We start from the raw sequence: 54,946 nt of genomic DNA on the forward strand, positions 1-54,946 counted from the left end.
GATGGCGGCGACGGGGTGGATACGGCGGTTTTCGCAAGCACCGCTCCGGTGACGGTCGATCTGCGGATTGCCACAGCGCAGGACACCGGCCTTGGCCTCGACACTCTGGTGTCGATCGAGAATGTCACCGCGGGCAGCGGCAATGACCGGCTCATCGGCAATGCCGGAGCCAATGTCCTGATCGGCAACGCGGGCAACGATTCGCTCGACGGCGGCGCGGGCAATGACACGCTTAATGGCGGCGATGGCAACGACACCCTGCGCGGCGGTTCTGGCAACGACCGGCTGAACGCCGGTGCGGGCAACGACCTGATCGATGGCGGCGACGGGGTGGATACGGCGGTTTTCGTGAGCACCTCGGGGGTGACGGTCGATTTGCGGATCACCGGTGCCCAGAATACCGGCCTTGGGCTCGACACGCTGGTGTCAATCGAGAATGTCGTCACCTACGGCGGCAACGACCGGCTCACCGGCAACGCGGCAGCGAACATTCTCATTTCCGGCTGGGGCAATGACACGCTCTACGGTGGCGAGGGCAATGACACGCTCGATGCCGGCCTGGGAGACGACTACATCGATGGCGGGCCGGGGATGGACGCGGTGGCTTTTACCGGCCCGACGGCGGTGACGGTCGATCTGCGGATCACCGGAGCCCAGGATACCGGCCTTGGCTTCGACACGCTGGTGTCGATCGAGAATGCCTTCTCGGGCCAGGGCAACGACCGGCTTACCGGCGATGCGGGGCCCAACCAACTCGCCTCCGGCGGCGGCAATGATACGCTCGACGGCGGCGCGGGCAATGACACGTTGAACGGCGGCCTCGGCAACGACGTGCTGACCGGCGGGGCCGGGGCGGATGTGTTCGTTTTCATCACCCCGCTCGGCAATGACAACATCGACCGGATCACCGATTTCGACGTTACGGAAGACTGGCTCCGGCTCTACCAGACCGTCTTTCCCGCCCTCGCGAAAGGTGCGCTGCCCACCACCGCCTTCGCCGCCAACACAACAGGCCTGGCAGGGAAAGCGACGGACCGGATCATCTATGAAACCGACACCGGCAACCTTTACTACGATCCCGATGGCAACGGCGCAGCTCCTGGCCAGCTTTTTGCGATTCTGACCCCGGGGCTGGCGCTCAGCGCCTATGACTTCTTCATCTGGTGAACCCGGCCACCAGAAAAAGCGCCAGGTGCGCTCCTGCCGCTGGCTTCGATGCGCGTCAGTGGCTGCGGCACCTCGCCGATTTGGCCGGTTCGGGTTTGGCAGGCCGTGCGGCACCCCGGCAGTCGCTAGCCGCGCAGGGCGTTGATGAGAATGCGCGGCAGTTTGCGCCACGCCGGGCGATAGAGGAATTCGGTCAGAAGCCGCCCCAGTTGCCGCGCCCGGCGGTGGGTGACAAACCAGGGCGGCCGCGGCAGCAGCGTGATGCCATAGCGCAGGCTGCGTGGAAACGGTGCCCAGGGGGCCCGGATCACCGTGCGCTCGGTATGCGCGAGCATATAGCTGTTGTGCACGGTGCCGATACCCGACTGCACATCCTCGGCGCTATGCCCCGGAAACGCGCCCCAGGGCGTCTGCGCCAGCGAAAACCCGATGCCTGTCCAGCCGTTGATCGCAATGGTGCCATAGCGCAGATCGGCCAGCAGAGCGTCAAGGCGCGCCTGCCCGATCTGGTGCAGAACCGCCGGGTGGATCAGGATGTTGGCACCAAGCGTGCCATGCAGGCCCGCATTCGCCCAGGCGATGGCGGCGCGCAGAAAGGTTTCAGCGTCGGGCGCGGCAAGCCGTTTGAGCGCAAGCATCGGCGCAAACGCTTCGCCACCCTGCACACCCGCCGCGGCATCCGCTTTGTCGAGATCGACCAGCACCAGTGCCGGTGCCACGCCGCGCTGAAGCCGGGAGCTGGCAGCACCCGCCGCCCGAGCGATGCTTTCCATCCGCGCCTCGGCACCCGGATACCATGCCGGGCGCTGCCCCGCCGTTGCCATTACCGCGCCAACGCCCGCCAGCAACGGTTCCGCTGCGCCCCAGCCCTCGGGCAACACCAGAACCTGGCAAGCGACGCAGTTGAAGCCGGAATTGTGCAACTTCTGGGTGGCGATATGTTCGGCCTGAAAGGCGATGTCGGCGCGTGACCACGGCCCCGGCACCACGATGGTCGGGCAAACCGCACCAAGCTCGCTGGTGACCGGGCGCGGGTTCACCCGCCGCCCCGCCGCCTTGTTGGCGGCAGCTTCGGCACCCTGCCCCCAGACGATGGCGTCATGCGTTGCCCCCGCGCCGGTGATATGGATCGTATCAACCAGCGGATGCGTGGCCAGATAGGCCCCGTCGGCCCCGTCGCCCTGCAAGATGCGCAACACCCCGCGACGGATCAACGGTGCCAGCGCCGCCGCCAGCACCGGGCCAAGTGCTGCAAGCACCGGGTTGAGCTTCAGCGCCACTACCTCATGCTCGACCATGAGCTTGTGCAGGCAATCCAGCGGCGCGATCGAGGTGATGTTGCCCGCGCCAAGCACCAATGCCACGCCACCTTGCCGCGCCGCAGCAGGCCCGTCCCAGGTCGGGGCCACATGCGCGGCAAGGTTCTCGGCGGTCACGCCGGGCTGCATCCAGACCTCGGCGCTGATCCCGGAATATAGGATGCGGTCCCAGAGGCTGCGCGGCAGGACCCGCAGCGCCAGTTGCCCGCTCGGCAAGCGGCGCTGGCGCAAGCCGTTGAGGAACCGCTTGCCCGGCAACTGGCGCAGGGTCTCGGCATAGGCATCGCAGGCCGACATAAACGCATAGGGCCCGGAAAGCCATTCCTCGCCTTCCAGCTGCGATCCGGGCGCAATGCCCTTGAGCCGCGACGCGATATTGACCCATTCGGCGGCGACCGGCATCAACGCATCGCGCAACTCTCCCAGAACCGCGATGCGTTCGCCAGCACCGCTTTGCGCCCAGGCCCGGCCCTGGCTGGCCAGTTCTGCCAGCGCCAGGTCATAGCCCGCCCGCGTGGCAGTGCCGGTTGCGCCCTCAGCCACCGCCTGCCGCCAGCTCGCCTCGACTTTTCGCATCGGCTTGCCTCCTCTCGCAGCCGGAATGTGGCGCGGCGCGGCAGCAGCGTCCATGCGAAAACGCCGACGCGCGCGGGGCGCGACGTAAGGTCAGCAGGTGCCGAAGGTTCAGGCCAGTGCGCTGTGGCAGCAGCGCTGCAACAAGCCGATGAAGCGGTTGCCGCCAAGAAAGGCGGTATGCGCGAACCAGAGCTTCATCGGGTCCATCTCGTGCAAAAGGCGCATGCTCACCTCCGGGTTCGCGGCTCCCACGCTCCATTCCGGCACCACACCATAGCCCAGCCCCGCCTCGATCAGTCGCATCACCGAGGTTGAGCCCGAGGCCGAGGTGGCAATGCGCGGCGCGGCCCCCATACGCTGGCCGAGGTAGTCGAGCGCGCGCTGGCGCACCATCTGCCCCGCTTCATAGGTGACAAAGGGGCGGTCACGAAACTGCGCCAGTTCATCCGCAAGCGGCCCGGCACCGGTGGCGGGCAGGCCCCATTCGGCGGGCCAGACCAGCGCCAGCCGGTAGGAACCAAGCAGTTGCTGGGTGATCGCCGGATGGCTGAAGCTGCGCTCGCTGACCGCCGCATCAAGCGCGCCGTCCATCATCAATTTTTCAAGCGTGGTATCGCGTTCAAAAAAGGCCAGCTCGATCTCGGGGGCCTCGCGGCGAAACTCTTGCAGGATCGCCGGAAAGAAATGGTGAAAAAGCGCCTGCGGCACACCGACGCGCAACACCGAATGGACATCGTGCAGCAGCACCGAAATGCGCGACAGGATGGTTTCCAGCTCGTCGCCGAGCGAGGCATGCAACGCGCGGCCTTGCGGCGTGAGGGTCACCCGGCGCGAGCCCTTTTCCGCCTCGATCAGCCGCGCCCCGTACATCTGTTCGAGCCTGCGCACATGGTTCGCGGCAGACTGGTAGGAGATGTTCAATTCGCGCGAGGCTGCGGAAAAGGAACCGGTGCGGGCGACAAGGTGAAAGGTCTGCAACAGCGATATATCGACCTTGGCAGCGCGCTCCTGCCCGCGCCCGCCGTTTTTTCCGCCTGAACCCGCGCTATCCATTGCGGGCCTAGATCGGAACTGCGGTGGCGCGGGCAGGATCGAGCGCCGCGAAAAAGCGGCTCTGGCGCAAGAGAGCCGGGCCGATATCCCCCGGCGAGATCAGCCCGGCTCGCGGCAGGGAACCCGAGCAGATCAGGTCGATCATGGCGCAGGCATGGGCGGCGGTGGCGGTGGCAGCAGCACTTGCTGGCGCGCCTGCCTCATCCGCGGCGGCGCGCAGTTCCTGCCGGGTCCAGACCTCGGGCGCATCCGGTGTGGCGCGCTGGCGAATGGCGATCAGCACCCGGTCGTCGGCGGTTTCCGGCAACGCGGTCGTCAAGAGCGCGCGCAACTGGTAAAGCCGCGCCGCAAGCCCAAGATCTTGCAGCAGGAACTGCATGTAATCGAGATGGCCGGGGTAGCGCAGGGTCTTGAATACCAGCCCGCCCACCTTTCCCGCATGCCGCCGCGCCAGCGCATCAAGGCTTCCCGCCGTGGTAAAGGCCTCGAACTCGGTGCCGCCGAGGCGCAGCGTTTCGGTCTGGGTAAGCGGCGCAAGCTCGGTCAGCGCGCCGCCCTGAAGCGCAAGGCAGGGGTTGGTGTATTCATCCAGAAGCCCGTCGACGCCCCAGATATTGGCATATCCCAGCCGGTTTTCGCGCTTTGCGGGCAGCACGCCGACGAATACCGTGGTTTCAGATTGTGGCCCGGCCTGCGCCAGCAATTCGGCGGCAAGGGCGGTCACATAGCCCGGTGCCAAGCCGCAGCCGGGGGCAAGGCAGAGATCGCCCGCACCGCCCGCCAGCGCCGCCACCTGCGCCGCCGCCCCGGTATCTTCGAAAATGTCGAGATAATTGCAGCCGCGTTCAAGTGCCAGCCGTGCCACCTCGGCGGGGGCCATCGCGGCATCGGTCAGGATCACCGCACGCGCACCTGCAAGCAGGGTGTAAAGGTCATCGCGCAGCCCCGCCCCGGCGAAGGCGGCGGTGTGCAGGCCCGATGCGGCGGCAAGCGCCAGCGCATCGGCATCGCGCGAACTGATCGTGGCGGAAAACCGCGCATCGGCACCCAGCATGCGGGCGATGCGCCGCCCCATCCTCCCCGCGCCGAGCACCAGAACCGGGGTTGCGGCGCTCATGCCCGCGCCCTAGCTGTGGAACCGCGAGAGGAACGCGCGCAACCGCTCGGAAGCGGGGTTGCGCAGAATTTGCTCGGCACTCCCCTCTTCGGCAATGCGGCCACCTTCCATGAACAGCACGCGGCTTGCCACATCTGCGGCAAAGCCCATCTCGTGGGTGACCAATACCATTGTCATGCCGGTATCGGCAAGGCGGCGGATCACCGCCAGAACCTCGCCCACGAGTTCGGGATCAAGCGCCGAGGTCACCTCATCCAGAAGCAATACCTCGGGGCGCATCGCCAGCGACCGCGCAATCGCCACGCGCTGTTTCTGTCCGCCCGAAAGATGCGCCGGATAGGCGCGCGCCTTGTCGGCAAGCCCGACCTGGCCGAGCAGGTCCATCGCATGCGCCTCGGCCGCGGCGCGCGGCTCGCCCAGCACCTTGGTCGGCCCGGCGGTGATATTGCCAAGCACGGTCAGGTGCGGAAACAGGTTGAAATGCTGAAACACCATGCCGACCTTGCGGCGCAATTCGCCGGTGCCGATGGCACCGCCGCGACCCCGGAACTTCGGCGTAACTGCCCGGCCCTGGAACATCACGGTGCCGGAACTTGGCACCTCCATCATGTTCAGGCAACGGATCAGCGTCGATTTGCCGGACCCCGAAGGCCCGATCACCCCCAGCACCTCGCCGGGCAGGAGGTCGAGGTCGATACCCTTCAGCACCTCAAGCTTGCCGAAGCTCTTGCCGAGGCCGCGCACCGATATCACTGCCGAAGTTGTGCTCATGTCGCGCATTCCCTGTCTGCCTCAGTCACTGCGCCGCATCCGGCGCTCGAAATGGTCCGCCACCTGGGTCAGCGGGAACAGCATCGCAAAGTAGAGTATCGCGGCCATGCTGTAGGCTTCCAGAGGTCGGTAGGTCTCGGAAGTGACAACCGAGGTCATGTAGGTCAGTTCCGCCAGCGAGATCGCGTAAAGCAGCGAGGTGTTCTTCAGCTGGATCACCGACTGGTTGATGAAGGCGGGCAGCATGTTCTTGATCGCCTGCGGCATGATGATGTAGCGCATCGATTGCACCCCCGACATGCCGATGGCCGCCGATGCCTCGCGCTGGCCCTTGTCCACCGCCAGAATGCCGCCGCGGAAAATCTCGGCGTAGAACGAGCCGACATAGAGCGACAGCGTCAAGAGCCCTGCCGTGGTGTTGGAAATCGAGATCCCGAGCAGCATCGGCAGCGCGTAATAGGCCCAGAGGATCTGCACCAGAAGCGGCGTGCAGCGGAACAGTTCCTGGTAGCTGCGCGAAAAAAGCCGAAGCCACCAGAACCGCGACAGCCGCGCGTAGCACGAGGCGGCCCCCACCACGATGCCGATCAAAATCGATCCGACGGTATAAAGAAAGGTGATCCAGACCCCCCAGAGCAGAAGGTCGAAAGACTGCATGACCGTGTAGAAATCCCAGTGATAGGTCATCGGGTCGAACTCCTGCGGCGGCGGTAGGAAGATGCGGGCCCCGAGGGGCCCGCAACGGTGGCTCAGCCGTTGATGTCGAAGCCTGCGGGCAGATCTTCCAGCGTGATGCCGAAGGGTTCAAGCCCCATCAGGATCCAGGTCTGGTTGTTGCCGACGCGGCGGTTGAAATCGGCCCAGGCCGAAACGAAGCTTTTCCAGACCTCGTCGGTATCGTAGTTGATGCCGATCACCGAGGGCGAAGACAGGATCGGGGTCGGCACATAGACCGCGCCGATGCCAGCGTTTTTCTTGGTCATCACCATCGAGTTGAACACGGTGTTGATGATCGCATCGGCCTTGCCGGTCTGCACCGCCAGGATCGCTTCGTCGCGGGTCTTGAAGCGCAGGATGTTGGCTTTCGGCAGGTAAGCCTTGGTGATCTGGTCCTGCGCCGAGCCGAGGTCCACCGCGATGGTGTATTTCGGATCATTGAGTTCGGCCCAGCTCAGGCCGCCAAGTTCGGGCTTCGGCGAGATGATGGTGAAGCTGTTGTAGTAGGTCGGCGACGAGAAGCTGACCGAAAGCGCGCGGGTCGGCAGCGCGGTAAGTGCGAAGGCGAGGTCAACCTTGCCCGACTGCACGTCGAGGATCGAGTTGGCCCAGCTCGATTCGACGACTTCAAGGTTCACACCCAGAACCGCCGCCATGTCCTTGCCCATTTCCACCACGAAACCGCGCCATTCGCCGGTGCGCGGGTCCTTGTTGAAATAGGGGTCTTCGTTGAGAATGCCGGCGATGCGCAGCACCCCGCGCGCGCGGATTTCATCGACCTTGTTCGTTTGCGCCTGGGCTGCGGTGAACGTGGCGGTCAGCGCCAACGCGGCCGCCGCGACCCCGGTCATCACCCGTTTGAAGAAAGACATCGGATACTCCCCGTGTTGATGCGGCTGCCGCCGCGGATATGGCTCATGCGCCGACCTTCTGGTCTCGGGCCGGTTGCCACCAAAGCACCCGCTTTCGGGTTTCGGATCAATACAAGATTGAGGGGGCAATATACAAATGCAGTTATATCTTGCGGGCTTTGCTTGCAGATTGCTGCAGTACGACAACAGATGTTTCAAAGATTGTTGTAACTCCGAGGGTCTTTTTTGCATCGCGCGGCGGCGACGGCACCGCTAGCGTTAGGAAAACGCAACCCGGTGACGGAGTCCACCCTTGGCCAAGGCGCAGGATCATGACGTGCTGATTGCCGGGGCGGGCATTGTAGGTGCCTCGGTCGCCTGGCACCTGGCCGAGGCCGGGCTGAAGGTGGCAGTGGCCGATGCCACCGGGCCCGCCGCCGCCGCTTCGGGGGCTTCCGATGGCGCGGTTTCGGTCGCGTCGAAAAAGCCCGGGGTGATGGCGCGGCTGGCTACCGGCTCGCTGCTTTACACCCGCGAGCTTGCGGCGCGGGGGTTGCTTGGCCCGGCCTATGCGGCCCGCCCCTCTTATGTTTTCGGCGCGGGCGAAGACGAGATGGCCGCCATCGACGCGCTGATTGCCAAGCTCGCCGCCCTTGCAGGCCCGGTGCGCGTTTGCGCCGATGGCGGCCCGAAGCTTCTGCCCGGTGCCGGGGCCGGGATCGAGCGGCTGGTGGTGCTGGCGGGCGAAGGCCATATGCCGGGGCACAAGGCGGTGCGCGCCTATCTTGCGCATCCGCGCATCACGCCGCTCTGGCCCGCCCGGATCAACGCCTTTGCGGCCGACGATTCCGGTGTGGAGGTCGATCTTGGCGGGAAGCCTCTGCGGGTGGGCGTGCTGGTCGCGGCGCTCGGCACCTCGACGCCCGCGCTCTTTCCATGGCTTCCCGTGTTGCCGCGCGCCGGGCAACTGATCGTGACTGATGCCGGGCCGGTGGGTGCGCTTCCCGGTTCTCTGACCGCCGCCGCCTATCTGCTGGCCAAGACCGAGGGGCCGGGCCGCGAGGCGCTGCCACCAGTGGTGATCGACCCGCTCGGCACCGGGCAATTCCTGATCGGCTCTTCGCGCGAGGAACACGCCGACCCCACCCGCGTCGATTTTGCCACCTTGCGGCATCTGCTCGCCCGCGCCGCCGCCGCCTATCCGGCACTGACGGAGCGCCGGGTGATTCGCGCCTTCGCCGGGATCCGCGCGGCGGTGTCCGATGGCCTGCCGATCGTCGGGCCAATGCCCGGCAGCCCGCGGGTGATCGTGGCAACCGGCTTTGAGGGCGATGGCATCTGCTTGTCGGCGCTGATTGGGCGCGAGGTGGCGGGCATGGTGCGCGGTGCCAGCCCCGGCGCAGAATGGGCAGCCGATATCGCGGCCCTGGCACCCGCGCGTTTCGACCCGGCCCGGCAGGAGTGCGTGGCATGAGCGGGCAGATTTTCTGGAACGGCACCGCCCTGCCCTATCGCCCCGGCGAAACCGTCGCCACAGCGCTGACCCGCGCCGGGGTACTCCGCTTCGGGGTTGCACCGGGCGGGCAGGCGCGCGGCATTTTCTGCGGCATCGGCCAATGCCAGGGCTGTCTGGTGCAGGTCGGCGCGCGGCTGACCGAGGCCTGCCTGCTACCCTGCCGCGATGGCCTGATGGTCTCTGATGCGGGGGGGCCGCAGCATGGGTGATCCGCGCATTCTGGTGGTCGGGGCCGGGCTTGCCGGGCTTGCCGCAGCGGCGGAACTGGCGTGTGCCGGGCATCAGGTGCTTGTCGTCGATCAGGCGCGGCAGCCGGGCGGCGCAGTGCACCGCCAGCCGCTGCCGGGCGCGCGCTCGCTTGCCAGCCCGGCGCAGGCGCGGCGTTGGCGCGCGCTGATGGCCGATGTCGATGCGCAGGGCGCGCGGATCGAAATTGCCTGCAATACCCGTTTTGGCGGCGTTGACCATACCGGCACCGTGCTGCTCACCGGTGATGCAGCCGCGCTTTTGCAGCCGCAGGCACTGGTTCTGGCGGTTGGGGCCCGCGAAAAGGTGCAGCCGCGCCCTGGCTGGACCCTGCCGTGGGTCACCACCGCTGGCGCGCTGCAAGTCGAGATCAAGACCACGTCCGAACCCCCTGCGGGCCGGGTGCTGCTGGCGGGCTCCGGTCCGCTTTTGCTGGCGCTCGGGGCAGAGCTGGTGCGGCTCGGGCAGCCGCCGGTGGCGATCATCGAGGCGGCGCGGCCGTTTTCGCACCCGCTGCAATCGCTGGCATTGCCGCCGCCCTACATGGTCGAGGCGGCGCGGCATCTGGCGCGACTGGTGCGGGCACGGGTGCCTGTGTTCACCGGCGCGGCCCTGACCCGGATCAGCGAACACGAGGGCGCACTTTTGGCCGAAATTGCCACCCGCAAAGGCAGCCTCGGCCTTGCTGCCGACCGGATTTGCCTGCACGATGGCATCCGCCCCAACGATACCGGCCTGACCGACAGCACGGCGCTGCCGGTGCTGCGCCTTGGCGACTGCCGCGAGGCGCTAGGCGCTGCTGCGGCACTGGCCGATGGTCGCGCCGGGGGGGCAGCACTTGCCGCGCGCCTCGCCGGTCTGCCTGCCCCCGCTGCAAGCAGCGCGCTGGCGCGCGAGGCCCTCGCTCAGGCGCGGCTTGCCCGCATTTACGCGCATGATTCCGCCGCAGCACTTGCCGCCCTGCCCGCAGACACGGTGATCTGCCGCTGCGAGAACCGCACACGCGCCGATCTCGATGCGCTCGGGCCCTCGCCGACCACCCGGCAGTTGCGGCTCGATGGCCGCTTTGGCATGGGTGCCTGCCAGGGGCGCTTTTGCGCCGACTGGGTGGCAAGGCTTGCCCGCCCCGATGCGCCGCAACCGCTTGGAATTCCGCGCTGGCCCGCCCGCCCGATTTCGGTGGCCGAACTGCTTGCCGCCCCCGATCTGACCTCAGGAGAATTCGAATGACCCTTGCCGCACCCGCCCGCGCGCCGCGCGCCGCCCGCTTTGTCGTAGCCAATCCGTTCAATGGTGCCGTGCTGTCCGAACTTGCCGAGGCGAGCGAGGCCGAGGTTCTGGCGACCGTCGCGCGCGCCGGTGCCGCCGCCGCCGCCTTTCGCGGTTCCACCCCCTATGAGCGGCGCGCGCTGCTGAACCGGCTTGCGGAACTGGTGGAGCGTGATGCGGAAATGCTGGCGCAGACGATCAGCGCCGAGGTCGGCAAGACCATCACTGAGGCGCGCGGCGAGGCGCGGCGGGCGCAAAACACGCTGCGGCTTTCGGGCGATGCCGCGACCTTTCTCGATGGCGAGGTGCTGCATTGCGGTATCGTTTCGGGCGGCAAGGACCGGCAGGCGGTGGTCACCTATGTGCCGACCGGGGTGGTCGCGGCGATCACTCCGTTCAACTACCCGGTCAACCTGCTCTGCCACAAGCTCGGCCCCGCCATCGCGGCGGGCAATGCGGTGGTGGTGAAACCTTCGCCCAAGGCCCCGCTTGCCGCCGACCATCTGGTGCGGCTGACCCGCGAGGCGGGCTTTCCCGCCGATCTGGTGCAGATCCTGCACGGCGGGGCCGAACCCGCGCTGGCGCTTGCCCGCGCGCCGATCGACCTTTTGAGCTTTACCGGCGGGCCGCAGGCCGGGCTGGCGCTCAAACGCGCCTCGGGCCTCGTGCGCTGTCTGATGGAACTTGGCGGCAATGACCCGCTGTTTGTGCTGTCCGATGCCGATCTGGATGCGGCCGCCGCCACCGCGGTCGGGCACCGCTTTGAAATTGCGGGGCAAAGTTGCGCTGCGGTGAAAAAGCTTTATGTCCACGAGGCGGTGCAGGATGAATTTACCGAGCGGTTGCTGGCGCTGGTGGCAGATCACCGCTACGGCGACCCGGCCGAGGATGCCACCCAGATGGGCCCGGTGATCGATGCCGCCGCCGCCGCCGACCTTGCGGCGCGGTTGCGCGAGGCCGAGGCGGCAGGGGCACGGCTATTGGCGGGTGGCACGGCGCAGGGCACGCTTTTCGCCCCCACGGTCATTGCCGATGTGCCATTGACGACCCGCCTGCTGGCCAGCGAAACCTTTGGCCCGGTGCTGGCAATGCGCGCGTTCAGCAGCCTCGATGCCGCCATGGGCGAGGTCAACGCCTCCGAATTCGGCCTGCAAGCCGGCATCTTCACCAATGACCACGCCGCGATCCGGCAGCTTTCGCGCGGGCTACAGGTCGGCGGGGTCATGGTCAACGAAGGCCCCGATTTTCGCGCCGAACATGTGCCCTTTGGCGGCATCAAGCGCTCCGGCCTTGGTCGCGAAGGCGTGCGGATTGCGCTGCGCGAAATGTCCGAAACCCGTGTCGTGATCGACTGATCGCCTTCAATAGGAGCCCGCCATGACCAGCCTCACCCGTTTCGACGGCGTCTTTACCGCGCTTGTCACCCCCTTCACCGCGACCGGCGCAATTGACTGGGCCGCATTTGACCGCCACCTTGACCGCCAGCTTGCGGCGGGCATTGCCGGGCTGGTGCCAGTCGGCACCACCGGCGAGGCGGCGACGCTTGACGAAGACGAGGCGCTGGCGCTGATTTCGCGCACCAAAGCTCGGGCCGAAGGGGCGGCCTATGTGCTGGCAGGCACCGGCAGCAACTCGACCGCCAAGACGGTTGCCGCAACCCGCCGCGCCGTCGAGGCGGGGGTTGATGGCGTGCTGGTGGTCACGCCCTATTACAACAAGCCCACGCAGGCCGGGCTGGTGGCCCATTTCGCGGCAGTTGCCGAGGCGGCGGGGGCGGCGGAGGTGATGCTCTATTCGGTGCCGGGCCGTGCCGGTGTGGCGATTGCGCCGCAAACGGCGGCAGAGCTTGCAGCGCGCGCGCCGAATATCGTGGCGATCAAGGAGGCGGGGGGCGATGCGGCCCGCGTCACCGCGCTTCGTGCTGCCTGCGGGGCGGATTTCGTGGTGCATTGCGGCGATGACGGGCTGGCGCTGCCGTTCTTCGCGCTTGGCGCGCGCGGCCTTACCTCGGTGCTGTCGAACTACGCCCCGGCGGAATGCGTGGCGCTCTGGCAGGCATGGTTCGGCGGGCGTTTTGCCGAGGCGCTCATGCTGCATGAACGCCTCGCCCCGCTTGCCGCCGCGATGTTCATCGAATCGAGCCCCGCCCCGGTCAAGCACGCGCTGGCGCACGCGGGGCTGATGGGGGCCGGGCTGCGGTTGCCGCTGGTCGGGCTTGCGCCCGCCTCGGCCGCAGCACTTGCAACCGAACTGGCGCGCTTCGCCGCGGCCTAGGCGCGCGCCACCTCGGCAAGAGCCGCATCGTAGAGCGCGAGCCCCGCGCCCTCGGCGCTGGCCCCTTCGGAAAGCGCCCTGCGCCAGCCGCGCGCGCCCGGGCGGCCATGGAAAAGCCCAAGCATGTGGCGGCTGACCTGGTGCAGGCGACCGCCGCGTGCCAGATGCGCGGCGATATAGGGGCGCATCGCCTCGGCCACCGCAAAGGCATCGCGCGGGCCGGGCAGGCCGAAAAGCCGCGCATCGGTGGTGCCAAGAATGTTCCAGGGCTCATGGTAGGCGGCGCGACCCACCATCACCCCGTCGAGCCCCTGCGCCAGCAGCGCCTCCGCCTCGGCAAGCCGCGCCACGCCGCCATTGAGCGATATGTGCAGATGCGGGTAGGCCCGCTTCATTGCCAGCACCAGCGGGTAGTCAAGCGGCGGCACCTCGCGGTTTTCGCGCGGGCTGAGCCCTTGCAGCCACGCCTTGCGCGCGTGGATGATGAACCGGCTGACCCCCGCCGCCGCGACGGTTTCCAGAAATGCGGGCAGCGCCTCGGACGGGGTCTGCTCGTCCACCCCGATCCGGCATTTCACCGTGACCTCAACTCCCGCCACCTCGGCCATTGCCGCCACGCAATCGGCGACCAGCGCCGGGGTTTTCATCAGCACCGCGCCAAAGGTGCCCGCCTGCACCCGGTCCGAGGGGCAACCGCAGTTGAGGTTGATCTCGTCATAGCCCCAGCCCGCCGCGATCCGCGTGGCTTCGCGCAGCTCGGCCGGGTCGGAGCCGCCAAGCTGGAGCGCCACCGGGTGTTCGGCAGGGTCGTAATCCAGCAGCCGCGCCCGATTGCCATGGATCAGAGCGGGCGCGGTGACCATTTCGGTATAGAGCAGCGCGCCACGGCTGATTTCGCGGTGGAAACGGCGGCAGTGGCGATCTGTCCAGTCCATCATCGGTGCCACCGCAAGCCGCGCGGCGGCGCGGGCGGGGCTGATCGGCAATGGCAGATGGTCGTGCAACCCGGGCTCTCCTTGCGCAGCGGCGCTCCGCGCGCCCTAGCACAGCGCAGGCCCGAGCGAAACCCGCGCAGGGCCCGCTTTGGCGCATGGTGGCGGTGCCCGGCGCGCGCTATAGCGGGGCAAACCCGTTCCGGAGAGACCCGATGACAATCCGCCTTACCACCCTTGCGCACGGCGGCGGCTGCGGCTGCAAGGTATCGCCCGCGCTGCTTGACGAAATCCTGTCGGGGCTGCCCGCGCAGTTCCGCGACCCCGCAATGCTGGTCGGGATCGAGACCAAGGATGATGCCATCGTCTATCGCATCAACGAAACCACCGCCATCGTGGCGACCACCGATTTCTTCATGCCGGTGGTTGATGATCCCTTCGATTTCGGAGCCATCGCCGCCGCCAACGCGCTTTCCGATATCTACGCGGTCGGCGGGCGGCCGCTTTTTGCGCTGGCAATCGCCGGCATGCCGGTGGGGCTGCTCGGTCCCGAAACCATCGGCGCGATCATGGCCGGAGGCGTCGATGTGGCGGCAAAGGCCGGGATCATGATCGGCGGCGGCCATTCGATCGACGCACCCGAGCCGATCTACGGCCTCGCCGTGGTCGGCATCGTGCACCCCGACCGGATCAAGCGGAATTGCACGGCGCGGGCGCAGGATGTGCTGGTGCTGGGCAAGGCGCTTGGCGTCGGCGTGCTCAGCCATGCGCTGAAACAGCACGGGCTTTCGGCGCAAGACTATGCCGAATTGCGCGCCACCACCACCAAGCTCAACGCGATCGGCGCGGATTTCGGCGCGATCGAGGCGGTGCACGCAATGACCGATGTCACCGGCTTCGGTCTGATCGGCCATCTGCGCGAAGTTTGCGAAGGTTCAAACCTTGGCGCGCGGCTGCGGCTGGCCGATATTCCGCTGCTCGCCGCCGCCGTGCCATATGCGCAGGCTGGCCACAACACCGGGGCAGGAACCCGCAACCGTGGCGCGCATGAGGCGCATGTGTCGCTGCCCGAAGGTCTGCCGGACTGGCACCGCAACCTGCTTTATGACCCGCAGACTTCGGGCGGGCTGCTGGTTTCGGTGGCCCCCGAGGCGGCGGGCGCGGTGCTGGAAATGTTCCACGCGCAAGGTTACGCCGCCGCCGCGATCATCGGCGAGATGGTGGCGGGCCCGGCGCGGGTTGCCGTGCTGGGCTGAGCGGCGCGCGGCACTGATTGCAGCGCGCATTGCGCGCGCGCCTCGCCCGGTACCGCTTCGGGCTGGCGGCGCTTTGAAAACGGCGAAGGCGCCGTCTTGCGACGGCGCCTTGCAAAAACGGGTCTGGCAGATCAGCGCTTGGAGAACTGGAAGCTCTTGCGCGCCTTGGCCTTGCCGTATTTCTTGCGCTCGACCACGCGGCTGTCGCGGGTCAGGAAGCCTGCGGCTTTCAGCGCGCCGCGCAGCTCGGGCGTATAGAGTTGCAGCGCCTTCGAGATGCCGTGCTTGACCGCGCCAGCCTGGCCCGAAAGCCCGCCACCCGCAACCGTCGCCATCACGTCGAATTCGCCTTCCACACCGGCCACGGTGAAGGGCTGCTTGAGGATCATCTGCAGCACCGGGCGGGCAAAGTATTCCGCCATCGGCTTGCCATTGACCACCACCTTGCCCTTGCCCGGCTTGATCCAGACGCGGGCGACCGCGTCCTTGCGCTTGCCGGTGGCATAGGCGCGGCCCAGCGCATCGCGCTGCGGCAGCCGGGGGGCCGCAACCGGTGCGGCGGCGGCAGGGGTGCCCGCCACGGCGGCTTTCAGATCGTCGAGGGATTTGAGGTCTTCAACCATCTTCATGCGCTCCGGGTGTTCTTCGGGTTCAGCGAGGCAAAGTCGAGAACTTCGGGCTGCTGCGCTTCATGGGGATGCGCGCTGCCTGCATAGACGCGCAGGTTCGACATCTGCTGGCTGCCAAGGCGGTTGCGCGAAATCATCCGCTCGATCGCCTTGATCACCACCCGCTCGGGATGCGCGCCATCAAGCACCTGGCCTGCGGTACGGAACTTGATCCCGCCCGGAAAGCCGGTATGCCAGAAGTATTTCTTGTCGGCACGCTTGTTGCCGGTCATCTGCACCTTGTCGGCGTTGATGACGATCACGTTGTCGCCCATGTCCATGTGCGGCGTGAAGCTTGGCTTGTGCTTGCCGCGCAAGCGCATGGCGACGATCGTGGCGAGACGGCCCAGAACGATGCCTTCGGCATCAATCAGGATCCATTTCTTTTCGATGTCCGCCGGTTTTGCGGTGTAGGTTTTCATCGGCTTTCGGCCCTTCGATGGCTTTATGCGCTTCGGATGTGGGCTTTTGCGGCAAATACCGGCGCAGGTCAAGCCAAAAACCGCCTTGTTTTTTAAGTGCAAACAATGGGTTGCGAAATAGGTATCATATTACCCCATACCCAGCCACGGAATCGCCGCGCTCAGCGCTTTGGCGGCAGCGAATAGGTCAGGCTGGCGCGGGCTACCGGCTCAACCACCGGCTCCGAAAAGATCATCACATCGCCCACCGCCAGCCTGCGCCCAAGCTTCAAAAGCCGCGCCTCGGCGATCAGGTCGCGCCCGGCCTCGGGCTTGCGCAGGAAATCGAGGCTGGCGCTGGTGGTCACCGCCAGCGCCAGCGGGCCGACATGCGAAAGAATGGCAAGGTAGAAAGCGACATCGGCAAGCGCAAAGATCGAGGGGCCGGAAACCGTGCCGCCGGGGCGCAGATGCCGTTCTGCCACCCGCAACCGCACCGCCACACCACCGGGCAGCAACCTTTCGATGCTGAAATCATCGGCGACCTGCGCGAATTCGCGCGCAAGAAAGGCGGCAAGCGCCGCCTCGTCCATCTGGTGTTGCATCTTCCCTCCTGCATCGCCCGGCCCTAGAGTTTCGGCAAAAGGGAGGGAATGACAATGGCCGAATTGTTCATGCGCGAGGATGCGGGCGGCGTGGCGCGGCTGGTGATGACCTCGCCTGCCAACTACAACGCGCTTTCCGATGCAATGCTGGCCGCACTGAAGCAGGCTTTCACCGCGCTTGCAGCCGACGCTTCGGTGCGCGTGGTGGTGCTCGCCGGTGCGGGCAAGGCCTTTTGCGCCGGGCATGACCTCAAGGAAATGCAGGCAGGCCGCGCCGCGCCCGACAGGGGCCGCGGCTATTTCGCCGACCTCTTCGCGCGCTGCGCCGAGGTGATGCAGATGATCCCGGCGCTGCCGCAGCCGGTGATCGCCGAGGTGCACGGCATCGCCACCGCCGCAGGCTGCCAGCTGGTGGCCAGCTGCGACCTGGCGGTGGCGGCCGAGGGCACCCGCTTTGGCGTGAACGGCGTCAACATCGGGCTGTTCTGTTCAACCCCGATGGTCGCGCTATCACGCAATGTGCCGCGCAAGGCCGCCTTCGAGATGCTGACCACCGGCGCGTTCATCGACGCCGCCCGCGCCTGCGAACTGGGGCTGGTGAACCGGGTGGTGGCACCGGAGGCGCTGACCGCCGAGACCGCGGCGCTTGCGGCGCTTGTGGCGGGCAAGCTTGGCGCGGCGGTCAAGATCGGCAAACGCGCGTTCTATCAGCAGATCGAGATGGACCTTGCCGGTGCCTATGCACATGCGGCCGGGGTGATGGTGGAAAACATGCTCTGGCGCGACACCGACGAGGGCATGGCGGCGTTTCTGGAAAAGCGCAAGCCGGACTGGGCTTGAACCAGGCCGGGGGCCTCTGCCCCCGGACCCCCGAGGATATTTGACTGAAGCAGAGACGGGCCCGATCAGCCCACGTTGGCGAGGAACGGCACGTTTTCCAAAAGCCAGTAGGACATCTGCGAAAAGCCGCCGGTCAGCATCAGGAGGCCGATGGTCCACAAGAGCAGGCCCATGATCCGCTCGATCCGGCCCATATGGCGCTTCATGAAGGCCATCACCCCGCCCATGCGCGGGAAAAACGCCGCGATCAGCAAAAACGGAATGCCAAGCCCCGCCGCGTAAACCGCAAGCAGCGCGCCGCCCCGCGCGATGCTGTCATCTAGCGCGGCAAGCGACAGGATCAGGCCAAGCTGCGGCCCGATGCAGGGGGTCCAGCCGAAAGCGAAGGCCAGACCCAGCACATAGGCCCCGAAAGAGGTGCCGCCGCGATCGCCCGCATCCATCCGCGCCTCGCGGTCGAGGATCGGGATGCGGATCACACCCAGAAAATGCGCGCCAAAGATCATCACCACGATCCCGGCAGCGGTGGCAAACCAATCCTGATTGCTGAGGAAGAACTTGCCGAATGCCGAGGCGGTAAAGCCAAGGATCATGAACACCGTCGAAAGCCCGAGCACGAAGAAAAGCGCTGGCACCACCGCGCTTCGCCGCCCCTCGCGCAGATCGCCGACGCCGACACCGCCCATATAGGCAAGATAGGGCGGCACGATCGGCAACACACAGGGGCTCAGGAAGGAAAGCAGCCCCGCCAACAGCGCCACGAAGGCTGCGGGCAGAAAAGATGCATCTATGAGGTCTATTCCGAACATAGCCAAGCATTACTCCCGCCAATTGCCGATGTCACCCGGGCAAGTATCACAACTGCGTGGACAAATCGCCCCAGCCCGCCTATCTGCCCGGGCATGAAGATTGCCGAAGATATCGACGCGCTCGGGCTGCTCTGCCCGCTTCCGGTTTTGCGGGCGCGCAAGGCGCTGGCGCGGATGCGACCGGGGGCGGTGCTGCGGCTTCGCGCAACCGATGCCGCATCCTGGCTGGACGTGCCGCACTTTTGCGCCGAAGCGGGGCATGAGCTCTTGAGCGCCGAAGATGCGGGCGGGGTCTTGACCTATCTGATCCGCCGCAGCTGAAGCCAACGCAAAACGCCGGGCACGAGAAGGCCCGGCGTTTCGAAAGTGTCAGCCCGCTCAGCGCGCCAGCGACCACCAGCCGCGCTTTTTCTCCTTTGGCGCGGCTTCGGCTGCGGCTTGCGGCGCAAGCGGTGGTTGCGGTGCCAGCGTTTCCGCCACCGCAGGGGCCGTGTCAGCCACCAGCGGCGGCACCTCGGCGGCTGCGGCAACCTGCGGCGCTGCCTCGGCCTGGCTTGCGGCCGCTGCCTTGGGTTTGCTTGACCGGGTCCGCGCCGGTTTGGCGGCGGCGGGGATCGCGGCGGCCTCGGTCTCGGCCTTCACCCGCGGTTTGCGGCTGCGGCTCGAGGTCTTTTTCGGCGCTTCTGCTGCGGCCTCGTCGGGTGCGGTGGCGACAGGCTCGGCAGCCGCTGCCACGGGCGTTTCAGCCGAGGGTTCGGCGCTTGCCGGGGTAGCCTCGGCTACTGGCTTTGGCTTTGACGCCCGTGAACGGCTGCGTGCGCGGGAGGGTCTGGCAGCGCCGGTCGCCGCTGCGGCGGGTTCCGGCGCGGCTTCGGCTTCGACGGCAGCGGGCGCGGCATCATCGCCCTCGTCGCCTTCGTCGTCATCACCCGCAGCATCCGCCTCGCCGCGCTCTGCGCCATCGGCACCCGGCTTGCGCTTGCGCCGCCGACGGCGCTTTTTCTTTTTCGGGCCTTCGTCGCCGGCCGCGGCCGGCCCAGATCCGTTGGCTCCCGCCCGGGTCGGTGCCTCGGCCTCGTCCTCCTCATCGGCGTCGTCGACGATGTCTTCGTCTTCCTCGTCGATCTCGGCCATAAGGCGCGGGTCGGCGGAATGCACGGCATGCGACACTTCGGGCACGTTGCGCGTGGCGGTCTTGAATTTGTCCAGGCTGAAATCGGGGCTGATCAGATCGGGGTCGGCCTCGATGCGCACCGAAAGCCCGTAGCGCATCTCGATGCCCGCAATATGGTCGCGCTTGGCGTTCATCAGGTAGTTCGCCACCGCCACCGGCACCTTGACCAGCACCTCGCGCGAGCGTTTGCGGGTGCCCTCTTCCTCGATCTGGCGCAAGATCTGCAACGCCATGCTGTCGTCAGACCGGATCAGCCCGGTGCCATGGCAATGCGGGCAGGGCTGCGTGGTCATTTCGATCATGCCGGGGCGCAGGCGCTGGCGGCTCATTTCCATCAGGCCGAAGCCCGAGATGCGCCCCACCTGAATCCGCGCCCGGTCGGTTTTCAGCTTTTCCTTCAGCCGTTTCTCGACGCTGGCATTGTTGCGCCGCTCTTCCATGTCGATGAAATCGATCACGATCAGCCCGGCAAGGTCGCGCAGGCGCAATTGCCGCGCAATCTCTTCAGCCGCCTCAAGGTTGGTCTTGAGCGCGGTCTCCTCGATCGAGCCTTCCTTGGTCGAGCGGCCGGAGTTCACGTCGATCGCCACCAGGGCCTCGGTGATACCGATCACGATGTAACCGCCCGATTTCAACTGCACGGTCGGGTTGAACATCGCGCCAAGATAGCTTTCCACCGCAAAGCGGGCGAACAACGGCAACTGGTCGGCGTAGTGTTTCACGTTCTTGGCATGCGACGGCATGATCATTTTCATGAAGTCTTTTGCGGTGCGATAGCCGCGGTCGCCTTCCACCAGAACCTCGTCGATCTCCTTGGAGTAAAGATCGCGGATCGAGCGCTTGATCAGATCGCCCTCTTCATAGACCGGTGCAGGGGCGATCGAGCGCAAGGTGAGATCGCGGATCTGTTCCCAGAGCCGCATCAGATATTCGTAATCGCGCCGGATCTCGGTGCGGGTGCGCTGGCTGCCAGCGGTGCGGATGATCAGGCCCGCGCCCTGCGGCAATTCCATTTCGCCAGCAATTTCCTTGAGCTTCTTGCGATCGACGATGTTGGTGATCTTGCGCGAAATGCCGCCACCGCGCGCGGTATTGGGCATCAGAACGCAGTAGCGCCCGGCGAGGCTGAGATAGGTGGTCAGCGCCGCGCCCTTGTTGCCACGTTCTTCCTTGACCACCTGCACCAGCAGGATCTGGCGCACCTTGACCACTTCCTGAATCTTGTAGCGGCGCGGGCGCGGTTTGCGGTGCGACTGGATTTCTTCCGAAAGATCCTCGTCAGCGACAGATTCGATGTCCTCGTCGGTTTCCGAAGCATGGTCGGCGGCCACATAGGTTTCGGGCTCGTCGCCGTTGGCATGGCCATTGGCCGGGGCAACCACCTCGGAGACGTCGCTGACCGGCGCGGCCGCATCAGCGGGCTCGGCGGCCTCGGCCTCCAGATCGACCACGCCCATGCCGGGAATGTCTTCGCTGCGCGTCACCGCATCGGCTTCTGCGGCGCGCTCGGGCCGCGAGGTGCTGCGGGTCGCTGCCGAGCGGCGGCGCGGGCGGCCGTTTTCTTCGGCTTCCTCGCGCTCGGCATAGGCGCGCTCTTCCTCGATCAGCGCCTGCCGGTCGGCTACCGGGATCTGGTAATAATCCGGGTGGATTTCGGCAAATGCCAGAAAGCCGTGGCGGTTGCCGCCGTAATCGACAAAAGCGGCCTGAAGCGATGGCTCCACCCGCGTGACCTTTGCCAGATAGATGTTCCCGGCCAGTTGCCGCTTGTTTACCGTTTCAAAGTCAAACTCTTCGACCTTGTTTCCGTCCACCACCACAACGCGGGTTTCTTCCGCGTGGGTGGCATCGATCAACATCTTCTTTGCCATGTGTCCAGTTCTCGCACGCGCCGCCGCGCAGCTGGCCTGGAGGCCGCGCGCGTTTTGGGGCGTGATATGTTGCGGCGCTGAAACGCGCGGCCAAAGCCAGCGGCGCGGCGACCAGTCGCCTGTCCACCCCCTGCTGTCTTGCCGTCGCGCGCGTCATTGCCATTTGCCCAAAGCACCCCGTTGCCGAAGCACCCATGATGAAACCCGTGGCCATTCAAGACCTTGCGGGCGAATTTGCGGCCTCGCGGCCAATCGGATGGCGTCCGCGCCCGCCACCAGCTTCGGGCGGCATCAGGGCGCATTACCAGCGAATCTCATGCGCATCGGCAGGCGCGCATGGCGCACCCTCGACACTGCGGCGACATTAGCGGTCTCGCGGGCGCAAACACAATCGGTTTTTCACGCAGCGCAGACGTTCGCCTACCCCGCATGGCACCGCCGCAGCACCGGAACGCGCTGCCAGCGCCAGGCTTTCCGCGCCCCGGCACCCGGGCGGTTCAGAGGTAATCGCCCCGGCTCAACCCGTATTTCGCCATCTTTTCATTCAGGGTGCGGCGCGGCAGGCACAGTTCATCCATCACCGCGGTAATCGCGCCCTTGTGGCGGCGCATGGTGTTGTCGATCAGCATCCGCTCGAAATTTTCCACATAATCCTTGAGCGGCTTGCCCTCGGTGGTCATCGCCGGGCCAGCGTCTTCGTTGTCGGCCATCAACAGCGAGGCGATCGAGCCGGTGCCGCGGCGATTTTGCAGCACTGCCCGCTCGGCCACATTGATCAGCTGGCGCACATTGCCCGGCCAGGGTGCCTGCAAAAGCTGCGCTGCCTCCTGCGCGGTAATCACCGGGGCCACGCAGCCATATTCCTCGGCGAACTGTTCGGTCATCCGCGCGAACAGCGTCAGCATGTCTTCGCCCCGGGTCCGCAGCGGCGGCAACAGTATCTTCAGCGCGGCCAGCCGGAAATACAGATCCGGCCGCAGCGCATCTTCAACCGTGCGACCCTCGCCGTGGGTGTTGCAGATGGCAATCACCCGGGTTTCCGCCGGGGTGCCCTGCTCGTTGATGAAGGTCAGCAGCCGGGCTTGCAGCCCCTGGCTCAGCGCCTCGACATCTTCAAGGCAAAGCGTGCCGCCGCGCGCCTCCTCGACCAGCGGCAGCCCGCTGCCCTCGCCGGTCGGGCCAAAAAGCTTCGCCGCAAGCACATCCTCGGTGTAGGCGGCACAGGAAACCACCACGAACCGCTTGCCCGCACGCGGCCCAACCGCGTGCAGCGCATGCGCCACCAGCGTCTTGCCGGTGCCGGTCTCGCCGTCGATCAGCACATGGCCATCAGCCTGCCCGAGGTCGAGAATATCCTCGCGCAGCCGCTCCATCGGTGCCGAGGCACCGATCAGCTTGCCCATCACCTGCGCGCCTTCCGCCAGATCGCGGCGCAACGCGCGGTTATCAAGCGTCAGCCGCCGCGCCTGCGTCGCGCGCTTGGCAAGTTCGGTCATGCGGTCGGGATTGAACGGCTTTTCCAGAAAATCCATCGCCCCAAGCCGCATCGCCTCCACCGCCATCGGCACATCGCCATGGCCGGTGATCATGATCACCGGTAGCGCCGAATCGAGGCTCATCATGCGCTTGAGGAACGCCATTCCATCCATGCCCGGCATCCGGATATCGGTAATGACGGCGCCCGGCCAATCGGCACCGACCACCTTCAAGGCCTCTTCGGCCGAGGCGAAGGCAACGGTGTCGAACCCCGACAACGCCAGCCATTGCGAAACCGACTGCCGCAGGTCTTCCTCGTCATCGACGATTGCCACTTTCATCATCCGAGCCATCGCATCTACTCCGCTGCTCTGGGCGTTTCGCCCTTCTTGTTGTCTGCCGCAAGCGGCAGCTTCACCTCGAACACCGCCCCGCCAGCATCGCCGTTGCGGGCGGTCAGCCGCCCACCGAGGTCCTTCACGATCCCCGACGAAATCGCCAGCCCAAGGCCAGTGCCCTCGCCCGGCTTCTTCGTGGTCCAGAACGGCTCGAACAGCTTTTCGAGGTCGCTAAGCCCGGGGCCGTTATCCTCAACGACCAGCACCGCGGTTTCCGCCGCACTCATCCGCAGATCGATATGCGGATCGGCAACTGACTTGGTTGCGTCAAGCGCATTGCGCAAGAGGTTGATGATCACCTGCTCCAGCCTGATGCGATCGGCCAGCACCATCACCGGCTTGCGCGGCACCGAGCGCGAAATCTTTACCGTGCGCGCCCGAAGCTGCGGCTCCATCATCGCGAGCGCTGACGACAGTGCCGCGCGAAGATCAACCTCTTCAAATGCTTCTCCACCTTTCCTCGCGTAAGACTTGAGCTGCCGCGTGATCGCCCCCATGCGCTCGATCAGATCGTCAATGCGCTGAAAGGATGAAAGCGCCTCTTCCGGGCGGCTGCGCTGCAACAACAGCCGCGCCCCCGCCAGATAGGTCTTCATCGCCGCCAACGGCTGGTTCAGCTCGTGGCTTACCGCCGCACTCATCTCGCCCAATGCCGCAAGCTTCGAGGATTGCGCCAGCGTCTGCTCGGCCACCGCGAGATCCTTCTGCACCCGCTCGCGCTCGGCGATTTCGCGCAGCAGGCGCGCGTTCAGCACCCGAAGCTCGGCGGATTCGCGTCGGTACGCCGCCGTTTGCACCCGCGCCCGGCGCGACAGCAGATAGAACATCGCCGCCATCAATATGGCGAAGCCCATGATTTCAAGCGCCAGAACCGCATTCACCCGCTGGCGCACCGAATCGTAGCTGGTCAGCGAAACCATCCGCCAGCCGCGAAACGGCAGCCGCGCATCGGCGCGCATCACCGCGTCACCGCGCAGATAGGCATCCGGCGATGCCCCTGCCCAGTCGCTGGTCGCCTGCAAGGCGCGGCGCAACGCCGAAGGCGCTTGAGGGTCTTCCAGTGCCTCGGCAAGCGTCAGGCCGCGCCAGCGCGTCTCGGTCGAAAGGATGATGCGGCCCTCGCTGTTGGTCACCGCTACCGCATCGAGAATGCCCGACCAGCTGCGCTCGAACTTGGCGAGGTCGGTTTCGACCACGATCACGCCCACCGGGCGCGCATCTGCCAGCAGCACCCGCGAATAGAGAAACTCGGTCGCCCCGCCGGGCAGCGGAACGGCGCTGAAGACGGTATCGCGCGAGCGCAGTGCATCGACAAAAAACGGCGCGTTGGCATAGCTCGTGCCCAGAAGGTTGCGGTTGGTCGCCGCCACCGTGCGCCCGCTGCTGTCCAGAAGCCGGATCGACGCCGCCTCGATCTCGCGCCGCGCCGAAATCAGCCGCGCCGAGGTCAGCGAAAATTCGCCGCTTTGCAAGGCCCCAAGCAACGCCGGATCGCGGGCGAGAAGCAGCGGCACCACCGAAGTGCGCTGCAACTCCGACATCAGGTTGCCCGAGTAGAGCGCCAGCCGCAAATCGGCGCGCACCCGCGTGGTTTCGGTAAACCGCTCCGACAGCCAGGCGTTGGTTGCCCAGATCACCGCCGCCGCGGTGACCAGAATAAACGCAACCAGTACCCGCAGCACCAGCCCGCGCGACGGCAGGGCCTCGGGCTCGACCGGGGTGGTCAGATCGGGAATGGGCGGGCTCGAAGGCATGGCACAGCTTAAGCGAGCTTGGCCTTCGCCTCAAGGCAACTTGCTCAGACCGGTGCCGTCAGTGCCGCCAACGCGCGAAAGAACGCCGATCCGTCGCTGCCGCCCTGCACCGCCTCAACCGCGCGCTCGGGGTGCGGCATCATGCCAAGCACCCGCCGGTTGGCGCTGAGCACGCCGGCGATGTCGTCCATCGAGCCGTTCGGATTGTCGATATAGCGAAACGCCACCCGGTCCTCGCCCTGCAACCGCGCCAGGCCTTCGGCATCGATCGTATAGTTGCCATCGTGATGCGCCACCGGAAACACCACCTCGCTGCCTTTCGCATAGGCCGAGGTGAAGGCGCTGTCGGCTGTCGCCACCCGCAGCCGCACCGGCTTGCAGACAAAGCTCAGGCCCGCATTGCGCATCAAGGCTCCGGGCAGCAGCCGCATTTCGGTCAGAACCTGAAAGCCGTTGCAGATGCCAAGCACGAAACCGCCGCGCGCCGCATGCGCCGCAATCGCGCCCGCCACCGGGCTTTGCGCGGCAATCGCCCCGCAGCGCAGATAGTCACCATAGGAAAACCCGCCCGGAACACCGACAATATCGGTGCCCGCCGGAAGCGCCGTTTCCTTGTGCCAGACCCGCACCACCCGCGCCCCCGCAAGCTCGAACCCGCGCGCGAGGTCGCGGTCGCAGTTCGATCCCGGAAAGGTGATGACGGCTGCCAGCATCGCAAATCTCCTGTCACATCTTCAATGCACAAATACCCCGCGGGGGGTGCGGGGGGCGCGAAGCCCCCCGGCTTCGCTCAGATGATCTCGACGTCGTATTTTTCGATCACGGTATTGGCGAGCAGCCTCTCGCACATTGCCCGCACCTCGGCCTCGGCCACGGCGCGGTCGGTTGCCGCCAGATCAAGGTCGATCACCTTGCCCTGCCGGACCCCTTCCACCCCGGCAAAGCCGAGCGTCGCCAGCGCATGGCGCACCGCCGCGCCCTGCGGGTCGAGCACGCCATCCTTCAGCATCACATGCACGCGCGCCTTCATGCCCGCCCCCTTCAGTTGATCAGTGTCGGCTTTGCCATCGCGGTGGCGTTGGTGGGCAGCACCCCCAGACGCCGCGCGACCTCGGTATAGGCATCGGTCAGGCTGCCCAGATCGCGGCGGAACACATCCTTGTCGAGCTTCTGCCCGGTTTTCACATCCCAGAGGCGGCAACTGTCGGGGCTGATCTCGTCGGCCACGATCAGCCGCATGAAATCGCCATCCCAGACCCTGCCGATCTCGATCTTGAAATCGATGAGCTTGATGCCGACCGCATAGAACACGCCCGAAAGGAAGTCGTTCACCCGAAGCGCCAGCGCCACGATATCGTCAAGGTCCTGCTGGTTGGCCCAGCCGAAGGCGACAATGTATTCCTCGCTCACCATCGGATCGCCCAGCGCGTCATTCTTGTAGCTGTATTCGACAACCGGGCGCGGCAGCGCCAGACCCTCTTCCAGCCCAAGCCGCTTGGCAATCGACCCGGCGGCGAAATTGCGCACGATCACCTCAAGCGGAATGATCTCGACCTGCCGGATCAGCTGCTCGCGCATGTTGAGCGTGCGGATGAAATGCGTCGGCACCCCGACATTGCCAAGCCCGGTCATGAAATATTCGCTGAGCCGGTTGTTCAGCACCCCCTTGCCCTCGAACACCGCCTTTTTCTGCGCGTTGAAGGCGGTGGCGTCATCCTTGAAATACTGGATCAGCGTGCCCGGCTCGGGGCCTTCATAGAGGATCTTGGCCTTGCCTTCGTAAATCTTCTTGCGCCGAGGTGCCATGTAGTCTCCGTTCGCTGCAACGCCCCGCGGGGGCGGGGCGCTGCTGCGCGCCCCATTGGCGCCGCTATAGGCCAAGGCAGCGCATCCCGCAAGGCAAAGGGCCGCGGCCGATGCAGCAGCCGGGGCTTGCAGCGCGCCCCGCGCGCGGGCATATGAGGATTAACGACAACCTTATGAAGCGGGGGCCGCCATGACCACCTTCGACGACCGCGAAAACGCCTTTGAAGCCAAGTTCGCACTGGATGCGCAGATGCAATTCCGGGCCGAAGCCCGCCGCAACAAGCTGCTCGGCCTCTGGGCGGCTGGTTTGATGGGCAAATCCGAGACCGAGGCCGCCGCCTACGCCAAGGAAGTCATCGCCGCCGATTTCGAGGAAGCGGGCGATGAGGATGTCTACCGCAAGCTCGCGGGCGACCTTGGGGCACTGGCCGACGAAGCCACGATCCGCGCCAAGATGGAGGAACTGAAGGCGGTTGCCAAAAAGCAGATCGTCGACGAGATCTGAACCCCACCGCAACGGCCGCCAGCGGCCCATGCACCGGCCTCATGTTCATTCTGAGCACTTGGAAATTGCCAAGCCGTGCCCGCCGTGGCATGGCTCTGGCCGAGGTTTCGCGGCACCCCGCCGCGCCACCGCAAAGGATGAAAGGCCTCCGATGAGCGACGCGCTTTCCCGGCTTCTGGCAGCCCGTGACTGGCTGATGGCCGATGGTGCCACCGGCACCAACCTGTTCAACATGGGCCTTGCCTCGGGCGAGGCACCCGAGCTTTGGAACGCCGATCAGCCGGAAAAGATCCGCGCGCTCTACCGCTCGGCGGTCGATGCAGGCTCCGATATCTTCCTCACCAACTCGTTTGGCGGTAACGCCAGCCGCCTCAAGCTGCACAGCGCGCAAACCCGGGTGCACGAGCTCAACCGCCGCGCCGCAGCGCTTGGCCGCGAGGTCGCCGATGCGGCGGGCCGCCCGGTGGTGGTGGCAGGCTCGATCGGCCCCACCGGCGACATCTTCGCGCCGATGGGCACCCTCACCCACCCGCTTGCGGTCGAGATGTTCCACGAACAGGCCGAGGGGCTGAAGGCGGGCGGGGCCGATGTGCTCTGGGTCGAAACCATTTCCGCGCCCGAGGAATTCAAGGCGGCGGCCGAGGCCGCGCTGCTCGCAAACATGCCCTGGTGCGGCACCATGAGCTTTGATACCGCCGGGCGCACGATGATGGGCGTCACCTCGGCGCAACTGGCGGCGCTGGTGGAAAAACTGCCGAATCCGCCGATCGCCTTCGGCGCGAATTGCGGCGTCGGCGCAAGCGATTTGATGCGCACCATTCTCGGCTTTGTCGCGGCGGGCAGCGAGCGGCCGATCATCGCCAAGGGCAATGCCGGCATTCCGAAATATCACGACGGCCATATCCACTATGACGGCACCCCCGCGCTGATGGCCGAATACGCCGTGCTGGCGCGCGATGCCGGGGCGCGCATCATTGGCGGATGCTGCGGCACCATGCCCGAACATCTCAAGGCCATGCGCGCGGCACTTGAAACCCGCCCGCGCGGACCGCGCCCGACCGTCGAGGAAATCGCCGCGCATCTGGGGGGGTTTTCCTCGGCCTCGGACGGCACCGGCGATGATGACGGCCCGACCCGCGAGCGGCGGGGCCGACGGCGCGGCTGAGAGGGCGGCGGCCTCCGGCGGGGATATTTTGCCTGAAGCAGTTGCAGGCGCGCGTCGGTCCCTGCCCCGCCGATGTCGCAAACTGCCAAGTGGCGCGGGGCCTTTGGCGCAATACCGATACGAACGAGCGCGAGGAGTGCCAGCATGGCCGATGACGACATCATCCTTTCCGAACTGAGCGACGACGATCTTGTGCTGCAAATGCACGACGACCTTTATGACGGGCTCCGGGAAGAGATCGAGGAGGGCGTCGAGATTCTGCTTGGCCGCGGCTGGACCCCTTACGATGTGCTGACCAAGGCACTTGTCGCGGGCATGACCATTGTCGGTGCCGATTTCCGTGATGGCATATTGTTCGTGCCCGAAGTGCTGCTTGCCGCCAATGCGATGAAGGGCGGAATGGCGATTTTGAAGCCGCTGCTCATCGCCACCGGCGCGCCGCGGATGGGCAAGATGGTGATCGGCACGGTGAAAGGCGACATCCACGACATCGGCAAGAATCTGGTGGCGATGATGATGGAGGGCGCGGGTTTCGAGGTGGTCGATCTGGGGATCAACAACGCGGTCGAGAAATACCTTGAGGCGCTGGAGCGCGAGGGGGCGGATATTCTTGGCATGTCGGCGCTTTTGACCACCACCATGCCCTACATGAAGGTCGTGATCGACACGATGAAGGAAAAGGGCATGCGCGAAAACTACATCGTGCTGGTCGGTGGCGCGCCCTTGAACGAAGAGTTCGGCCGAGCCATCGGGGCCGATGCCTATTGCCGCGATGCCGCCGTGGCGGTGGAAACCGCAAAAAGCTTCATCGCGCGCAAACACAATGCCTTGAACGCCTGAACTGGCGCAGGCGCGGGTGCGAAATCTGCTTTCCCTCGCGGCGCGCAAGCACCATATTGGCGGTATCGGAGGTCTGCCATGCCCCTGCCCCATTTCCTGATGCTTCTCGTCGTCGTCATCGCGGCCGCTGCGGCAACGCTTTGGGTCGCCTCGTCTGCCGGGGTGCCGCTGGCGGCGCTGGCGCTGGCCGCGGTGGTGGGTGCCGCGCTGATCCGGCTCTTGGCACGGGTCGAATGACGCTTTCCGATGCGGCGCTGACCGAAGCGGGGCTTGCGCCCACCCGCAAGGGGCGGGTTCTGCTGATCGCCTGCGGCGCGTTGGCGCGCGAGATACTGGCGCTGAAGGCAGCGAATGGCTGGGATCACCTCGACCTCACCTGCCTGCCCGCCAATCTCCACCTCTGGCCCGAGCGCATCACCGAGGCCGTCACCGCCGCAGTGACTGAGCACCGCGATGCCTACGCGCGCCTCTTTGTGGTCTATGCCGATTGCGGCACTGGCGGCCTGCTCGCCGCGCGCTGCGCGGAACTGGGGGTGGAAATGGTCGCGGGGCCGCATTGCTACGCCTTCTACGAAGGTGTGGATGCTTTCGCCGCCCATGCCGAGGCCGAATTCACCGCCTTCTACCTCACCGATTTTCTGGTGCGCCAGTTTGATGCCTTTGTCTGGCAGCCGCTTGGCCTCGACCGCCACCCGGAACTGCGCGACAGCTACTTTGGCAATTATGACCGGCTGATCTATCAGGCGCAGACCGATGACCCGGCGCTCGATGCCCTTGCCCGCGCGGCAGCGGCACGGCTTGGCCTTCGCTACGAGCGCCGATTTACCGGCTATGGCGACCTTGCTCCGGCGCTCGCCCGGCTTTGAAACTGCTTCAGGCCCAATATCCCCGCCGGAGGCACTTCAGGCTTCCAGCTCGGCGTCCCAGTAGAGAAAATCGAGCCAGCTGTCGTGCAGGTGCCCGGGCGGAAAACGGCGACCCATGGCGTTCATGTGTTCGGCATCGGGCGCGCGCGGGGCGTGGCGCAGGTTCATCCCGGCCTGGCGCAGCGACTTGTTGGCCTTGCGCAGGTTGCAAGGCGCGCAGGCGGCCACGACGTTTTCCCAACTCGTCACCCCGCCACGTGAGCGCGGCACCACATGGTCGAAGGTGAGATCGCTTGGCGCGCCGCAATACTGGCAGCGAAACTCATCCCGCAGGAAAAGGTTGAAGCGGGTGAAAGCAACGCTTTTTTGCGGCTTCACATAGTCTTTCAGCACCACCACCGAAGGTATCCGCAGCGCAAGACGCTGGCTGCGCACCTCGGCGTCATATTCCGCCAGAATCGTCACCCGGTCGGCAAACACCGCCTTCACCGCCTCCTGCCACGGCCAGAGCGACAGCGGGTAATAGCTCAGCGGGCGAAAATCGGCATTCAGCACCAGCGCTGGAAACTGCTTCAGCGCTGACGGCTCGCGCACGAAGCCGGCACGGAAATCATCGGCCCTATGGTGCTCTGCAAGGTCCTTCATCGCTCCTGCCTGACCCGACACCCGAGGCATGACCCGCCCCGAGCGCACTATATCTTGCGGTTGCGCGAGGGCAAGCGGCAACCCGTCGCCAGCAACAGACTACGCGGCTTTCGTGACACGAAGGTGACCGCCACGCCGCTAGCGCAGCCTTTCGCGCAAGAACGCCAGTGCCACGCTCAGACCGTCGGGCGCAATGCCGTGGCCGGTGCCGCGCATGACATGGGCATAGGTGTCGAACCCGGCCGAAACCAGCGCGTCACCTGCGCGGCCCATTTCGGCGAAATCGACCATCGGGTCCGCGTCGCCGTGAATGAGAAGCACCGGCGGTTTCACCCGCGCCTCGGCAGCCAGCCGCTCGGGGCGCAGGAGGCGGCCCGAGAAAGCAACCACTCCAGCCAGAGCTTCTGCGCGGCGCGGGGCCACATGCAGCGCCATCATCGAGCCTTGCGAAAACCCGACAAGCGCGACTTTTGAAGGGTTTATAGCCGTTTCCTCAAGCAAGGCATCAAGAAAAGCCTGCAAGTCGTTGGCAGAACCTGATAACCCCGCCTCAGACTCCGCTTCTGACGAGCCGTCGAGCCGCGGGATCGGGAACCATTGCCGCCCGAACGGGTTTCCGGCGCAGGGTTCGGGGGCGTCGGGGGCAACAAAAAGCGTGTCGGGCAGATGCTGCGCCAGCGGTTCGGCGAGACCCAGAAGATCGGCACCGTCGGCACCATAGCCGTGCAGAAACACCACCGCCGAGCCTGTCTTGCCCGATGCTGGCGCGCGCCTTCCGGCTTGCAGAACCCGTGTCATCCCACCCCCTCGCGACGTTTTGCCTGCGCGTAATAGGCCCAGAGCAGCCGCGCCGCAACCGCCCGCCACGGGGCCCAGGGTGCGGCCAAGGCGGCGAGTGGCTTTGGTCGCGGCCGGTCGGGCAGATCGAACAGAAGCCGCGCCGCCTCGGCCAGCGCCAGATCGTCGGGGGCGAACACATCCGCCCGCCCGAGCGCGAACATCAGATACATCTCGGCGGTCCAGCGCCCGATGCCGGGCAGTGCCACCAGTGTTGCAACCACCGCTTCATTCGGCATCTCGCGCAGTATTGGATATTCAAGCCGCGCCTGGGCGAGGGCGCTCAGGTAGCGGATTTTCTGCCGCGACAGGCCGCAGCCGCGCAATGCCGCCTCACCTGCCGCCGCAACCGCATCCTCCTGGCCGAAGCCTGCCGCATCAAGGCGGGCACGGATGGCACGCGCCGAGGCAACGGAGACCTGCTGCCCGATGATCGAATCGCGCAGGGCCAGAAAGCCGTCGGGCACCCGGCGCAGCGGCAAGGGTCCGATCAGCGGCAATGCGCGCGCAAAGGCCGCCTCGCGCGCTGCAAGCTCTGCGGCGGCGGCGGCCAATTGCGCATCAGTGGTCAGGATCACCCCGGGCATGGGGCCAGTCTGGCGCATCAAGAGAACCGCCGCCAGCCCCCTTTCCCTTTCCGATCCGCCGCGCTAGGCGTTGCGGATGACCGAATCCCACCTGCTCATCACCGATTCCCAGGCCCGCCGCAACGTCGTGGTGCTGGTGCTGGCGCAGGCGCTGCTCGGCTCGCAAATGTCGATGATCTTCATTGTCGGCGGCCTTGCCGGGCAACAGCTTGCGCCCAACCCTTGCTGGGCAACGCTGCCGTTGTCGCTGATCATTCTCGGCTCGCTGCTGACCGCGCAACCGCTCAGCGCCTTCATGCAGCGCCACGGTCGGCGCGCGGGGTTCATGCTCGCCACTCTGGCGGGGGCCATAGGGGCCGGGCTTGCGGCGCGGGCGCTTTACATCCATTCCTTCGGGCTCTTCATGCTCGGCAGCTTTCTTTCAGGCATCTACATGTCGGCGCAGGGCTTTTATCGCTTTGCCGCAACCGACGGGGTGCGCAAGGAGTTTCAGCCCAAGGCGATTTCCTATGTGATGGGCGGCGGTCTGGCGGCGGCGCTGATCGGGCCGCAACTGGCCAAGGCCACGTCAGAGGCACATGTGGTGCCATTCATGGCCACCTATCTTGCCATCGTTCTGCTCAACCTGCTCGGGCCGCTGCTGTTCACCTTCCTGCACAGCCCCGAGAGCCATCGCGTCGCCAAGGGCACCGCAACGCTGGGCCGGTCGCGGCGCGAGCTGTTGCGCGACCCGGTGATTGCGGTAGCGATCATCTGCGGCATGGTCGCCTATGCGCTGATGAATCTGGTGATGACATCGACCCCGCTCGCGGTGCTCGGCTGCGGCTACAATCAGGGCAATGCCGCCGACATCGTCTCCGCGCATGTGCTGGCAATGTACCTGCCCGCCTTCTTCACCGGCCATCTGATCGCGCGGTTCGGGGCGCGGCTGATCGTCGGGCTGGGGCTGGTGATTCTTGCCGCTTCCGGCGCGGTGGCGCTGAGCGGCATCGAGCTTGAACGGTTCTTCATCGCGTTGGCGCTGCTTGGCGTCGGCTGGAACTTCGGCTTCATCGGTGCCACTGCCATGCTCACCTCGGCGTACCAGCCCGAAGAGCGCGGGCGGGTGCAGGGGATCAATGATTTCATCGTGTTCGGCGGCGTTTTTGTGGCCTCGCTGTCATCGGGCAGCCTGATGAACTGCACCGCCTCGGGCAATGCCGAGGCGGGCTGGCAGGCGGTCAACATGGCGATGCTGCCGTTTCTCGTGCTCGCGGGTGGCGCGCTCATCTGGCTTGTGCTGCGCCCGCGCGAGGCGCGCTGAAGGCCGGGGGCGCTGCCCCCGGACCCCCGGGGTATTTGGACGAAGGAGAAGCGCCAAGCGCGCGTGCCGCAAGGCGCACGGCGGGGCCGGTGCTCAGTGATCGCGGATCGCGCGAATGCGGTTGGCGAGTGCCAGGGTGGAGGCGTCCTTTCCGCCCCCTGCATCTGTTCCGGCCAGGACCGGGGCCAGTGCCAGTGCCAGCTCCTTGCCCAGTTCCACCCCCCATTGGTCGAAACTGTTGATCCCCAGAATCACCCCTTCGCAGAACACCCGGTGTTCATAAAGCGCCAGGATACCGCCGAGCACATGCGGCGTCAGCCGCGGATAGAGCAGCGTCGTCGAGGGCCGGTTACCGGGAAACACCCGATGCCGCGCCTGCCGGTCGCATTCGACACCGGAAAGCCCGCTGGCCTGCATCAGCTGCGTCGCTTCGGCAAGGCTGCGCCCGCGCATCAGCGCCTCGGACTGCGCCAGGCAGTTGGCGACAAGCAGAAGGTGCTGATGGTCAAGCTCCGGCTCGTGGCCCTCGGCGGCCAGCAGAAACTCGCAAGGCACAATGCGGGTGCCCTGGTGGAGCAGCTGGAAGAAGGCATGCTGGCCGTTGGTGCCGGGCTCGCCCCAGACAATCGGGCCGGAATGGCGCGGCAGATCGCTGCCGTCCATGGCCACGCGCTTGCCGTTACTCTCCATCTCCAGCTGTTGCAGGTAGGCGGGCAGGCGGCTCAGCCGCTGTTCATAGGGCAGCACCGCGCGGGTGGCGTAGCCGCAGATCTGGTTGTGCCAGACCCCCACCAGCGCCAGCAGCACCGGCAGGTTGCGCGCCAGCGGGGCAGCGCGGAAATGCGCATCCATTTCGGCCGCCCCGGCCAGAAACGCCTCGAAATGCGCCGGGCCGATGGCAAGCATCAGTGGCAGCCCGACCGGACCCCAGACCGAATAGCGACCGCCAACCCAATCGGCAAAACCGAAAACCCGCTCTGGCGCGATGCCGAATGCGGCGGTGCGGACAAGATCGCTGGAGACGGCGGCAAATTGCGCCGCAGGGTCTGCCACCTTTGCCGCCATCCACGCCCGCGCGGCGGCGGCATTGGTCATGGTCTCAATGGTGGTGAAGGTTTTCGAGGCGACAATGACCAGCGTGGTTTCGGGGTCAAGCGGCCTGAGCACGTCCGCCACCTGCGCGCCATCGACGTTGGAGACGAAATGGCAGCGCGGCCCGGTGTGATAGGGAGCAAGCGCCAGCGTGGCCATTGCCGGGCCAAGGTCGGAGCCGCCAATGCCGATATTCACCACATCGGTGATCACCCCGCCCTGGCCACGAAACCGGCCTTCGCGCAGATCGCGGGCAAAGGTCACAAGGCGCGCGTGGGTGGCGCGGGTTTCGGCAAGCACCTCTTGCCCTGCCACCACCAGCCGCCCCTGCATGTTGCGCAAGGCGGTGTGCAGCACGGCGCGACCCTCGGTTTCATTGATCGCGGCCCCGGTGAACATCGCCTTGCGTCGTGCCTCGACCCCGGCAGTTTCGGCAAGCAAGAGCAGCAGCGCCCGCGCCTCGGCATCGATCCCGGTCTTGGAATAATCGAGGAGGAAATCGCAGGCCTCGATCGAAAAGCCGCTGGCGCGCGCCGGGTCATCGAACAGCGCCAGCAAAGGGCGCGAAGCGGTGGCGGCGTGGTGGCGGGCAAGGTCGTTCCAGATGTTCATTCATTCAGCCCAATGGATGGTAGCGTGGGAAAGCAGGGCGCTGATCGGTGCCTCGGCCGGTGGCAGCGTCTCGGCGCGCAGGATCGCGGCGCGCTTGGCGGTGCCGGTGATCAGAACATGGGTGTTCAGCGCGCCTGCGAGCACCGGCGCGGTCAGGGTGATCCGCGGCTCGGGCAGGCCGGGGGCGCGCAGCGCCATCAGCACCGGCGCATCGGGTGCCAGCGCCTCGGCCAGCCGGTCGGCACCGGGAAAGAGGCTGGCGGTGTGCATGTCGTCGCCCATGCCGAGCAGCAGCACGGTGATCGGCAGATGCGGTGCGATGCCTTCGGCCAGCGCCGCCAGCGCCGCTTCGGGTTCGGCCGTGTCGGCGCGCATCGGCAGCAGCCGCGCGGCAGCGGCACGCCCGCGCATCAGCCGCGCCCTGAGTTGCCGGGTATTCGAGCGCTTGGAGCTTTCCGGCACCCAGCGTTCATCGCCCAGAAACACCGCGATATTTGCCCAGTCGAGATCGACCCCCGACAGCAGATCGAACACCGGCCCCGGTGTGCTGCCGCCGGGCACACAGAGCGAGGCGCGGCCAGCGCTGCGCAGGCCCTGCGCCAGCTCTGCCGCGATCCGGTCGGCAAGCGCCAACGCCATCATCTCGCGGTCGGGATAGTCGCACCAGATCATTCGCGGATCTCGCGCCAGCGGCGGGCATCGCGGTGCATCAGCATCAGCGCGTCTTCCGGCCCCGAAGACCCCGCATCATAGCGTTGCGGGCGCGCCTTTGTCGCCTCCCAGCCGGCGATGATCGGGTCGGTCCAGGCCCAGGCCGCCTCGACCTCGTCGCCGCGCATGAACAATGTCTGATTGCCGCGGATCACATCCATGATCAGCCGCTCATAGGCGTCGGGCATATCGGCCCCCTCCTCGCCCAGCGCGTCGGCAAACGACATATCCAGCGGCACCTGCACCAGGCGCATGCCGCCCGGCCCCGGTTCCTTGATCATCATCTTCAGGTTCATGCCCTCATTCGGTTGCAGCCGGATCACCAGCATGTTCTCGCGCCAGCCGGTATCGTCGTCGAAGATCGAATGCGGCGGCTCCTTGAACACCACGGCAATTTCCGAGGTGCGGGCGCGCAGTTTCTTGCCGGTCCGCAGATAGAAGGGCGTGCCCTTCCAGCGCCAGTTGGCGACGTGGCAGCGCAGCGCAATGTAGCTTTCCGTCCGGCTTGCCGGATTCTCGGCATCGTCCACATAGGATTTGCCCCTGGCATCGACATATTGGCCACGCACGATGTCTTCGCTGGTCAGCGGGTCGAGCGCGCGGATCACCTTGAGCTTTTCGTCGCGCACCGCATCGGGGTCGAAGTGGTAGGGCGGCTCCATGGCGATCAGGCACAAAAGCTGCATCAGGTGATTTTGCACCATGTCGCGCATCGCGCCGGATTTGTCATAATAGGCCCCGCGCCCGCCAACGCCCACGGTCTCGGCCACGGTGATCTGCACATGGTCGACGAATTGCGCGTTCCAGAGCGGCTCGAACAGGATATTGGCAAAGCGCACCGCCATCAGGTTCTGCACGGTTTCCTTGCCGAGGTAATGGTCGATCCGGTAGATCTGGCGCTCGTCAAAATGCGCGGCCAGCGTGCCGTTGAGCGCCCGCGCCGAAGCAAGGTCGCGGCCAAAGGGCTTTTCCACCACGATGCGCGCTTCGCTGTTGGCGATCTCGTGCTTGTGCAGCCGCTCGGCCAGCGCGCCGAACAGCGTCGGGGCGACCGAGAAATAGAAGGCCTGCACCCGGTCAGGGCGCACCAGTGCCTTCAGTTGTGCCCAGCCTTCCTCGCCGGTCGCATCGATCGCCACATAGCGCACGCAGCGCAGAAACCGCGCAATCTGCGCCGGGTCGCGTTTGGCCGGGTCAACGAATTCGGCAATCGCCGCCTCGATCTGGGCGCGAAACTGGTCATCGCTGAGCGAGGCGCGGGCGGCACCTATAAGGCAGGCCTCATCCGGAATCTGGCCGCCCAGAAAGCGGCGGTAGAGGCCGGGCAATATCTTGCGCCGCGCCAGATCCCCGGTGGCACCAAAGATCACAAGGTCAAAGGGATCAACCGGAATGACGCGCGAGACCATGCGCAGGCTCCTTGCAGTTAGCGCTAACGCGGGCCTTGTAGCGCCCCGGCAACGGGAAGTCTAGCATCGCCGGGCGGGCTGGGCCAGAGCGCGCATTACCCCGCCAGTGCCTTGCCAAGGCGCGGCAATCCGGCGCGTTTCAGCAGCGGGCGAAGCGGTTGCGGGCTGCCCAATGCGGTTTCGGCACGGGCGCGCACCGCATCAGCTACTGCGGCAACTTCGGCGGGATGATGCGACCAAAGCTCCCACAAAAACCCGTCGGGGTCGCGCCGGGCGATACCCTCGGCGGCAAGTGCTGCGCGCGGAAAGTCGGCGCGGTTGAGCGTCACAATGGCGTCGGCGCCGCCCGCGATGGCGGTGGCAAGCACATGGATGTCATTTTCATCCGGCAAGTGCAGCCTTGCCTCCAGCCCCGCGCGCCGGGGCACGCCTGCCGCCGGAAACGCCGCCTTCAACGCCGCGATCTCGCCGCGTGCAAAGGCTTCCTCGACCGGCCCGAGCTTTACCGTGGCGCGCGCCCATTCCTCCAGTATCCGCGCGGACCAGAGCGGCTGATAAAGTCCCGCTGCCGCCGCCCCAAGCAGCATTTCGCGCAGGACCGTGGGGTAGAGCACGCAGGCATCAAGCACCGCGCGCATCAGTCGAGCCGGAAGAACAGCGCCTTGAGATAGGCGCTTTCGGCCAGTTGCGGCAGCATCGGGTGGTCCGGCCCGGCACCGCCGGTAAAGATCAGCTGCCCGCGCCGCCCGGCGCGGCCTATGCCGCGCGCGCAAGCGCTGCGAAACGCCGCGAGGTCCGCCGCATGCGAGCACGAACAAAGCCCGAGGTAGCCGCCCGGTGCCACCAGTTTCGCCGCCAGCAGCGCCACCCGTTCATAGGCGCGCAAGCCCGCGACCAGCGCCGGTTTGGCAGGGGCAAAGGCCGGCGGGTCGCAGACCACGAGGTCAAATGCTGCGCCCTCTGCGGCAAGCGCCTCCATCGCGGCAAAGGCATCGCCCTGCCGGGTGGCAAGGCTCGCACCCTGCCCCATTGCCGCGGCACCCTCGGCGGCCAGTGCCAGCGCCGGGGCCGAAGCATCCACCGCCAGCGCCGATGTTGCCCCTGCGGCGAGGCAGGCAAGCGCGAAGCCGCCGACATGGGAAAACACATCCAGCACCCGACCGCCGCCTGCAAGCCGCGCGGCAAAGGCATGGTTCGGGCGCTGGTCATAGTAGAGCCCGGTTTTCTGCCCGCCCATGAGGTCGGCCATATAGACCGCGCCATTCATTGCCACCGGCACCGGCCCGGCCAGTGTGCCGACAAGCAGCAGCGTCTCCTCGGCCAGCCCTTCCAGCCCACGCGCCCGCCCCGAGCCGTTCTTGACGATCGTCGCAACCCCGGTCACCTCTGCCAGCGCCGCCGCAAGTGCCGCCAGATGCGCCTCGGCCCAGGCAGCGTTGGGCTGAATCACTGCAGCATCGCCGAAACGGTCAATGATGACACCGGGAAGCCCGTCAGCCTCGGCATGGATCAGCCGGTAGAACGGCGCATCAAAAAGCCGCTGGCGCAGCGCCAGCGCCCGCGCCAGCCGCGCCGCAAACCAGGCCCGGTCGATCACCGCCGCCGGATCGCGGTCGAGCATGCGCGCGATGATCCGCGACTGGGTGTTGACCGTGACCAGGCCAAGCTCATGCCGTTCGGCGTCTTCCAGCACCGCCAGCGCGCCGGGGGCAAGCCCTTGCGTGCGCCGGTCGGTCACCAACTCGTCGGCATAGACCCAGGGAAAGCCATGGCGGATGGCGCGCGCCTCGGCCTTTGGGCGCAACCGCACCACCGGGTGCGCGCGGGTCGGGGGATCGGTGTCGGGGCTCATCTGGGCAGGCTTTCGCAAGGGTCCGCCCCGCTCTAACCGCATCACGCGGGATTTGAAAGCGGCCGCCGCCTATTTGCCCAGACGGCGCGCTAGGCGCACCGCCTGCCGCGCGCGCTTGGCGGTCTGGCGCGCGGCGCGCGCCTGCGCCTGATCCTCGGGCGTCATCTCTGCCTCGGGCTTGCCGCGCCGTGCCGCCACCTCAATGCCCTTGTTGATGCCAAGGTTCACCGCGCGCCGCCCGAAAAGCCGCATCACCCGGCCCAGTATCTGCTCAATGCTCATCGGCTTCCTCCTCGAACATGTCGGCCTGCCCCGCATCCTCGCCCGGTTCCATCTCACCCGGCCCGGCAAGATCGGGTGCGGGGCGGTTGTCAAGCAACCCGGCGGCGCGCAATTCCTTCAGCCCCGGCAGATCGCGCGCGCTTTCCAGCCCGAAATGGTCCAGAAACCCCTGCGTCACGACAAAGGTGACGGGTCGCCCCGGCGTCATCCGGCGGCGGCCAAAGCGCACCCAATCCAGCTCCAGCAACTGCTCCACGGTGCCGCGGCTGACCGCAACACCGCGAATTTCCTCGATCTCGGCGCGGGTAACCGGCTGGTGATAGGCGATGATCGACAAGGTCTCGATTGCGGCGCGGCTTAGTTTGCGGGTTTCGGTGGTCTCGCGCTGCAACAGAAAGCCAAGGTCGGGTGCGGTGCGAAACGCCCAGGCCTCGCCCACCGGCACCAGCACCACCCCGCGCCCAAGGTAGCGCCGTCTGAGCCCGTCAAGCGCCGTCGCGGCATCGCAGCCCTCGGGCAACCGCGCCTGCAACTCGGTCAGCGGCAGGGGCACCGCCGAGGCGAAAAGCATGGCCTCCAGCATCCGTTCCTGTTCCGGCAAGGTCGGGGCGGCGAAAAGCGGCGGGGTTGCATTCATGATCTGTGCCTTATCGACAACGGAGCAAAGGTTTCGGACTGGCGCAGCTCGCAATGCCCCTGCCGCGCCAGTTCCAGCACTGCGGCGAAAGTGGCGGCGGTGGCAGACCTGCGGCGGGCTGCATCGGCACGCCAGCCTTCGGGCAGAAAGCTTGCAAGATCGGTCCACTCACCGGCAAAGCCGATCAAGCCGCGCATCCGCTCCAGCGCCTGTTCCATGGTCCAGATGTTCTGCCGGTCGTAGGAAAAAGGGCGAAACTCGTCACGGGTGCGGATCCGCGCATAGGCCTGCATCAGATCGAGCAAGGTCGCCGTGTAGCGCAAACGACGGATCAGCGCCGGGCCTTCGACCTCGCCGCGCGCAAAGAAATCCTGCCCGAGCCGCGCGCGCGCCATCAGCCGCGCCGCCGCCTCGCGCATTGCCGCCAGCCGCTCAAGCTGAAATGCCAGATGTGCGGCCATGTCTTCGGCGCTCGGACCACTGTCCGAAGGGTCCGGCGGCAACAGCAGCCGCGATTTGAGAAACGCAAGCCAGGCCGCCATCACCAGATAATCCGCCGCAAGCTCAATCCGCAGCGCCTTGGCCTGATCGACAAAGGCAAGGTATTGCTCGGCCAGTGCCAGCACCGAAATCCGGCGCAGATCAACCCGCTGGCTGCGCGACAGCGCCAGCAGCAGATCAAGCGGCCCCTCGAAGCCATCGACATCGACAATCAGCGCTTCACCGGCCAGCCGGTCGGCGACGCTGGGCGTATCGGTTTCGAAATCGGCATCAGGCATCGGGCGGGCCTTGCAAAACTGCCCCAAGTTCCGCCGCGAGGGCGCGGCTGTCAATGGGTTCGGGGCGGCGGCGGCAGGCAAGCGCTGCGGCGGCGCGGGCCTCGGCAGCGGGGCAAAGCGCCCCGGCGGCGGTAACCACCGCCTCCATCTCGGCCCGCTTGCCGTTGCAATGCAGCACCACATCGCAGCCCGCCGCCAACGCCGCCGCGCTGCGCCCGGAAAGCCCGCCCGAAAGCGCCTGCATCGAAATGTCGTCGGTCATCAGCAGGCCTCGAAATCCGATCGCCTCGCGGATCAACCCGATGATCGGGGCCGAAAGCGTCGCCGGGGCGTCGGCAAGCGCCGGGTAGCGCACATGCGCGGTCATCGCCATCGGCAGATCTGCAAGCGCGCGGAACGGGGCAAAATCCTCGGCACCAAGCGTTGCAGCATCCTCGGCCACCACTGGCAGCGCAAGGTGGCTGTCAACCTCGGCGCGGCCGTGCCCGGGCAGGTGCTTGAGCACCGGCAACACCCCGCCCGCCAGCAGCCCCTTTGCCGCGGCGCGGGCATTGGCGGCAACCTCGGCTGCCGATTGGCCAAGGCAGCGCGGGCGCAAAAACGGGTGGGTGCGCGGCCCGGCAATATCGGCTGAGGGCGCACAATTCGCATCAATGCCAAGCGCTGCAAGCTCGGCCGCAATCAGCCTGTAGCGCAGCCAGAAACTTCGCGGCCCGGCCGCCCCGGCCCGCGCGGCCTGCGCAAGCGGGTCAAGCCAGGCGCGCCAGTGCGGCGCGCCAAGCCGCGCCACCCGCCCGCCTTCCTGATCGATCAGCACCGGGGCCTCGCGCCCGACGCTTTCGCGCAGATCGGCCACCAGCCGCGCCAGTTGCCAGGGGTCGGCGACATTGCGGCCAAAGAGGATGAAACCCCAGGGGTCTGCATCGCGAAAGAACGCCGCTTCTTCCGCCCCCAGCCAAAGCCCCTCGCAGCCAAGAATGGCGGCGCTTGCGGGCATCAGAAAACCTGTGCGGGAATGCAGTTGGTCTGTTCCGCCGCCAGCGCCGCGCAGAACTGGCGCGCCTCGTCGGCATTGCCAAACCCCGCCACGCGCAGCCGGTAGAACACCCGGCCACCGCTTTCGGCGCTCTGGATCACCCGCTGCTTGCCGGCAATCAACGCTTCGAACCGCGCCGCAACCCGGTCCCATTCGGCGCGGGCAAGCTCAGGCGAGGCAAAGGCCCCAAGCTGCACCAGCCGCATTCCGGGCACCAATGCCTCGGGCGCAAGATCTAGCGCGCTGGCCGCCGATGCCAGCAGCAACCGCGCCGGGCGCGCCGCGGGCTTGGGTGAGCGCACCACGCCCGGCACCGATTCGGGCACCAGATCGGCGCGCGCGGTCGCGGCCACCGCCGTGCCCGAGCCCAGCGGCCCGGCATGGGCCGCGGGCGTCAGCGCCGCGCCATAGGCCATCGCTTCGGCAAGCGCCAGAATCACCGCATCCGGTTCCTCGCCGGGTGCAAGCGGCAACCCCGGCGCGCCCGCCTCGGGCAGGGCGGCAAACCGGTCAAGCTGCGGCGCAGCTGTTGCGGCCGCCGGAGCCACGGCCGCCGGGGCCGGGGCGGTACCCGCGGCCAATGGTGCCAGTGCCGCCATCGGTGCATCGGTTGCTTCAAGCTCGATCGGGCGTGGCGCCAGCACCACCTGTTCAGGCATGGCGCGCGCGGTGCCGCTTGCCGCCACCGCAGTTACCGAAAGCCCGACATGGCGCGCCAGCTCGCCGCCCGGATCAGCGGGCGCAATCCGCGCCGGGCCTTCGAGCGCGCGGATCACCGGCACCCCCGCCACATCGCGCACCGCCAGACGGTAGCCCCAGACCGCGAGCCCGCCGACAAGCGCCAGCGAGACCAGAACCGCGGCAGTGTTGAAGAGCCCCTCGACCAGCGCGGTCGCGGGCAAGGCCTCGGGCGGCTCATCGCCAAAACCCGCATCACCGCTATCGCGGAGGGGAATGCTCGCCATGCCTGCCTCGCTGCCGGTTATCCGGCTTAGCCTTCTTGCGCCGGACCCGCCGGCCTGCCTCGTCGCCCTGCCGTTTGCGCTTTGCTCAGCGCATTTCCTCGGCGGGGGTCACACCCAGAATAGCAAGACCTGCGGAAATAACAACGCCCGCGGCCCGTGCCAGGGCGATTTTCGCCTGCGAGGTTGCGGCGTCGGCCTGCAGGAAGCGCAAGCTCGGCTCGTCATTGCCACGGTTCCACAAGGAATGCAGATCCGATGCCAACTCATAAAGGTAAAATGCGATCCGGTGCGGCTCGTGGCCCCTGGCGGCAATCTCGACCAGTCGCGGCCATTCCGCGATGCGCTTGGCAAGCGCAAGCTCGGCCTCGTGCGACAGCCCGGAAAGGTCCACCCCGGCAAGTGCTGCATCGGTGACCTCGATCCCCGCCTCCGCAGCCTTGCGCAACACCGACCGCACCCGCGCATGGGCATATTGCACATAAAACACCGGATTGTCCTTCGACTGTTCCAGCACCCGCGCAAAGTCGAAATCCAGCGCCGCGTCGTTCTTGCGTGTCAGCATCACGAAGCGGGTTACATCGGCCCCCGCCTGTTCGACCACATCACGCAGCGTCACGAATGTGCCCGCGCGCTTGCTCATCTTGAACGGCTCGCCGTTCTTCCAGAGCTTCACCAACTGGATAAGCTTGATGTCGAGCGGCACACGCCCCCCCGAAAGAGCCGAAACCGCCGCCTTCATCCGCTTCACATAGCCGCCGTGATCCGCCCCGAGCACGTCGATCAACTGGTCAAAGCCACGCTGGATCTTGTCGTAATGGTAGGCGATGTCGGGGGCAAAATAGGTCCATGACCCATCCGATTTCTGCACCGGCCGGTCCTGATCGTCGCCATGCGCGGTCGAGCGGAACAAGGTCTGCACCCGCGGTTCCCAATCCTCGGGGGTCTTGCCCTTCGGCGGCTCCAGCGTGCCCTCGTAGATCAGCCCCTGCGCGCGCAGCGCGGCAATCGCCGCCTCGATCTTGCCGGTGCCGTAAAGCGCCTTTTCGCTGGAGAAAACGTCCATATGCACATTAAGCAGTGCCAGATCGGCGCGGATCATCGCCATCATCGCTTCGGTGGCAAAGGCGCGCAGATCGGCAAGCCAGACCGCCTCCGGCTGGTCGATCAGCCGGGTGCCGTATTTTGCCTTCAGCGCCTCGCCGACGGGAATGAGGTAATCGCCGGGGTAGAGCCCCTCGCGGATTTCCGGCTCGAGGCCATTGGCCTCGCGGTAGCGCTCATAGGCCGAGCGCGCCAGCACATCAACCTGCGCGCCGCCATCGTTGATGTAGTATTCGCGCGTCACCGCATAACCCGCGAAATCCAGAAGTGCCGCAAGCGCATCGCCGAAGACCGCGCCGCGCACATGGCCCACATGCATCGGCCCGGTGGGGTTGGCGGAAACGAATTCGACATTGACCCGCGCCCCGGCCCCAAGCGCCGAGCGCCCGAAATCCGGCCCCTTGGCAAGCGCCGCCTTGACCACCTCGCGCCAGGCCCCCGGCACCAGCCGCAGGTTCAGGAACCCCGGCCCCGCCACTTCGGCCAGCGCGATGCGCCGATCGCGCCCGAGCCTCGCGGCCAGATCGTCGGCCAGAACACGCGGATTGACCCCGGCAGGCTTGGCCAGAACCATCGCCGCATTGGTTGCCATGTCGCCATGCGCCGGATCGCGCGGCGGCTCCACCGCCACCGCCTCCATCGCCAGCCCGGCAGGCAAGGCCCCTGCCGCCTGCATCTCTTCCAGCGCGCCAATGACAGCGGCGCGGATCTCGGCAAAAAGGTTCATGTCGCATCCCCTTCGTTGGCCACGGTCCTGCCAGAGCGCCCGCGCGGCGTCAATGCCAAGGCCCCCTGATGCGGGGGCCAGCCCCCGCACCCCCGGGATATTTCCCTGAAGCAGTCTTGCCGATTGCTTCAGCAAAATATCCCGGGGTGCGGGGCAGCGCCCCGCCCGCGCCTGCGCAATTGACCTTTGGCGGCATTTGCTCTAGGTCACTCTGGCCGCGACCGGCGGCACTGCCCGGGACGCCCGGATTTCGCGTCCCCCTTCACACCATGCGGTCCGATGCCGCATTCAAGGACGCTGATGACCAAATTTTCCGACCTGAAACTGGACCCTGTGGTCCTTTCCGCCATTGCCGATGCCGGCTATGAAACCCCGACCCCGATCCAGGCTGGCGCGATTCCGCATGCGCTCGAAGGCCGCGACGTGCTCGGCATTGCCCAGACCGGCACCGGCAAGACCGCGAGCTTCGTGCTGCCGATGATCACGCTCCTCGGCCGTGGCCGGGCGCGGGCGCGGATGCCGCGCTCTCTGGTGCTGTGCCCGACGCGCGAGCTTGCGGCGCAGGTGGCGGAGAACTTCGATACCTATGCGAAATACACCAAGCTGACCAAGGCGCTGCTGATCGGCGGGGTTTCCTTTGGCGAGCAGGACAAGCTTATCGACCGGGGTGTCGATGTGCTGATCGCCACGCCGGGCCGTCTTCTGGACCATTTCGAGCGCGGCAAGCTGTTGCTCACCGGCGTGTCGATCATGGTGGTGGACGAGGCCGACAGGATGCTCGACATGGGTTTCATTCCCGATATCGAGCGCATCTTCCAGCTTACCCCGGCGGCCACCCGGCAGACGCTGTTCTTTTCAGCCACCATGGCGCCCGAGATCGAGCGCATCACCAAGGCTTTCCTGAAAAACCCCGCGCGCATCGAAGTGGCGCGCCAGGCGACGGCTTCGGAAACCATCGAGCAGCGGCTTTACGCGATCCAGCCGACGCGGCGCGACCAGTCGGCCAAGCAAAAGCGCGAGGTGCTGCGCGCGCTGATCCGTTCGGAGGGTGCCGCCTGCACCAACGCGATCATCTTCTGCAACCGCAAGACCGAAGTGGACGTGCTGGCCAAGTCACTGAAACAGCATGGCTTCAACGCGGCACCGATTCACGGCGATCTGGACCAGAGCACCCGCACCCGCACGCTGGACGGGTTCCGCGATGGCACGGTGCAATTCCTGATCGCCTCGGATGTGGCAGCGCGCGGGCTCGACATTCCGGCGGTGAGCCATATTTTCAACTTCGACGTGCCGAGCCATGCGGAAGACTACATTCACCGGATCGGCCGCACCGGCCGCGCCGGGCTGAAAGGCAAGGCCTTCTCGATTGCCACCCCGGCCGACGAAAAATACCTCGGCGCGATCACCGCGCTCATCAAGATGCCGATCCCGGCGGGCGAATTGCCCGAAGGCTTCGCCTTTTCGGAGGCCTCGCAGCAGCCGCCGCGCGCGCGCGATGAAAAACCCGCGCGCGGTGGCAGCCCGCGCAGCCGCAGCGGTTCTTCGCGCGGCCGCGGCGAGCGCGACGAGCGGCGGAGCGAGAAACCCGCGCCGCAAGCGGCAATGCCGGAAGCAGAGGCTGCTCCGGTGGCCGAAGCCGTTGCCGAGGCCCCGGCGGCCGCGCGCGATGATCGCCGCCCCCGCAGTGAGCCGCGCGAGCGCAACGAATCGCGCGAGCGCCAGGAACCGCGCGAACGCAGCGATGCCCGCCCGCCGCGCAGCGAGCCGCGCGAGCGGCGCGAAGGTGGCGGCGCGCCGGTGCGCGGTCTTGGCGACCATGTGCCCGATTTCATCCTGCGCTCGTTCCGGACCACGGCGCAAACCGCAAAGTCCGCTGACCCCGAAAGCAGCGACGACGACGACAAAAGCGGGGCCTGACCGCTGATCGGCAAGAACCGGAACGCCCGCAGCAAGCAACTGCGGGCGCTTTCGTTTGGGAAATCCGTCGGTTCAGTCGGCCAGAAGCCGCGACACCACCAGTGTCACCTCGGGCTTCTTGCCGATCTCTTCCATCGTCACCTGGCGCACGATCCGGCGGATTGCCTCGTCAAGCTTTTCGTCGGACGCGATCACCTTGGCATCGGCACGTTCCAGAAACTCGGCAAGTTCCGCCTCGATCTGCGCATCAAGCGCCGCGCCCGAGCGGCCCTGCGCCGCCAGCCCCATCAGCTCCACCCAGGCGTCGCCAAGCGGCAGGTCGTCTTCGTCCACGATCACCGTGACCAGCACATGCCCGCCCATCGCCATCCGCAGCCGGTCGCGCACCACGCCATCCATCGCGCCGATCAACACCGAGCCGTCAAGGTAGCTGCGCCCGGCCTCGATGAATTCCACCACTTCGGGAAAGTTGCCGGTAAGGTCGAGCATGGTGCCATTGGTCGCGACCTCTGACGCAATGCCCTTGGCGCTGGCGATCTTGGCATGTTCGCGCATGTGCCGGTGTTCGCCATGCATGGGAATGAGAATCTGCGGGCGCACAAGGTCGTGCACTGCCTCCAGATCGGGGCGATTGGCGTGGCCGGAAACGTGGTAGAGGCCGCCGCGGTCATCGACCACCTCGACCCCGATTTCCGAATAGGCGTTCATGATGCGGATCACGCCGCGTTCGTTGCCGGGAATGGTCTTCGAGGAAAACAGGAAGGTGTCGCCCTCCTTCATTTCAAGCCCCAGGTACTTGCCGCGCGAAAGCTGCGCCGAGGCGGCGCGTCGCTCGCCCTGGCTGCCGGTGACGATCAGCATCAGCCGGTTGCGGGCAACCTTTTGCGCCTCTTCGGGTTGCAGAATGGCGGGAAACCCGACCAGCACCCCGGTTTCGATCGCCGCCGCGGTCATCCGCTTCATCGCGCGGCCGAGCAGGCAGACCTGCCGCCCGGCAGCGGTAGCCGCCTCGGCAAGGGTCTTCAGCCGCGCCACGTTCGAGGCAAAGGTGGTCGCCACCACCATGCCGGTCTGGGCCGCGATGAACTCGGTCAGCGGCACCGCCAGCGACGCCTCCGAGCGGCCCGGATGCGGGCTGAAGACGTTGGTCGAATCGCAGGTGAGCACCTTGACGCCCGCGCCCTCCTGCGCGATCTCGTGCCAGACCTGCGGATCAAAGGCCTCGCCCACCACCGGGCTGCCATCAAGCTTGAAGTCGCCGGTATGGACGATGCGGCCCGCAGGCGTGTCGATCACCAGCGCCGAGCTTTCCGGAATCGAATGGCTCACCGGCACGAACTGCACCCGAAACGGCCCCGCCTCGACCACCTCGGGGCGCGGCAGGTGGATGTGCAGCGCCTCGGTCGGCAGCCCTGCTTCCTCGAACTTCAGTTCGGCCAGCCGCCCGGTGAACTTGCGCAGATGCACCGGCGCCTTGAGGCGCGGCCAGTAATGCGCCAGCGCGCCAAGGTGGTCCTCGTGCCCGTGGGTGATGAAGATCGCCTCAAGCCGCGCCGCATTGGCCTCGAGCCAGCCGATATCGGGCAGGATGAGGTCGATGCCGGGCGAGGTATCCATGTCGGGAAAGGTCACCCCAAGATCGACCAGAATCAGCCGCTCCGCCCCTTCGGGACCATAGCCGTAAACATAGGCGTTCATCCCGATCTCGCCGGCACCGCCAAGCGGAAGGTAGATCAACCGGTTCTTCTTCATGCCGCGTGGGCCTCCTTGTTGAACCGATGGATCAGCACCAGCCCGTGCATCGTCAGATCATCTTCGACCGCCTCGAAGAGATCGAAGCCAGCATCGAACAGCGCCGCCAGACCGCCGGTGGCGATCACCCGCATCGGGCGGGCGCGCTCGCTCCTTATCTGGCGCACGATGCCTTCCACAAGCCCGATATAGCCAAAGTAGATGCCCGACTGGATACAGGCGACGGTATTGGTGCCGATCACCTGCGTCGGGTGCGAGATATCGACATGCGGCAGCGCCGCCGCCGCCATGTGCAGCGCCTCAAGGCTGAGGTTGACGCCGGGCGCAATGACGCCGCCGATATAGGCACCATCAAGATCGATTACGTCAAAGGTGGTGGCGGTGCCGAAATCGACCACGATCAGGTCGCCACCGAAGCGGTCGAATCCGGCCACCGTGTTCACCAGCCGGTCAGGCCCGACCGTGGTGCCCTGATCGACGCGCGGGGCAACCGGCAGCGCGCAATCGGGTTTGCCCACCACCAGCGGGCGGCAGCCGAAATAGCGATCACAGAGCACCCGCAGGTTGAACACCACGCGCGGCACGGTCGAGGAAATGATCGCGGCGTTGATCCGCGCCTCGATATTCGTCAGGGCCATCAGCGACGAGAGCCAGACGAAATATTCATCAGCCGTGCGCCGGTGGTCGGTGGCAATCCGCCAGGTTGCCAGAAAGCGCGTGCCATCCCAGACCGAAAACACGGTGTTGGTGTTGCCGAAGTCGATGCAGAGCAGCATGCGAGCCTCCCTCGGCTTTCAGAAAAACACTTCCGCGGCGGCAATCGCCACCCGGCCTTCAGCGGTCCGCAGCACCATGGCACCGCGCGCATCGATGGTATCAAAGGTGCCGGTGCGGGTCTCGGTGCCGGTGCGGGCGGTCACTTCCTGCCCAAGCCGCGCCGCCCGCGCCAGCCAGGCGGTGCGGATCGGCGCAAAACCCCAGGTCTCGAACTGTGCTTGCCAGCGGGCGAAGGCGGCGGCGAGATAGGTCAGGAATTCTTCGGGCAAAAGCCGCGCGCCGGTTTCGGGGGCAAGCGCCACCGGCGGCACCGCGCCCGGCTCCAGCGTGCCCGCATCGGGCACTGCCACCAGATTGACCCCGATGCCGATCAGCAACTGGCCGATGCCCTGCCCGGCACCGTGGCTTTCAAGCAATATGCCCGCCACCTTGCCGCCATTCAGCAGCACATCATTGGGCCATTTGATCGCCAGCCGCGCCTGCGGCCCGGCCACTGTCGCCAGCGCCTCGTGCAGCGCCAGCGCCGCGACAAAGGAATAGAGTGCGGCCTCGGCAGGCCCGCGACCGGGGCGCAGGCTGAGCGTCGCCGCGAAATTGCCCGGCGGGTCGCGCCAGTCGCGGCCACGCCGCCCGCGCCCGGCGGTTTGCCTGTGTGCCATCACCCAGGTCGGGGCAGCGCCTTCGGCCAGCTTCGCGGCAGCCGTCATCGTGCTCTCGACCGCGTCGAGAACGTGGCGCGCCACGCCCTCGGGCCATGTCACCCCATTACTGCACAAGCGCCTGCGCCGCCGCCAGCGCCGGTGCCTCAAGCCCGAAGAGGTTGGCGATACCCACCACCATCACCAGCGCCGAGCCCATCAGCAACAACCATTGCGGCGCGGGCATTCGAGTATCCAGCGCTTCGCCTTCCGTGCCGAAATACATCAGGTAAACGATCCGGATGTAGTAATAGGCCCCGATCACCGAGGCGATGACCCCCAGCACGGCCAGCCACGCCATGCCCGCGTTGACCGCCGCCGACAGCACTGCGAACTTGGCGAAAAAGCCCAGCATCGGCGGCACCCCGGCCAGCGAGAACATCAGCACCAGCACCGCCAGCGCCTTCAGCGGCGCGCGTTTGGCATAAAGGTTGAGCGCAGCAATATCGGTCACCGGCGCGCCATCGCGCTCCATCGACAGGATGAAGGCAAAGGTGCCGACGTTCATCGTCACATAGATCGCCATGTAGAGCAGCATTGCCTGCACGCCCTGCACCCCGCCCGAAGCAAGCCCGACCAGCGCGAAACCCATATGCCCGATCGAGGAATAGGCCATCAGCCGCTTGATGTTCTTCTGCCCGATCGCGGCGACCGCACCGAGGAACATCGAGGTCACCGCAAGAAGCGCCACAATCTGCGTCCAGTCGCCGACCACATTGCCGAAAGCGTCATAGACCAGCCGCGCAAACAGGGTCATCGCCGCCACCTTGGGGGCGGTGGCGAAGAAGGCGGTCACCGGCGTCGGCGAGCCTTCGTAAACGTCGGGTGCCCACATGTGGAACGGCACCGCCGAAACCTTGAAGGCAAGCCCGGTGACCAGAAACACCAGCCCGAAAAGCAGGCCGAGGCTCAGATGCCCTTCCTGCGCCACGCTCAGGATACCGGCAAACGAGGTGGTGCCCGCAAAGCCGTAAACCAGCGAGGCACCGTAAAGCAGGATGCCCGAGGAAAGCGCCCCCAGAACAAAGTATTTCAGCCCCGCCTCGGTTGATTTCGCGCTGTCGCGGCGCATCGCGGCCATGACGTACAGCGAGAGCGATTGCAGCTCCAGCCCCATGTAAAGCGCCATCAGGTCGCCCGCCGAGATCATCATCATCATGCCGACCACGGCCAGCAGCACAAGGATCGGGTATTCGAAGCGCATCAGGCCACGCCGCGCCAGATAATCGGCGCTCATCGCCAGCACCGCCGCGGCGGCAAGCAATGCTATCACCTTGGCAAAGCGCGCATAGCCATCGTCAATGAACATGCCGCCAAAGGCGCTGCGCGCTGGCCCGCCGCCAAGCCCGATCACCGCCGCCGCGCTCAGCAACATCGCCACGCTCAGCCACAGGATCAGCCCGGCGCGCGCATCCTTGCCGGTCCACACGCCCGCCAGAAGCGCTGCCATGGCAAAGACCAGCAGCGCGAACTCGGGCAGAATGGTGGAGAAATCAGCGTAGGTCATTCAATTTCCCCTTCAGTGGACTGCAACCGCCGCGACGGTCGCGGGCAGGCTGGCGTGGTAGTCGGTGACCAGGGCGGTTACGGACGGCCCGATGATATCGGTCACAAGGCTCGGGTAAACGCCAAGCAAAAGCGTCATTGCCACCAGTGGCGCGAAGATCAGCTTTTCGCGCAGGCCCATGTCGGTGATCGACTTCAGGCTTTCCTTGATCAGATCACCCAACACAACCCGGCGGTAAAGCCAAAGCGCATAGGACGCGCTCAGCACCACCCCGGTGGTGGCGACCGCCGCAACCCAGGTGTTCACCTGGAAGATCCCGACCAGCGTCAGAAACTCGCCGACAAAGCCCGAGGTTCCCGGCAGGCCGACATTGGCAAGCGTGAAGAACATGAAGATCAGCGCATAGGTCGGCATCCGGTTGACGATGCCGCCATAGGCCTCGATCTCGCGGGTGTGCATGCGGTCATAGATCACCCCGACACAGAGGAAGAGCGCGCCAGCGATAAAGCCGTGGCTCAGCATCTGGAAGATCGCGCCATCAACACCCTGCTGGTTGAAGGCGAATATCCCCATCGTCACAAAGCCCATATGCGCGACCGACGAATAGGCGATCAGCTTTTTCATGTCCGATTGCGCCAGCGCCACCAGCGAGGTGTAGACAATGGCGATGGCCGAGAGCCAGAGCACCAGCGGGGCCATCACCTCGGCCCCTTGCGGGAACATCGGCAGGCTGAAGCGCAACAGCCCGTAACCGCCCATTTTCAACAGCACCGAGGCCAGCACCACCGAGCCCGCCGTGGGGGCCTGAACATGCGCGTCGGGCAGCCAGGTATGCACCGGCCACATCGGCAGCTTCACCGCGAAACTGGCGAAGAAGGCGAGGAACAGGAGCGTCTGCATGCCGCCCACCACCTGCACCCCAAAGAGGCCGAAACTGTCGGAGGCGAATTCGTGGTCGAGCAGTTGCACGATATCGGTGGTGCCTGCGTCGAAATACATGAAGATCATCGCCACCAGCATCAGCACCGAGCCGAGGAAGGTGTAGAGGAAGAACTTGAAGGCGGCGTAGATGCGTTCCTTGCCGCCCCAGATGCCGATGATCAGGAACATCGGGATCAGGCCCGCCTCGAAGAAGAGGTAAAAGAGCACGAGATCAAGCGCCACGAACACGCCGATCATCAGTGCTTCGAGCACCAGCATCGCAACCATGTATTCCTTGACCCTGGTCTCGACGCCCCAGCAGGCACCGATGGTCAGCGGCATCAGGAACGTGGTCAAAAGCACGAACAGCACCGATATCCCGTCAACCCCGAGCTTGTAGTGCAGCCCCATGATCCAGCGGCGGTCTTCGACGAACTGAAAGCCGGTGTTGGCGGGGTCGAACCCGGTCAGCAGGAACAGCGACACAAGGAAGGTTGCACCGGTGGTGGCCAATGCCACCCATTTTGCCTGGCGCTGCGCGGCGGCGTCGCTGCCGCGCAGGAACACGGCCAGCACCAGCGCCGCCACCAGCGGCAGGAAGGTGATGATGGAAAGCAGGTTTTCCATTAATGTGCCCCTCCGGCAAGCACGGCCCAGAACATCAGCACCGCAATGCCGATGACCATGGCGAAGGCGTAGTGGAACAGGTAGCCCGACTGCATCCGCCCCGCGAGCCGCGTCAGCCTTGGGATCAGGCCAAGTGCGATGCCGTTGATCAGCCCGTCAATCACCGCGCCGTCGCCGCGCTTCCACAAGAAGCGGCCGATGGCCTTGGCGGGATTGACAAAGAGCCAGTCGTAGATCTCGTCGAAATACCATTTGTTGAGCAGGAAGCGGTAAAGCACGGGCTGCAACTCGGCCAGCTTGCGCGGCGTCGCCGGGGCGGCGATGTAGAACACCCATGCGGTTGCTAGGCCCAAAAGCATCGCGATGAAGGGCGAAACCTTCACCCAGTTCGGCGCGTGGTGGGCATCGTCGATCACCGTATTGTCGGGCGCAAAATAGACCGCACCGACCGGGGCCACGCCTGCGGCATGCGCATCGGCTGCGGGTGCCGCGGCCTCGGCCACGACCTCGTGCCCGGCGATGCCGAAAAACGCGGTCATCTTGGCGTGATCGCCAAAGAAGCTGCCGTACCAGAGCATCCCGGCGAAAACCGACCCCAGCGCCAGCACACCCAGCGGCACGGTCATCGTCCAGGGGCTTTCGTGGGCATGGTCATGCGCATGGGTGTCGCCTCGCGGCTTGCCCCAGAAGGTGAGGAACATCAGCCGCCAGGAATAGAACGAGGTGAAACAGGCGGCGATGACCAGCGACCAGAAGGCGAAGCCGTTGCCGCTGGCAAAGGCGCTTTCGATGATCGCGTCTTTCGAGAGGAACCCGGCAAAGCCGATCGTGGTCAGCGGGATGCCGACCCCGGTAATGGCCAGCGTGCCGATCAGCATTGCCCAGAAGGTCAGCGGAATCTTTTTGCGCAAGCCGCCGTAGTTGCGCATGTCCTGTTCGTGGTGCATCGCGGTGATTACCGAGCCTGCGCCAAGAAACAGCATCGCCTTGAAGAAGGCATGCGTCAGCAGATGGAACATGGCAACCGGATAGGCCCCCACCCCTGCCGCCACGAACATGTAGCCAAGCTGCGAGCAGGTCGAATAGGCGATGACCCGCTTGATGTCGTTCTGCACCAGGCCCACGGTCGCCGCGAAAAACGCCGTGGCGGAGCCGACATAGACCACCATCATCTTGGCGTCGGGCGCGAATTCAAAGAGCGGCGACATCCGCACCACCAGAAACACCCCGGCGGTGACCATCGTTGCGGCGTGGATCAGCGCCGAAACCGGGGTCGGGCCCTCCATCGCGTCGGGCAGCCAGGTATGCAGGAACAATTGCGCCGATTTGCCCATCGCGCCGATGAACAAGAGCACGCCGATCAGGTTCGCCGCGTTCCAATGCGTCCAGAGGAAGCCAAGCTCGGTTTCCGCCAGAACCGGGGCGGCGGCAAAGATCTTGTCGAGATCGATCGAGCCGACCAGAAAGAACAGCGCCATGATGCCCAGCGCAAAGCCGAAGTCGCCAACCCGGTTGACTACGAAAGCCTTGATCGCCGCGGCATTGGCCGAGGGTTTCTTGTAATAGAAACCGATCAGCAGATACGAGGCGACCCCCACCCCTTCCCAGCCGAAGAACATCTGGATCAGGTTGTCGGCGGTCACCAGCGCCAGCATCGCGAAGGTGAAGAACGAAAGATAGGCAAAGAACCGCGCCTTGTAGCGCTGATCTTCGTTCCAGTTCACGTCATGCGCCATGTAGCCCCAGGAATAGAGATGCACGAGCGCCGAAACCGTGGTCACCACGATCAGCATGATCGCGGTCAGTCTGTCGAGCCGGATCGACCAGGCGGTATCGAGGCTGCCCGACTGGATGAAATTCATGATGTGGATATGCGTCGTCACCCCGTCGTGGGTCAGAAACACCACCCAGGAAAGCGCGAAGGAAAGGA

General features: G+C 66.2%; 53 protein-coding genes (1 of these 53 cut by a window edge). 16 read left to right on the plus strand and 37 right to left on the minus strand.

What is annotated here, in order from left to right:
• A partial coding sequence (locus Q8J98_RS06030; protein WP_305293581.1) for a calcium-binding protein occupies positions 1-1,167 on the plus strand: 1,167 nt, incomplete at its 5' end.
• Between the two features lie 125 nt (positions 1,168-1,292).
• Here the strand turns inward: Q8J98_RS06030 and Q8J98_RS06035 are convergent.
• The 6 genes from Q8J98_RS06035 to Q8J98_RS06060 form a co-directional block, all read right to left on the minus strand.
• Positions 1,293-3,062: an aldehyde dehydrogenase family protein gene (locus Q8J98_RS06035; protein WP_305293582.1), complete on the minus strand. Its 1,770-nt coding sequence runs from the start codon at positions 3,060-3,062 to the stop codon at positions 1,293-1,295.
• Between the two features lie 108 nt (positions 3,063-3,170).
• Positions 3,171-4,115, minus strand: a complete 945-nt coding sequence (locus Q8J98_RS06040; RefSeq protein ID WP_305183309.1) for a LysR family transcriptional regulator — start codon at positions 4,113-4,115, stop codon at positions 3,171-3,173.
• Positions 4,116-4,122: 7 nt separating this feature from the next.
• Positions 4,123-5,232, minus strand: coding sequence for a saccharopine dehydrogenase C-terminal domain-containing protein (locus Q8J98_RS06045; protein ID WP_305183310.1), 1,110 nt, complete (start codon positions 5,230-5,232; stop codon positions 4,123-4,125).
• A gap of 9 nt (positions 5,233-5,241) precedes the next feature.
• Positions 5,242-6,003 (minus strand): amino acid ABC transporter ATP-binding protein, encoded by a 762-nt coding sequence (locus Q8J98_RS06050; protein WP_305183311.1) that lies wholly within the window; start codon positions 6,001-6,003, stop codon positions 5,242-5,244.
• Between the two features lie 21 nt (positions 6,004-6,024).
• Entirely contained in the window at positions 6,025-6,690 is a 666-nt protein-coding gene (locus Q8J98_RS06055; RefSeq protein WP_305293583.1) for an amino acid ABC transporter permease, read from the minus strand.
• Between the two features lie 62 nt (positions 6,691-6,752).
• A complete protein-coding gene (locus Q8J98_RS06060) occupies positions 6,753-7,592 on the minus strand; it encodes a transporter substrate-binding domain-containing protein (protein ID WP_305183313.1) in 840 nt (279 codons plus the stop codon).
• Between the two features lie 292 nt (positions 7,593-7,884).
• On the opposite strand from Q8J98_RS06060, the gene Q8J98_RS06065 reads away from it, so the two are divergent.
• The 5 genes from Q8J98_RS06065 to dapA are packed head-to-tail and all read left to right on the plus strand — an operon-like array spanning position 7,885 to position 12,876.
• Complete coding sequence (locus Q8J98_RS06065) at positions 7,885-9,045, plus strand: FAD-binding oxidoreductase (RefSeq protein WP_305293584.1); 1,161 nt, start codon at positions 7,885-7,887, stop codon at positions 9,043-9,045.
• Positions 9,042-9,296, plus strand: coding sequence for a 2Fe-2S iron-sulfur cluster-binding protein (locus tag Q8J98_RS06070; protein WP_305293585.1), 255 nt, complete (start codon positions 9,042-9,044; stop codon positions 9,294-9,296). Before Q8J98_RS06065 ends, Q8J98_RS06070 begins: the two co-directional genes overlap by 4 nt.
• The gene (locus Q8J98_RS06075) at positions 9,289-10,563 is read left to right on the plus strand and encodes an FAD-dependent oxidoreductase (RefSeq protein ID WP_305293586.1); all 1,275 of its coding nucleotides are present in this window, start codon (positions 9,289-9,291) and stop codon (positions 10,561-10,563) included. Before Q8J98_RS06070 ends, Q8J98_RS06075 begins: the two co-directional genes overlap by 8 nt.
• Positions 10,560-11,957 carry an aldehyde dehydrogenase family protein gene (locus Q8J98_RS06080; RefSeq protein ID WP_305293587.1) on the plus strand — a complete coding sequence of 466 codons (1,398 nt, stop codon included), beginning with the start codon at positions 10,560-10,562 and terminating at the stop codon, positions 11,955-11,957. Before Q8J98_RS06075 ends, Q8J98_RS06080 begins: the two co-directional genes overlap by 4 nt.
• Before the next feature lie 22 nt (positions 11,958-11,979).
• On the plus strand, positions 11,980-12,876 hold the full coding sequence (gene dapA / locus Q8J98_RS06085) for a 4-hydroxy-tetrahydrodipicolinate synthase (protein ID WP_305293588.1): 897 nt from the start codon (positions 11,980-11,982) through the stop codon (positions 12,874-12,876).
• Here dapA and dusA read toward each other — a convergent pair.
• Positions 12,873-13,814 carry a tRNA dihydrouridine(20/20a) synthase DusA gene (gene dusA / locus Q8J98_RS06090; RefSeq protein WP_370868066.1) on the minus strand — a complete coding sequence of 314 codons (942 nt, stop codon included), beginning with the start codon at positions 13,812-13,814 and terminating at the stop codon, positions 12,873-12,875. The genes dapA and dusA overlap by 4 nt on opposite strands.
• A 209-nt stretch (positions 13,815-14,023) precedes the next feature.
• Here dusA and selD point away from each other — a divergent pair, with 209 nt between their 5' ends.
• On the plus strand, positions 14,024-15,064 hold the full coding sequence (selD, locus tag Q8J98_RS06095; protein WP_305293589.1) for a selenide, water dikinase SelD: 1,041 nt from the start codon (positions 14,024-14,026) through the stop codon (positions 15,062-15,064).
• Positions 15,065-15,195: 131 nt separating this feature from the next.
• Here the strand turns inward: selD and rpsI are convergent, their stop codons facing one another.
• From rpsI to Q8J98_RS06110, 3 genes are all read right to left on the minus strand, one after another.
• Positions 15,196-15,687 (minus strand): 30S ribosomal protein S9, encoded by a 492-nt coding sequence (gene rpsI / locus Q8J98_RS06100; protein ID WP_305183320.1) that lies wholly within the window; start codon positions 15,685-15,687, stop codon positions 15,196-15,198.
• Positions 15,688-15,689: 2 nt separating this feature from the next.
• Positions 15,690-16,154, minus strand: coding sequence for a 50S ribosomal protein L13 (gene rplM, locus Q8J98_RS06105; protein ID WP_305293590.1), 465 nt, complete (start codon positions 16,152-16,154; stop codon positions 15,690-15,692).
• Positions 16,155-16,315: 161 nt separating this feature from the next.
• Positions 16,316-16,738 carry a PaaI family thioesterase gene (locus Q8J98_RS06110; RefSeq protein WP_305183322.1) on the minus strand — a complete coding sequence of 141 codons (423 nt, stop codon included), beginning with the start codon at positions 16,736-16,738 and terminating at the stop codon, positions 16,316-16,318.
• Positions 16,739-16,792: 54 nt separating this feature from the next.
• Between Q8J98_RS06110 and Q8J98_RS06115 the strand changes: the two genes are divergently transcribed.
• Entirely contained in the window at positions 16,793-17,578 is a 786-nt protein-coding gene (locus tag Q8J98_RS06115; RefSeq protein ID WP_305293591.1) for an enoyl-CoA hydratase, read from the plus strand.
• A 65-nt stretch (positions 17,579-17,643) separates the two neighbouring features.
• Here Q8J98_RS06115 and Q8J98_RS06120 read toward each other — a convergent pair whose 3' ends face one another.
• Positions 17,644-18,387: a cytochrome c biogenesis CcdA family protein gene (locus Q8J98_RS06120; protein WP_305293639.1), complete on the minus strand. Its 744-nt coding sequence runs from the start codon at positions 18,385-18,387 to the stop codon at positions 17,644-17,646.
• A 93-nt stretch (positions 18,388-18,480) separates the two neighbouring features.
• Between Q8J98_RS06120 and Q8J98_RS06125 the strand changes: the two genes are divergently transcribed.
• Positions 18,481-18,708 (plus strand): sulfurtransferase TusA family protein, encoded by a 228-nt coding sequence (locus Q8J98_RS06125; protein WP_305183324.1) that lies wholly within the window; start codon positions 18,481-18,483, stop codon positions 18,706-18,708.
• A 57-nt stretch (positions 18,709-18,765) separates the two neighbouring features.
• Here Q8J98_RS06125 and Q8J98_RS06130 read toward each other — a convergent pair whose 3' ends face one another.
• The 6 genes from Q8J98_RS06130 to purC all read right to left on the minus strand — a co-directional run bounded on the left by Q8J98_RS06130 (position 18,766) and on the right by purC (position 26,866).
• Positions 18,766-21,432 carry a ribonuclease E/G gene (locus Q8J98_RS06130; RefSeq protein ID WP_305293592.1) on the minus strand — a complete coding sequence of 889 codons (2,667 nt, stop codon included), beginning with the start codon at positions 21,430-21,432 and terminating at the stop codon, positions 18,766-18,768.
• 497 nt (positions 21,433-21,929) lie between these two features.
• The gene (locus Q8J98_RS06135; RefSeq protein WP_305293593.1) at positions 21,930-23,261 is read right to left on the minus strand and encodes a sigma-54 dependent transcriptional regulator; all 1,332 of its coding nucleotides are present in this window, start codon (positions 23,259-23,261) and stop codon (positions 21,930-21,932) included.
• Positions 23,262-23,266: 5 nt separating this feature from the next.
• The gene (locus tag Q8J98_RS06140) at positions 23,267-25,060 is read right to left on the minus strand and encodes a sensor histidine kinase (RefSeq protein ID WP_305293594.1); all 1,794 of its coding nucleotides are present in this window, start codon (positions 25,058-25,060) and stop codon (positions 23,267-23,269) included.
• A 44-nt stretch (positions 25,061-25,104) separates the two neighbouring features.
• A complete protein-coding gene (purQ, locus tag Q8J98_RS06145) occupies positions 25,105-25,773 on the minus strand; it encodes a phosphoribosylformylglycinamidine synthase subunit PurQ (protein WP_305293595.1) in 669 nt (222 codons plus the stop codon).
• A gap of 77 nt (positions 25,774-25,850) precedes the next feature.
• Positions 25,851-26,090 carry a phosphoribosylformylglycinamidine synthase subunit PurS gene (purS, locus tag Q8J98_RS06150; protein WP_305293596.1) on the minus strand — a complete coding sequence of 80 codons (240 nt, stop codon included), beginning with the start codon at positions 26,088-26,090 and terminating at the stop codon, positions 25,851-25,853.
• Positions 26,091-26,101: 11 nt separating this feature from the next.
• Positions 26,102-26,866, minus strand: coding sequence for a phosphoribosylaminoimidazolesuccinocarboxamide synthase (gene purC, locus Q8J98_RS06155; protein ID WP_305183330.1), 765 nt, complete (start codon positions 26,864-26,866; stop codon positions 26,102-26,104).
• Positions 26,867-27,056: 190 nt separating this feature from the next.
• Here purC and Q8J98_RS06160 point away from each other — a divergent pair, with 190 nt between their 5' ends.
• The 5 genes from Q8J98_RS06160 (at position 27,057) to Q8J98_RS06180 (ending at position 30,242) form a co-directional block, all read left to right on the plus strand.
• The gene (locus Q8J98_RS06160) at positions 27,057-27,371 is read left to right on the plus strand and encodes a DUF1476 domain-containing protein (RefSeq protein WP_305293597.1); all 315 of its coding nucleotides are present in this window, start codon (positions 27,057-27,059) and stop codon (positions 27,369-27,371) included.
• A 151-nt stretch (positions 27,372-27,522) separates the two neighbouring features.
• Positions 27,523-28,536, plus strand: coding sequence for a betaine--homocysteine S-methyltransferase (bmt, locus tag Q8J98_RS06165; protein WP_305293598.1), 1,014 nt, complete (start codon positions 27,523-27,525; stop codon positions 28,534-28,536).
• Positions 28,537-28,680: 144 nt separating this feature from the next.
• Positions 28,681-29,376 carry a B12-binding domain-containing protein gene (locus tag Q8J98_RS06170; RefSeq protein WP_305183333.1) on the plus strand — a complete coding sequence of 232 codons (696 nt, stop codon included), beginning with the start codon at positions 28,681-28,683 and terminating at the stop codon, positions 29,374-29,376.
• A 78-nt stretch (positions 29,377-29,454) separates the two neighbouring features.
• Positions 29,455-29,613, plus strand: a complete 159-nt coding sequence (locus Q8J98_RS06175) for a hypothetical protein (protein WP_305183334.1) — start codon at positions 29,455-29,457, stop codon at positions 29,611-29,613.
• On the plus strand, positions 29,610-30,242 hold the full coding sequence (locus Q8J98_RS06180) for a DUF1638 domain-containing protein (RefSeq protein ID WP_305293599.1): 633 nt from the start codon (positions 29,610-29,612) through the stop codon (positions 30,240-30,242). The genes Q8J98_RS06175 and Q8J98_RS06180 overlap by 4 nt, the downstream gene beginning before the upstream one ends.
• Positions 30,243-30,278: 36 nt before the next feature.
• Here the strand turns inward: Q8J98_RS06180 and Q8J98_RS06185 are convergent, their stop codons facing one another.
• The 3 genes from Q8J98_RS06185 to Q8J98_RS06195 form a co-directional block, all read right to left on the minus strand.
• Complete coding sequence (locus tag Q8J98_RS06185; RefSeq protein ID WP_305183336.1) at positions 30,279-30,887, minus strand: HNH endonuclease; 609 nt, start codon at positions 30,885-30,887, stop codon at positions 30,279-30,281.
• A 138-nt stretch (positions 30,888-31,025) separates the two neighbouring features.
• Entirely contained in the window at positions 31,026-31,685 is a 660-nt protein-coding gene (locus Q8J98_RS06190) for an alpha/beta hydrolase (protein ID WP_305293600.1), read from the minus strand.
• On the minus strand, positions 31,682-32,311 hold the full coding sequence (locus tag Q8J98_RS06195) for a DNA-3-methyladenine glycosylase (RefSeq protein ID WP_305293601.1): 630 nt from the start codon (positions 32,309-32,311) through the stop codon (positions 31,682-31,684). The genes Q8J98_RS06190 and Q8J98_RS06195 overlap by 4 nt, the downstream gene beginning before the upstream one ends.
• Before the next feature lie 76 nt (positions 32,312-32,387).
• On the opposite strand from Q8J98_RS06195, the gene Q8J98_RS06200 reads away from it, so the two are divergent.
• Positions 32,388-33,614, plus strand: coding sequence for an MFS transporter (locus tag Q8J98_RS06200; protein ID WP_305293602.1), 1,227 nt, complete (start codon positions 32,388-32,390; stop codon positions 33,612-33,614).
• A gap of 93 nt (positions 33,615-33,707) precedes the next feature.
• Here Q8J98_RS06200 and pgi read toward each other — a convergent pair whose 3' ends face one another.
• From pgi to argS, 11 genes are all read right to left on the minus strand, one after another.
• Positions 33,708-35,318 carry a glucose-6-phosphate isomerase gene (gene pgi, locus Q8J98_RS06205; protein WP_305293603.1) on the minus strand — a complete coding sequence of 537 codons (1,611 nt, stop codon included), beginning with the start codon at positions 35,316-35,318 and terminating at the stop codon, positions 33,708-33,710.
• Positions 35,319-35,990 carry a 6-phosphogluconolactonase gene (pgl, locus tag Q8J98_RS06210; protein ID WP_305293604.1) on the minus strand — a complete coding sequence of 224 codons (672 nt, stop codon included), beginning with the start codon at positions 35,988-35,990 and terminating at the stop codon, positions 35,319-35,321. It lies immediately after the preceding gene.
• Positions 35,987-37,438, minus strand: coding sequence for a glucose-6-phosphate dehydrogenase (gene zwf, locus Q8J98_RS06215; RefSeq protein WP_305293605.1), 1,452 nt, complete (start codon positions 37,436-37,438; stop codon positions 35,987-35,989). Before zwf ends, pgl begins: the two co-directional genes overlap by 4 nt.
• A gap of 95 nt (positions 37,439-37,533) precedes the next feature.
• A complete protein-coding gene (locus Q8J98_RS06220; RefSeq protein ID WP_305293606.1) occupies positions 37,534-38,076 on the minus strand; it encodes an RSP_2648 family PIN domain-containing protein in 543 nt (180 codons plus the stop codon).
• Positions 38,076-39,290 carry an RSP_2647 family RNA methyltransferase gene (locus Q8J98_RS06225; protein WP_305293607.1) on the minus strand — a complete coding sequence of 405 codons (1,215 nt, stop codon included), beginning with the start codon at positions 39,288-39,290 and terminating at the stop codon, positions 38,076-38,078. The genes Q8J98_RS06220 and Q8J98_RS06225 overlap by 1 nt, the downstream gene beginning before the upstream one ends.
• A gap of 69 nt (positions 39,291-39,359) precedes the next feature.
• Positions 39,360-39,572 (minus strand): hypothetical protein, encoded by a 213-nt coding sequence (locus tag Q8J98_RS06230; protein ID WP_305293608.1) that lies wholly within the window; start codon positions 39,570-39,572, stop codon positions 39,360-39,362.
• Positions 39,562-40,209 (minus strand): SMC-Scp complex subunit ScpB, encoded by a 648-nt coding sequence (locus Q8J98_RS06235; protein WP_305293609.1) that lies wholly within the window; start codon positions 40,207-40,209, stop codon positions 39,562-39,564. Before Q8J98_RS06235 ends, Q8J98_RS06230 begins: the two co-directional genes overlap by 11 nt.
• Complete coding sequence (locus Q8J98_RS06240; protein ID WP_305183347.1) at positions 40,206-40,988, minus strand: ScpA family protein; 783 nt, start codon at positions 40,986-40,988, stop codon at positions 40,206-40,208. Before Q8J98_RS06240 ends, Q8J98_RS06235 begins: the two co-directional genes overlap by 4 nt.
• Positions 40,981-41,985, minus strand: coding sequence for a glycoside hydrolase family 3 N-terminal domain-containing protein (locus Q8J98_RS06245; RefSeq protein WP_305293610.1), 1,005 nt, complete (start codon positions 41,983-41,985; stop codon positions 40,981-40,983). Before Q8J98_RS06245 ends, Q8J98_RS06240 begins: the two co-directional genes overlap by 8 nt.
• Positions 41,985-42,989 carry an SPOR domain-containing protein gene (locus Q8J98_RS06250; RefSeq protein WP_305293611.1) on the minus strand — a complete coding sequence of 335 codons (1,005 nt, stop codon included), beginning with the start codon at positions 42,987-42,989 and terminating at the stop codon, positions 41,985-41,987. Before Q8J98_RS06250 ends, Q8J98_RS06245 begins: the two co-directional genes overlap by 1 nt.
• An 85-nt stretch (positions 42,990-43,074) precedes the next feature.
• Positions 43,075-44,817, minus strand: coding sequence for an arginine--tRNA ligase (argS, locus tag Q8J98_RS06255; protein ID WP_305293612.1), 1,743 nt, complete (start codon positions 44,815-44,817; stop codon positions 43,075-43,077).
• 300 nt (positions 44,818-45,117) lie between these two features.
• Here argS and Q8J98_RS06260 point away from each other — a divergent pair, with 300 nt between their 5' ends.
• Positions 45,118-46,734, plus strand: a complete 1,617-nt coding sequence (locus Q8J98_RS06260; RefSeq protein ID WP_305293613.1) for a DEAD/DEAH box helicase — start codon at positions 45,118-45,120, stop codon at positions 46,732-46,734.
• 72 nt (positions 46,735-46,806) lie between these two features.
• On the opposite strand, the gene Q8J98_RS06265 is transcribed toward Q8J98_RS06260, so the two are convergent.
• The 6 genes in view from Q8J98_RS06265 to nuoL are tightly spaced (at most 18 nt apart) and all read right to left on the minus strand, a layout consistent with a single transcriptional unit that may run on beyond the window.
• Complete coding sequence (locus tag Q8J98_RS06265) at positions 46,807-48,486, minus strand: ribonuclease J (RefSeq protein WP_305293614.1); 1,680 nt, start codon at positions 48,484-48,486, stop codon at positions 46,807-46,809.
• Positions 48,483-49,262: a type III pantothenate kinase gene (locus Q8J98_RS06270; protein ID WP_305293615.1), complete on the minus strand. Its 780-nt coding sequence runs from the start codon at positions 49,260-49,262 to the stop codon at positions 48,483-48,485. Before Q8J98_RS06270 ends, Q8J98_RS06265 begins: the two co-directional genes overlap by 4 nt.
• 18 nt (positions 49,263-49,280) lie before the next feature.
• Positions 49,281-50,024 carry a biotin--[acetyl-CoA-carboxylase] ligase gene (locus tag Q8J98_RS06275; RefSeq protein ID WP_305293616.1) on the minus strand — a complete coding sequence of 248 codons (744 nt, stop codon included), beginning with the start codon at positions 50,022-50,024 and terminating at the stop codon, positions 49,281-49,283.
• Positions 50,025-50,028: 4 nt separating this feature from the next.
• Positions 50,029-51,468: an NADH-quinone oxidoreductase subunit NuoN gene (gene nuoN / locus Q8J98_RS06280; RefSeq protein WP_305293617.1), complete on the minus strand. Its 1,440-nt coding sequence runs from the start codon at positions 51,466-51,468 to the stop codon at positions 50,029-50,031.
• A gap of 12 nt (positions 51,469-51,480) precedes the next feature.
• On the minus strand, positions 51,481-53,016 hold the full coding sequence (locus Q8J98_RS06285; protein WP_305293618.1) for an NADH-quinone oxidoreductase subunit M: 1,536 nt from the start codon (positions 53,014-53,016) through the stop codon (positions 51,481-51,483).
• Positions 53,016-54,946: the 3' portion of an NADH-quinone oxidoreductase subunit L gene (gene nuoL / locus Q8J98_RS06290; RefSeq protein ID WP_305185286.1), read on the minus strand. It continues 109 nt past the right edge of the window; the window shows 1,931 of its 2,040 coding nt (coding positions 110-2,040); its start codon lies off the right edge, out of view — the gene reads right to left on this strand; the stop codon is at positions 53,016-53,018. The genes Q8J98_RS06285 and nuoL overlap by 1 nt, the downstream gene beginning before the upstream one ends.

Source organism: Phaeovulum sp., assembly GCF_030684035.1.
Taxonomy (GTDB): domain Bacteria; phylum Pseudomonadota; class Alphaproteobacteria; order Rhodobacterales; family Rhodobacteraceae; genus UBA6213.

Coding starts and splice junctions, on each gene's coding strand:
- nuoN (WP_305293617.1), bottom strand. CDS start 51,468: ATGACCTACGCTGATTTCTCCACCATTCTGCCCGAGTTCGCGCTGCTG.
- purS (WP_305293596.1), bottom strand. CDS start 26,090: ATGAAGGCGCGCGTGCATGTGATGCTGAAGGATGGCGTGCTCGACCCG.
- dusA (WP_370868066.1), bottom strand. CDS start 13,814: ATGATGGACTGGACAGATCGCCACTGCCGCCGTTTCCACCGCGAAATC.
- Q8J98_RS06125 (WP_305183324.1), top strand. CDS start 18,481: ATGAAGATTGCCGAAGATATCGACGCGCTCGGGCTGCTCTGCCCGCTT.
- Q8J98_RS06070 (WP_305293585.1), top strand. CDS start 9,042: ATGAGCGGGCAGATTTTCTGGAACGGCACCGCCCTGCCCTATCGCCCC.
- Q8J98_RS06195 (WP_305293601.1), bottom strand. CDS start 32,311: ATGCCCGGGGTGATCCTGACCACTGATGCGCAATTGGCCGCCGCCGCC.
- Q8J98_RS06240 (WP_305183347.1), bottom strand. CDS start 40,988: ATGCCTGATGCCGATTTCGAAACCGATACGCCCAGCGTCGCCGACCGG.
- Q8J98_RS06250 (WP_305293611.1), bottom strand. CDS start 42,989: ATGGCGAGCATTCCCCTCCGCGATAGCGGTGATGCGGGTTTTGGCGAT.
- purC (WP_305183330.1), bottom strand. CDS start 26,866: ATGGCACCTCGGCGCAAGAAGATTTACGAAGGCAAGGCCAAGATCCTC.
- Q8J98_RS06200 (WP_305293602.1), top strand. CDS start 32,388: ATGACCGAATCCCACCTGCTCATCACCGATTCCCAGGCCCGCCGCAAC.
- Q8J98_RS06050 (WP_305183311.1), bottom strand. CDS start 6,003: ATGAGCACAACTTCGGCAGTGATATCGGTGCGCGGCCTCGGCAAGAGC.
- Q8J98_RS06120 (WP_305293639.1), bottom strand. CDS start 18,387: ATGTTCGGAATAGACCTCATAGATGCATCTTTTCTGCCCGCAGCCTTC.
- rplM (WP_305293590.1), bottom strand. CDS start 16,154: ATGAAAACCTACACCGCAAAACCGGCGGACATCGAAAAGAAATGGATC.
- Q8J98_RS06110 (WP_305183322.1), bottom strand. CDS start 16,738: ATGCAACACCAGATGGACGAGGCGGCGCTTGCCGCCTTTCTTGCGCGC.
- pgl (WP_305293604.1), bottom strand. CDS start 35,990: ATGATCTGGTGCGACTATCCCGACCGCGAGATGATGGCGTTGGCGCTT.
- Q8J98_RS06160 (WP_305293597.1), top strand. CDS start 27,057: ATGACCACCTTCGACGACCGCGAAAACGCCTTTGAAGCCAAGTTCGCA.
- Q8J98_RS06235 (WP_305293609.1), bottom strand. CDS start 40,209: ATGAATGCAACCCCGCCGCTTTTCGCCGCCCCGACCTTGCCGGAACAG.
- Q8J98_RS06260 (WP_305293613.1), top strand. CDS start 45,118: ATGACCAAATTTTCCGACCTGAAACTGGACCCTGTGGTCCTTTCCGCC.
- Q8J98_RS06265 (WP_305293614.1), bottom strand. CDS start 48,486: ATGAAGAAGAACCGGTTGATCTACCTTCCGCTTGGCGGTGCCGGCGAG.
- Q8J98_RS06285 (WP_305293618.1), bottom strand. CDS start 53,016: ATGGAAAACCTGCTTTCCATCATCACCTTCCTGCCGCTGGTGGCGGCG.
- Q8J98_RS06130 (WP_305293592.1), bottom strand. CDS start 21,432: ATGGCAAAGAAGATGTTGATCGATGCCACCCACGCGGAAGAAACCCGC.
- Q8J98_RS06040 (WP_305183309.1), bottom strand. CDS start 4,115: ATGGATAGCGCGGGTTCAGGCGGAAAAAACGGCGGGCGCGGGCAGGAG.
- Q8J98_RS06230 (WP_305293608.1), bottom strand. CDS start 39,572: ATGAGCATTGAGCAGATACTGGGCCGGGTGATGCGGCTTTTCGGGCGG.
- Q8J98_RS06185 (WP_305183336.1), bottom strand. CDS start 30,887: ATGAAGGACCTTGCAGAGCACCATAGGGCCGATGATTTCCGTGCCGGC.
- Q8J98_RS06035 (WP_305293582.1), bottom strand. CDS start 3,062: ATGCGAAAAGTCGAGGCGAGCTGGCGGCAGGCGGTGGCTGAGGGCGCA.
- Q8J98_RS06060 (WP_305183313.1), bottom strand. CDS start 7,592: ATGTCTTTCTTCAAACGGGTGATGACCGGGGTCGCGGCGGCCGCGTTG.
- argS (WP_305293612.1), bottom strand. CDS start 44,817: ATGAACCTTTTTGCCGAGATCCGCGCCGCTGTCATTGGCGCGCTGGAA.
- Q8J98_RS06080 (WP_305293587.1), top strand. CDS start 10,560: ATGACCCTTGCCGCACCCGCCCGCGCGCCGCGCGCCGCCCGCTTTGTC.
- selD (WP_305293589.1), top strand. CDS start 14,024: ATGACAATCCGCCTTACCACCCTTGCGCACGGCGGCGGCTGCGGCTGC.
- Q8J98_RS06115 (WP_305293591.1), top strand. CDS start 16,793: ATGGCCGAATTGTTCATGCGCGAGGATGCGGGCGGCGTGGCGCGGCTG.
- Q8J98_RS06245 (WP_305293610.1), bottom strand. CDS start 41,985: ATGCCCGCAAGCGCCGCCATTCTTGGCTGCGAGGGGCTTTGGCTGGGG.
- Q8J98_RS06180 (WP_305293599.1), top strand. CDS start 29,610: ATGACGCTTTCCGATGCGGCGCTGACCGAAGCGGGGCTTGCGCCCACC.
- Q8J98_RS06190 (WP_305293600.1), bottom strand. CDS start 31,685: ATGACACGGGTTCTGCAAGCCGGAAGGCGCGCGCCAGCATCGGGCAAG.
- Q8J98_RS06135 (WP_305293593.1), bottom strand. CDS start 23,261: ATGGCTCGGATGATGAAAGTGGCAATCGTCGATGACGAGGAAGACCTG.
- Q8J98_RS06175 (WP_305183334.1), top strand. CDS start 29,455: ATGCCCCTGCCCCATTTCCTGATGCTTCTCGTCGTCGTCATCGCGGCC.
- Q8J98_RS06055 (WP_305293583.1), bottom strand. CDS start 6,690: ATGACCTATCACTGGGATTTCTACACGGTCATGCAGTCTTTCGACCTT.
- zwf (WP_305293605.1), bottom strand. CDS start 37,438: ATGGTCTCGCGCGTCATTCCGGTTGATCCCTTTGACCTTGTGATCTTT.
- dapA (WP_305293588.1), top strand. CDS start 11,980: ATGACCAGCCTCACCCGTTTCGACGGCGTCTTTACCGCGCTTGTCACC.
- Q8J98_RS06220 (WP_305293606.1), bottom strand. CDS start 38,076: ATGCGCGCGGTGCTTGATGCCTGCGTGCTCTACCCCACGGTCCTGCGC.
- Q8J98_RS06225 (WP_305293607.1), bottom strand. CDS start 39,290: ATGAGCCCCGACACCGATCCCCCGACCCGCGCGCACCCGGTGGTGCGG.
- Q8J98_RS06270 (WP_305293615.1), bottom strand. CDS start 49,262: ATGCTGCTCTGCATCGACTTCGGCAACACCAACACCGTGTTTTCGGTC.
- rpsI (WP_305183320.1), bottom strand. CDS start 15,687: ATGGTTGAAGACCTCAAATCCCTCGACGATCTGAAAGCCGCCGTGGCG.
- Q8J98_RS06170 (WP_305183333.1), top strand. CDS start 28,681: ATGGCCGATGACGACATCATCCTTTCCGAACTGAGCGACGACGATCTT.
- purQ (WP_305293595.1), bottom strand. CDS start 25,773: ATGCTGGCAGCCGTCATCACCTTTCCGGGATCGAACTGCGACCGCGAC.
- pgi (WP_305293603.1), bottom strand. CDS start 35,318: ATGAACATCTGGAACGACCTTGCCCGCCACCACGCCGCCACCGCTTCG.
- Q8J98_RS06140 (WP_305293594.1), bottom strand. CDS start 25,060: ATGCCTTCGAGCCCGCCCATTCCCGATCTGACCACCCCGGTCGAGCCC.
- Q8J98_RS06075 (WP_305293586.1), top strand. CDS start 9,289: ATGGGTGATCCGCGCATTCTGGTGGTCGGGGCCGGGCTTGCCGGGCTT.
- bmt (WP_305293598.1), top strand. CDS start 27,523: ATGAGCGACGCGCTTTCCCGGCTTCTGGCAGCCCGTGACTGGCTGATG.
- Q8J98_RS06045 (WP_305183310.1), bottom strand. CDS start 5,232: ATGAGCGCCGCAACCCCGGTTCTGGTGCTCGGCGCGGGGAGGATGGGG.